This window comes from Gordonia sp. SL306 (genome assembly GCF_026625785.1).
In the GTDB taxonomy this organism is placed as follows: domain Bacteria; phylum Actinomycetota; class Actinomycetes; order Mycobacteriales; family Mycobacteriaceae; genus Gordonia.
The window spans coordinates 3841697-3898760 of the sequence record NZ_CP113063.1; the positions used below are offsets into that span (position 1 = coordinate 3841697).

At 67.0% G+C, this 57064-nt stretch carries 54 protein-coding genes, 1 tRNA gene and 1 pseudogene (2 of these 56 cut by a window edge); 32 read left to right on the forward strand and 24 right to left on the reverse strand.

The window, feature by feature from the left end; genetic code table 11:
* Positions 1-579: the start of a molybdopterin-dependent oxidoreductase gene (locus OVA31_RS17605; RefSeq protein WP_420714217.1), read on the reverse strand. The gene continues 3540 nt to the left of window position 1, outside the view; only the first 579 of its 4119 coding nucleotides appear in the window; it begins with the start codon at positions 577-579; the stop codon falls past the left edge of the window.
* 269 nt (positions 580-848) lie between these two features.
* On the opposite strand from OVA31_RS17605, the gene OVA31_RS17610 reads away from it, so the two are divergent.
* From OVA31_RS17610 to OVA31_RS17640, 7 genes are all read left to right on the forward strand, one after another.
* Positions 849-1535, forward strand: coding sequence for a response regulator transcription factor (locus tag OVA31_RS17610; RefSeq protein WP_267627909.1), 687 nt, complete (start codon positions 849-851; stop codon positions 1533-1535).
* A gap of 77 nt (positions 1536-1612) precedes the next feature.
* Positions 1613-3031: a sensor histidine kinase gene (locus OVA31_RS17615; RefSeq protein WP_267631583.1), complete on the forward strand. Its 1419-nt coding sequence runs from the start codon at positions 1613-1615 to the stop codon at positions 3029-3031.
* 168 nt (positions 3032-3199) lie between these two features.
* Entirely contained in the window at positions 3200-4609 is a 1410-nt protein-coding gene (locus OVA31_RS17620; protein WP_267631584.1) for a S1C family serine protease, read from the forward strand.
* A 39-nt stretch (positions 4610-4648) separates the two neighbouring features.
* Positions 4649-5242, forward strand: a complete 594-nt coding sequence (locus OVA31_RS17625; protein WP_267627910.1) for a MogA/MoaB family molybdenum cofactor biosynthesis protein — start codon at positions 4649-4651, stop codon at positions 5240-5242.
* Positions 5243-5867: 625 nt separating this feature from the next.
* Positions 5868-6512 (forward strand): MspA family porin, encoded by a 645-nt coding sequence (locus tag OVA31_RS17630; RefSeq protein ID WP_267627911.1) that lies wholly within the window; start codon positions 5868-5870, stop codon positions 6510-6512.
* A 70-nt stretch (positions 6513-6582) separates the two neighbouring features.
* Complete coding sequence (locus tag OVA31_RS17635; protein WP_267627912.1) at positions 6583-7251, forward strand: MspA family porin; 669 nt, start codon at positions 6583-6585, stop codon at positions 7249-7251.
* A gap of 184 nt (positions 7252-7435) precedes the next feature.
* Positions 7436-9250, forward strand: coding sequence for an ABC transporter ATP-binding protein (locus OVA31_RS17640; RefSeq protein WP_267627913.1), 1815 nt, complete (start codon positions 7436-7438; stop codon positions 9248-9250).
* 928 nt (positions 9251-10178) lie between these two features.
* Here the strand turns inward: OVA31_RS17640 and mscL are convergent.
* Entirely contained in the window at positions 10179-10886 is a 708-nt protein-coding gene (mscL, locus tag OVA31_RS17645) for a large conductance mechanosensitive channel protein MscL (RefSeq protein ID WP_267627914.1), read from the reverse strand.
* Positions 10887-11006: 120 nt separating this feature from the next.
* Entirely contained in the window at positions 11007-11681 is a 675-nt protein-coding gene (locus OVA31_RS17650; RefSeq protein WP_267627915.1) for an SAF domain-containing protein, read from the reverse strand.
* 232 nt (positions 11682-11913) lie between these two features.
* On the opposite strand from OVA31_RS17650, the gene nhaA reads away from it, so the two are divergent.
* Entirely contained in the window at positions 11914-13242 is a 1329-nt protein-coding gene (gene nhaA, locus OVA31_RS17655; RefSeq protein ID WP_267627916.1) for a Na+/H+ antiporter NhaA, read from the forward strand.
* A 55-nt stretch (positions 13243-13297) separates the two neighbouring features.
* Here nhaA and OVA31_RS17660 read toward each other — a convergent pair whose 3' ends face one another.
* Positions 13298-14845 carry an alanine/glycine:cation symporter family protein gene (locus OVA31_RS17660; RefSeq protein ID WP_267627917.1) on the reverse strand — a complete coding sequence of 516 codons (1548 nt, stop codon included), beginning with the start codon at positions 14843-14845 and terminating at the stop codon, positions 13298-13300.
* Between the two features lie 185 nt (positions 14846-15030).
* Here OVA31_RS17660 and OVA31_RS17665 point away from each other — a divergent pair, with 185 nt between their 5' ends.
* Positions 15031-15357, forward strand: a complete 327-nt coding sequence (locus OVA31_RS17665; protein ID WP_267627918.1) for an FmdB family zinc ribbon protein — start codon at positions 15031-15033, stop codon at positions 15355-15357.
* A gap of 8 nt (positions 15358-15365) precedes the next feature.
* Here OVA31_RS17665 and OVA31_RS17670 read toward each other — a convergent pair whose 3' ends face one another.
* The gene (locus tag OVA31_RS17670) at positions 15366-15935 is read right to left on the reverse strand and encodes a 5-formyltetrahydrofolate cyclo-ligase (RefSeq protein ID WP_420714065.1); all 570 of its coding nucleotides are present in this window, start codon (positions 15933-15935) and stop codon (positions 15366-15368) included.
* A 113-nt stretch (positions 15936-16048) separates the two neighbouring features.
* On the opposite strand from OVA31_RS17670, the gene OVA31_RS17675 reads away from it, so the two are divergent.
* The 5 genes from OVA31_RS17675 (at position 16049) to glpR (ending at position 21253) form a co-directional block, all read left to right on the forward strand.
* On the forward strand, positions 16049-17005 hold the full coding sequence (locus OVA31_RS17675; RefSeq protein ID WP_267627920.1) for a UTP--glucose-1-phosphate uridylyltransferase: 957 nt from the start codon (positions 16049-16051) through the stop codon (positions 17003-17005).
* Between the two features lie 105 nt (positions 17006-17110).
* Positions 17111-18415, forward strand: a complete 1305-nt coding sequence (gene glp, locus OVA31_RS17680; RefSeq protein WP_267627921.1) for a gephyrin-like molybdotransferase Glp — start codon at positions 17111-17113, stop codon at positions 18413-18415.
* 30 nt (positions 18416-18445) lie between these two features.
* Positions 18446-19102: a GNAT family N-acetyltransferase gene (locus OVA31_RS17685; RefSeq protein WP_267627922.1), complete on the forward strand. Its 657-nt coding sequence runs from the start codon at positions 18446-18448 to the stop codon at positions 19100-19102.
* A gap of 40 nt (positions 19103-19142) precedes the next feature.
* Complete coding sequence (locus tag OVA31_RS17690) at positions 19143-19799, forward strand: SIMPL domain-containing protein (RefSeq protein WP_267627923.1); 657 nt, start codon at positions 19143-19145, stop codon at positions 19797-19799.
* Positions 19800-19942: 143 nt separating this feature from the next.
* The gene (glpR, locus tag OVA31_RS17695) at positions 19943-21253 is read left to right on the forward strand and encodes a gephyrin-like molybdotransferase receptor GlpR (RefSeq protein WP_267627924.1); all 1311 of its coding nucleotides are present in this window, start codon (positions 19943-19945) and stop codon (positions 21251-21253) included.
* Between the two features lie 88 nt (positions 21254-21341).
* On the opposite strand, the gene OVA31_RS17700 is transcribed toward glpR, so the two are convergent.
* Positions 21342-22085, reverse strand: a complete 744-nt coding sequence (locus OVA31_RS17700) for a hypothetical protein (protein WP_267627925.1) — start codon at positions 22083-22085, stop codon at positions 21342-21344.
* Positions 22086-22217: 132 nt separating this feature from the next.
* On the opposite strand from OVA31_RS17700, the gene OVA31_RS17705 reads away from it, so the two are divergent.
* A tRNA-Ala gene (locus tag OVA31_RS17705) sits at positions 22218-22290 on the forward strand.
* Between the two features lie 95 nt (positions 22291-22385).
* On the opposite strand, the gene OVA31_RS17710 is transcribed toward OVA31_RS17705, so the two are convergent.
* Positions 22386-22877: an FBP domain-containing protein gene (locus OVA31_RS17710; protein WP_267627926.1), complete on the reverse strand. Its 492-nt coding sequence runs from the start codon at positions 22875-22877 to the stop codon at positions 22386-22388.
* Between the two features lie 467 nt (positions 22878-23344).
* Between OVA31_RS17710 and OVA31_RS17715 the strand changes: the two genes are divergently transcribed.
* Positions 23345-24769, forward strand: coding sequence for a DEAD/DEAH box helicase (locus tag OVA31_RS17715; RefSeq protein WP_267627927.1), 1425 nt, complete (start codon positions 23345-23347; stop codon positions 24767-24769).
* A 111-nt stretch (positions 24770-24880) separates the two neighbouring features.
* On the opposite strand, the gene OVA31_RS17720 is transcribed toward OVA31_RS17715, so the two are convergent.
* On the reverse strand, positions 24881-25201 hold the full coding sequence (locus tag OVA31_RS17720; protein ID WP_267627928.1) for an AzlD domain-containing protein: 321 nt from the start codon (positions 25199-25201) through the stop codon (positions 24881-24883).
* Complete coding sequence (locus OVA31_RS17725; protein ID WP_267627929.1) at positions 25198-25938, reverse strand: AzlC family ABC transporter permease; 741 nt, start codon at positions 25936-25938, stop codon at positions 25198-25200. The genes OVA31_RS17720 and OVA31_RS17725 overlap by 4 nt, the downstream gene beginning before the upstream one ends.
* Before the next feature lie 19 nt (positions 25939-25957).
* Between OVA31_RS17725 and OVA31_RS17730 the strand changes: the two genes are divergently transcribed.
* Positions 25958-26584 (forward strand): helix-turn-helix domain-containing protein, encoded by a 627-nt coding sequence (locus OVA31_RS17730; RefSeq protein WP_267627930.1) that lies wholly within the window; start codon positions 25958-25960, stop codon positions 26582-26584.
* A 42-nt stretch (positions 26585-26626) separates the two neighbouring features.
* On the opposite strand, the gene OVA31_RS17735 is transcribed toward OVA31_RS17730, so the two are convergent.
* From OVA31_RS17735 to OVA31_RS17745, 3 genes are all read right to left on the reverse strand, one after another.
* Positions 26627-27433, reverse strand: coding sequence for a maleylpyruvate isomerase N-terminal domain-containing protein (locus tag OVA31_RS17735; protein ID WP_420714066.1), 807 nt, complete (start codon positions 27431-27433; stop codon positions 26627-26629).
* A gap of 213 nt (positions 27434-27646) precedes the next feature.
* On the reverse strand, positions 27647-29185 hold the full coding sequence (locus OVA31_RS17740; RefSeq protein WP_267627932.1) for a 4Fe-4S binding protein: 1539 nt from the start codon (positions 29183-29185) through the stop codon (positions 27647-27649).
* Between the two features lie 28 nt (positions 29186-29213).
* Positions 29214-30230, reverse strand: a complete 1017-nt coding sequence (locus tag OVA31_RS17745) for an AurF N-oxygenase family protein (RefSeq protein WP_267627934.1) — start codon at positions 30228-30230, stop codon at positions 29214-29216.
* 188 nt (positions 30231-30418) lie between these two features.
* Between OVA31_RS17745 and OVA31_RS17750 the strand changes: the two genes are divergently transcribed.
* The gene (locus OVA31_RS17750; RefSeq protein ID WP_267631585.1) at positions 30419-32218 is read left to right on the forward strand and encodes a cation:proton antiporter; all 1800 of its coding nucleotides are present in this window, start codon (positions 30419-30421) and stop codon (positions 32216-32218) included.
* 11 nt (positions 32219-32229) lie between these two features.
* Here the strand turns inward: OVA31_RS17750 and rpsR are convergent, their stop codons facing one another.
* The 4 genes and pseudogenes from rpsR to rpmB all read right to left on the reverse strand — a co-directional run bounded on the left by rpsR (position 32230) and on the right by rpmB (position 33235).
* A complete protein-coding gene (gene rpsR / locus OVA31_RS17755; protein WP_420714067.1) occupies positions 32230-32493 on the reverse strand; it encodes a 30S ribosomal protein S18 in 264 nt (87 codons plus the stop codon).
* 36 nt (positions 32494-32529) lie between these two features.
* Positions 32530-32835 (reverse strand): 30S ribosomal protein S14, encoded by a 306-nt coding sequence (rpsN, locus tag OVA31_RS17760; RefSeq protein WP_267627935.1) that lies wholly within the window; start codon positions 32833-32835, stop codon positions 32530-32532.
* Positions 32835-32999 (reverse strand): annotated as a pseudogene (rpmG, locus tag OVA31_RS17765) (50S ribosomal protein L33). Before rpmG ends, rpsN begins: the two are co-directional and overlap by 1 nt.
* The gene (gene rpmB / locus OVA31_RS17770; RefSeq protein ID WP_267627936.1) at positions 32999-33235 is read right to left on the reverse strand and encodes a 50S ribosomal protein L28; all 237 of its coding nucleotides are present in this window, start codon (positions 33233-33235) and stop codon (positions 32999-33001) included. The pseudogene rpmG and the gene rpmB overlap by 1 nt, the downstream one beginning before the upstream one ends.
* 133 nt (positions 33236-33368) lie before the next feature.
* Between rpmB and mrf the strand changes: the two genes are divergently transcribed.
* Positions 33369-34712: a ribosome hibernation factor-recruiting GTPase MRF gene (mrf, locus tag OVA31_RS17775; RefSeq protein WP_267631587.1), complete on the forward strand. Its 1344-nt coding sequence runs from the start codon at positions 33369-33371 to the stop codon at positions 34710-34712.
* Positions 34709-34960 (forward strand): type B 50S ribosomal protein L31, encoded by a 252-nt coding sequence (locus OVA31_RS17780; protein WP_267627937.1) that lies wholly within the window; start codon positions 34709-34711, stop codon positions 34958-34960. Before mrf ends, OVA31_RS17780 begins: the two co-directional genes overlap by 4 nt.
* A gap of 235 nt (positions 34961-35195) precedes the next feature.
* On the opposite strand, the gene OVA31_RS17785 is transcribed toward OVA31_RS17780, so the two are convergent.
* Positions 35196-35504 (reverse strand): hypothetical protein, encoded by a 309-nt coding sequence (locus tag OVA31_RS17785; RefSeq protein WP_267627938.1) that lies wholly within the window; start codon positions 35502-35504, stop codon positions 35196-35198.
* A gap of 161 nt (positions 35505-35665) precedes the next feature.
* Here OVA31_RS17785 and OVA31_RS17790 point away from each other — a divergent pair, with 161 nt between their 5' ends.
* From OVA31_RS17790 to OVA31_RS17820, 7 genes are all read left to right on the forward strand, one after another.
* Complete coding sequence (locus OVA31_RS17790; protein ID WP_267627939.1) at positions 35666-36526, forward strand: universal stress protein; 861 nt, start codon at positions 35666-35668, stop codon at positions 36524-36526.
* 52 nt (positions 36527-36578) lie between these two features.
* Positions 36579-37025, forward strand: a complete 447-nt coding sequence (gene soxR, locus OVA31_RS17795; RefSeq protein WP_164306468.1) for a redox-sensitive transcriptional activator SoxR — start codon at positions 36579-36581, stop codon at positions 37023-37025.
* Positions 37026-37107: 82 nt separating this feature from the next.
* A complete protein-coding gene (locus OVA31_RS17800; protein ID WP_267627940.1) occupies positions 37108-38058 on the forward strand; it encodes a patatin-like phospholipase family protein in 951 nt (316 codons plus the stop codon).
* A gap of 10 nt (positions 38059-38068) precedes the next feature.
* On the forward strand, positions 38069-39292 hold the full coding sequence (locus OVA31_RS17805) for an MFS transporter (RefSeq protein ID WP_267627941.1): 1224 nt from the start codon (positions 38069-38071) through the stop codon (positions 39290-39292).
* Between the two features lie 46 nt (positions 39293-39338).
* Entirely contained in the window at positions 39339-40565 is a 1227-nt protein-coding gene (locus tag OVA31_RS17810; protein ID WP_267627942.1) for an arginine deiminase, read from the forward strand.
* Between the two features lie 12 nt (positions 40566-40577).
* Positions 40578-40955 (forward strand): GntR family transcriptional regulator, encoded by a 378-nt coding sequence (locus tag OVA31_RS17815; protein ID WP_267627943.1) that lies wholly within the window; start codon positions 40578-40580, stop codon positions 40953-40955.
* 134 nt (positions 40956-41089) lie between these two features.
* Complete coding sequence (locus tag OVA31_RS17820; protein WP_420714218.1) at positions 41090-42694, forward strand: BCCT family transporter; 1605 nt, start codon at positions 41090-41092, stop codon at positions 42692-42694.
* Here the strand turns inward: OVA31_RS17820 and OVA31_RS17825 are convergent.
* Complete coding sequence (locus OVA31_RS17825; RefSeq protein WP_420714219.1) at positions 42630-44237, reverse strand: dolichyl-phosphate-mannose--protein mannosyltransferase; 1608 nt, start codon at positions 44235-44237, stop codon at positions 42630-42632. The two genes, OVA31_RS17820 and OVA31_RS17825, sit on opposite strands and share 65 nt — an antisense overlap.
* 26 nt (positions 44238-44263) lie before the next feature.
* Here OVA31_RS17825 and rsmI point away from each other — a divergent pair, with 26 nt between their 5' ends.
* Positions 44264-45151, forward strand: coding sequence for a 16S rRNA (cytidine(1402)-2'-O)-methyltransferase (gene rsmI, locus OVA31_RS17830; protein ID WP_267627945.1), 888 nt, complete (start codon positions 44264-44266; stop codon positions 45149-45151).
* On the opposite strand, the gene OVA31_RS17835 is transcribed toward rsmI, so the two are convergent.
* The 6 genes from OVA31_RS17835 to OVA31_RS17860 form a co-directional block, all read right to left on the reverse strand.
* Positions 45081-46358, reverse strand: a complete 1278-nt coding sequence (locus tag OVA31_RS17835; RefSeq protein WP_267627946.1) for a helix-turn-helix domain-containing protein — start codon at positions 46356-46358, stop codon at positions 45081-45083. The two genes, rsmI and OVA31_RS17835, sit on opposite strands and share 71 nt — an antisense overlap.
* 159 nt (positions 46359-46517) lie before the next feature.
* Positions 46518-47687 (reverse strand): aminodeoxychorismate synthase component I, encoded by a 1170-nt coding sequence (locus OVA31_RS17840; protein ID WP_267627947.1) that lies wholly within the window; start codon positions 47685-47687, stop codon positions 46518-46520.
* Positions 47684-49264 carry a methionine--tRNA ligase gene (metG, locus tag OVA31_RS17845; protein ID WP_267627948.1) on the reverse strand — a complete coding sequence of 527 codons (1581 nt, stop codon included), beginning with the start codon at positions 49262-49264 and terminating at the stop codon, positions 47684-47686. The genes OVA31_RS17840 and metG overlap by 4 nt, the downstream gene beginning before the upstream one ends.
* Before the next feature lie 120 nt (positions 49265-49384).
* The gene (locus OVA31_RS17850; RefSeq protein WP_267627949.1) at positions 49385-50302 is read right to left on the reverse strand and encodes a hypothetical protein; all 918 of its coding nucleotides are present in this window, start codon (positions 50300-50302) and stop codon (positions 49385-49387) included.
* A 155-nt stretch (positions 50303-50457) separates the two neighbouring features.
* Entirely contained in the window at positions 50458-52809 is a 2352-nt protein-coding gene (locus OVA31_RS17855) for a glycoside hydrolase family 65 protein (protein WP_267627950.1), read from the reverse strand.
* Positions 52806-53516: an HAD family hydrolase gene (locus OVA31_RS17860; RefSeq protein ID WP_267627951.1), complete on the reverse strand. Its 711-nt coding sequence runs from the start codon at positions 53514-53516 to the stop codon at positions 52806-52808. The genes OVA31_RS17855 and OVA31_RS17860 overlap by 4 nt, the downstream gene beginning before the upstream one ends.
* A 135-nt stretch (positions 53517-53651) precedes the next feature.
* Between OVA31_RS17860 and OVA31_RS17865 the strand changes: the two genes are divergently transcribed.
* The 4 genes from OVA31_RS17865 to rsmA all read left to right on the forward strand — a co-directional run.
* Complete coding sequence (locus tag OVA31_RS17865) at positions 53652-54524, forward strand: PhzF family phenazine biosynthesis protein (protein WP_267627952.1); 873 nt, start codon at positions 53652-53654, stop codon at positions 54522-54524.
* Positions 54521-55456, forward strand: coding sequence for a TatD family hydrolase (locus tag OVA31_RS17870; protein ID WP_267627953.1), 936 nt, complete (start codon positions 54521-54523; stop codon positions 55454-55456). Before OVA31_RS17865 ends, OVA31_RS17870 begins: the two co-directional genes overlap by 4 nt.
* 123 nt (positions 55457-55579) lie before the next feature.
* Positions 55580-56710 carry a resuscitation-promoting factor gene (locus tag OVA31_RS17875; protein ID WP_267627954.1) on the forward strand — a complete coding sequence of 377 codons (1131 nt, stop codon included), beginning with the start codon at positions 55580-55582 and terminating at the stop codon, positions 56708-56710.
* Positions 56665-57064, forward strand: partial view of a 16S rRNA (adenine(1518)-N(6)/adenine(1519)-N(6))-dimethyltransferase RsmA gene (gene rsmA, locus OVA31_RS17880; protein ID WP_420714068.1) — the beginning only. 500 nt of this gene lie beyond the right edge of the window; the window shows 400 of its 900 coding nt (coding positions 1-400); the start codon lies at positions 56665-56667; the stop codon falls past the right edge of the window. The genes OVA31_RS17875 and rsmA overlap by 46 nt, the downstream gene beginning before the upstream one ends.

The window sequence follows — 57064 nt, forward strand, 5'->3', positions numbered from 1 at the left end:
GGCCTTGTCGGCGGTGGCGGTGCGGCGCGGATCGACCACGATGAGCTTGGCCCCGGCCTTGATGCGGTCCATCATGCGCAGGTGCAGGATCGGATGGCAGTCGACGATGTTGGAGCCGATCACGAAGAAGACGTCGGCGTGGTCGAAGTCCTGGTAGGAACCCGGCGGGCCGTCGGCGCCGAGCGACTGCTTGTACCCGGTGCCCGCGCTGGCCATGCACAGCCGCGAGTTCGACTCGATCTGGTTGGTCCCGATGAAACCCTTGGCGAGTTTGTTGGAGAGGTACTGCGCCTCCATCGACATCTGACCGGATACATAGAGGGCCACCGCATCGGGTCCGTGTCGGTCGATGATCGTTCGCAGGCGATGGGCGGTGTCGGTGATCACCTGGTCCAGGTCGCCGGGTTGTGCGGTGGTGCCGCGTTCGGTGCGGACCATCGGTGCGCTCAGCCGACCACCGCCGGCGAGCATGTCGGCGGTGGTGGAGCCCTTGGTGCACAGGCGGCCGAAGTTGGTCGGGTGGTCCTTGCGGCCGGTGGTCTTGAGGATCTGGCCCGATTCTCCGCCGGACAGGTCCATACCGCACCCCACGCCGCAGTAGGCGCACAGCGATTGGACGGTGCCGACGGATTTCACATGGTCCAGCGTCGGTCGGACGTGTTTCCTGATTCGTAGCGTCCAGTTACACGCCCATCAACTTGACCTCACAGGCCTGGCCGATGTCTGTGCGGAGCGCAGATCATCCGGACGCGATCGAGATCGGCCCGCGACGTACCTGCGTCAACGGTCTTCACGACACACTTGTCGTCCTCAGACACATCTCAGCAGTTCACGATAAGACTGTAGGTATGCGCATCCTTGTGGTCGACGACGATCGGGCGGTTCGTGAGTCGCTTCGCCGCTCGTTGACCTTCAACGGGTACGGCGTGGACACCGCGGCCGACGGGCTTGAGGCTCTGGAGAAGATCGTCGCCGAACGCCCGGACGTCGTGATCCTCGACGTCATGATGCCCCGACTCGACGGGCTCGAGGTCTGTCGGCGACTGCGGTCGGCGGGCGATGACCTGCCGATATTGGTGTTGACCGCCCGCGACTCGGTCTCCGAGCGCGTCTCCGGCCTCGACGCAGGCGCCGACGACTACCTGCCCAAGCCGTTCGCACTCGAGGAACTGCTGGCACGACTGCGAGCACTGCTACGGCGCGCGACCCCAGAAGACGACATCGATTCCGAGGCGCTCGCCTTCGCCGACCTCACGCTCGACCCGGTGACCCGCGACGTATCGCGCGGCGATCGGAGCATCAGCCTGACACGCACCGAGTTCGCGCTGCTGGAGATGCTGATGGCGAACCCTCGCCGCGTGCTGTCGCGCAGCCGCATCCTGGAGGAAGTCTGGGGCTACGACTTCCCGACCTCGGGCAACGCCCTCGAGGTGTACGTCGGCTACCTCCGTCGCAAGACGGAGGCCGACGGCGAGGACCGGCTGATCCACACGGTGCGCGGTGTGGGCTACGTGTTGCGGGAGACGCCTCCCTAGTGCTCGCCGAACACACCGACCCCGCGTCCCCGGCGTCGCGCGGGTTCCTGCGGCGCAAACGCGACAATCTCGCGGAGATGCGTGCACCGATGCCGCTGACCCGTGCCGTCTCCCTGAAGACCCGTGTGACGCTGTTGTCGGCCACCGTGGTGCTGGTGTCGGTCAGCCTGATGGCCGCCGCCGCCTACTTTGTCGTGTATCGGGCGATGTACAACGAGGTGGATTCGCAGCTCGAGAGTCGTGCCGACGGCATGACCGCTCTGGCGAGGACCGGTCTGCTCAACGAACGGCCGGAGTCGCTGGTGACCGGAACGGTGTTCTCCACCAACATCTCTCTCGCATTGGTGCGTCCAGACGGTCGCAGTTACCTCATCGGTGAGGTGCCGTTCGAGGACGTCGAACGCAAGATCGCCAGGTCGACGTACGCGCCGGGACAGGACAATCAGAGCCTTCGCACCATTCACAATCAGCGCGTGCTCGCGCGCAAGCTCAGCGACGGCAACACACTTGTGTTGGCGCAGAGCCTGTTACACACGGACCGGGTGCTCAAGAGGCTGGCGTGGGTGTTGCTCGTGGTCGGCGGGGGCGGTGTGGCACTGGCGGCGCTGGCCGGTACGACCGTTGCGCGAGCAGGCCTGAGACCGGTGGCGCGGCTCACGCGCGCGGCGGAAAGAGTCGCCCGGACACAGGATCTCACGCCGATCCCGGTGAGTGGCAACGACGAATTGGCGCGACTCACGGAGAGCTTCAACACGATGCTGCGGGCGCTGGACGAGTCGCGCGACCGCCAGTCCCGGCTGGTCGCCGACGCGGGCCACGAGCTCCGGACACCCTTGACGTCGTTGCGCACCAATCTGGAACTGCTGATCGCGTCCAGTGAACCCGGTGCCCCGGCGGTCCCGGCGCAGGACATGATCGAACTGCGCTCGGACGTGATGGCACAGATCGAGGAGCTCTCGACCCTGGTGGGGGACCTGGTGGACCTCGCACGCGAAGAGGCGCCCGAGGTGGTGCACGAGGAGGTCGACCTCAACGAGGTCATCACTCGCAGTCTCGACCGCGTGCGACGTCGCCGGCTCGACGTCGATTTCCAGACGAATCTGACGCCCTGGTACATCTTCGGCGAGGAGCACGGTCTGAACAGGGCCGTGCTCAACGTCCTCGACAACGCCGCCAAGTGGAGTCCGCGTGGCCGGCCGGTGCAGGTGCAACTCAGGCAGGTCGATGCCCGGACCGCGGAGCTGGTCGTCGCCGACGCCGGGCCCGGCATCCCGGAAGAGGACCGGGACCTGGTGTTCGAGCGGTTCTACCGGTCAACCCAGTCGAGGTCGATGCCCGGTTCGGGATTGGGCCTGGCAATCGTGCGCCAGGTGGTCGCGAGGCACGGCGGCACTGTCCGGGCCGAACAATCCGAGACCGGGGGAGCGTTGATCCGCATGGCGTTGCCGGGGAGCCCGACGCCCGAGGAACCTTCCCCACAGGTCGTTCGTCATTAGTGTGAACAGGCCTCGACGGTGCGAACAGTCCTCGACTTCGCCCCTCGCGGTACGCACCTGATCCCCTAGGGTTGAAGATCGGATCGGTGCAGTGTGTCGGCACGGGCCGCGACAGTCGGGAGATCGCCGGATTCGGGCGGCGACATGGAGAGAACTGAGGACGACGAGATGACGAGTGGCGGTTCGCAGGGCGATCCGTACGGCACCGGGAGTGGAGCCGGCCAGAATCCGTACGGCTCACCGGGGCAGCAGCCGACGCCGGGGTACGGGTCGAATCCGTACGCCCCTGGTCCGTCTCCCCAGGATGCGAACACCTACGGCCATCACGCCGCGTCCACCCCGCCGTACTCAGACCCGTATGGAGCGCAGGCGTCCGCGCCGTTCCCGGCTCAGCCTCAGTACGCGGCGGGTCCCGGCGGGCCGATGCCTCCGGGTGGGCCGCCCTACGGAGGCGATCCTGCGCCGCGCAAGAAATCGGGGGCAGGCGGCAAGGCCGCGCTGATCGTGGGTGCGGTGGTGCTCGCGTTGGTTGCAGGCGGTGTCGGTGGCGCGATCGGTGCCAACGTCGCCGACGATTCGTCGTCCACGGCACACAACGAACCACTGGGCGGAGACCCGAACAGCGGTTCTCAGGGGCAGGTGGAGGCCCCGGCAGGATCCGTGCAGGAGGTCGCTGCCAATGTGCTCCCGTCGGTCGTCTCGATCATCGTGCGGTCGGGGAATGCGGAGGGCAGCGGGTCGGGCGTGGTGTTGTCCGACGACGGCGTGATCATGACCAACAACCACGTCGTGACCGAAGGTGGTGCCACCCGGGCCGGCGACCTGCTGGTGATCTTCTCCGACGGATCGCGCGCGCCCGCCCGGGTACTCGGTGCCGACTCGGTGTCCGACATCGCGGTGATCAAGGTCGAGAAGACCGGACTCAAGCCGATCAACGTGGGGACCTCGAACAATCTCGCGGTCGGCCAGGACGTCATCGCCATCGGTGCGCCACTGGGTCTCGAGGGGACCGTCACCACCGGCATCATCAGCGCGCTGAACCGCCCGGTGTCGACGTCCAAGGAGACCGGTGGGACCACCTCGGTGATCGATGCCATCCAGACCGACGCCGCCATCAACCCCGGCAACTCCGGTGGTGCCCTGGTCAACGCCAAGGGCGCGCTGATCGGCGTCAACACCGCGATCGCGACGTTGGGGTCGTCCGCCGAACAGCAGGGCGGCAGTATCGGGCTCGGCTTCGCGATACCCATCGATCAGGCGATCCGCGTGGCCAACGAGTTGCGGGACACCGGCAAGGCGACCCAGGCAGGTCTCGGGGTGTCGGTGCGGGCCAACACCGAACTCGAGCAGCCCGGCGCCTACATCTCCGACGTGACAGCAGGCGGACCCGCGGCCAAAGCCGGGATACCGACCGGCGCGGTGGTCACCAAGGTCGACGATCGCAACATCGCCAGCGGTGATGCACTGGTGGCGGCAATCCGGTCACACGCACCGGGCGACACGGTCACGATCACATACGTCGTCAACGGACAGACCCGGACCGCGCAGGTCACCTTGGAGACCCTGCAGACCGGCTAGACCCACGCACCATCTCCGCAGGGAACAGAAAGGCAGAGCATGAGCGACACAGGATCCACCGCCATCGACCCCGACGACGTGGTGGCCGCTGACGCGGCGGCACGCGAGTTCGTCGCGCGCCACCGCGACGATGACGTACGCATCTCTCCGAGCGGCGACGAGATCGGGCGCGCACTGGTCGTGGTCGTCGACGATCGGGCGGCACACGGGGAAGATCAGAGCCTTCTCGGCCCACTCGTGGGTGAACTCCTCGGCGAGGCCGGCTTCCATGTGGATGCGACTGTCGCCGTGTCCGGCGACGAGGTCGAGATCCGCAACGCGCTCAACACCGCCGTGATCGGCGGCGTGGATCTCGTGGTGTCGGTCGGTGGGGTCGGCGTGGGTGCGCGCGACGTGACACCCGAGGCGACCGAACAGGTCCTCGATCGCCGGCTGCGGGGCATCGAAGAGGCCGTCCGGAGTTCCGGACTGGCCGCAGGCGCCACCGACGGTGGACTCTCGCGGGGTCTTGCCGGGATCTCCGGGCAGACGCTCGTGGTGAACCTGGCGAACTCGCGGGCAGCAGTGCGTGACGGCATGGCCACGGTCGCCCCGCTGGCCCAGCACGTCATCGAGGCCATCAGCGAATTCTGACCCGCTCGACGACGCCGAGACCCTCATGGAACGCAATTCGGACAACTCCCCGGAATCGCCGATGACCAGCGATTCCGGGGAGGTTTCGCGTCCGCGTGACACCTGGCGGACAAAGGCGAAAATCGATGACGTCTTCGGCGCCGACCTTCCTGAGGTAACATCCGATGAGTGTGATCAAGGTCACACGGGCGTATCTCGGGACTGGTATGAAGCCAATCGCCCGCCGCATTACGAATAGCCCAGCTACCTGCTGACATGGCTGACGCAGCGTGTTTTCCTTCCGTTAACATTCGCTCATCTAGGAATAGTGAATGTGAAGTTCAAGATCACCAGTCTTCGTTTTACGACGCGCGAGAACGCATCTGTTGCTGGTCTCGATCTCGCTCCGATAACGTTCGCAGCGACGAAACTCGGTACTCGCGACGAGCACCGACGGGGAGTCCTGCGATCTGTCGCGAATGACAACGCAGCAGTGACCAGGGGTGTGCGGAAGGCGACTTCCAGCCAACCGGAACCGGATCTGGGTTCGGTTGCGGGGCGGGGGTCCGCAGCCCACAAGGGTCGACCTGCCCGGCACGTGGTTGTGCCGGGTGGGATAACAACCGAATCCTGTGAGAGGGAACGAATGAGCAAGTTCAGCAAGCTCGGGCTGCGCCGCGTTGTTGGTGCAGGCGCCGTCGCCGCGGTGGCGGCAGTTGGCCTGGCCGGCATGGGGGCGGGAAACGCTGCGGCAGTCGGCCTGCCGAATGGCTACAAGAATGCCGTGGGTGTCGATGGTGAATCCCTGCAGACGTGGCGTACCGGTGAGTCGGCGCTGCCGGCTCCGTCCGTCGCGAACAACGGCGCGGGACGCGCAGCAGTCGTGTCCGGTACCTACCGGGCCAAGGCGAGCGCAGGCGTGGCCGGCAACATCGCGGTCAAGGTGCTCGTGGGCTGCCAGGTGGACATCACCGGCCTCGAGGGCGGACTCTCCGGCAGCATCACTGAGGCGCTCAGCCCCTCGCTGTCCGGATCGTTGACCCTCCCGCTGAACCCGGGCCAGGTGGTCGTCGCCGATGTCACCGACAAGGACATCAAGGACGGCGGCGTCGCGGCCATCCAGCTCGACAAGTTCGCGATCGACGTCCAGAACTGTGGCGGTTACGCATCCGCACGGACCATCGTCAAGACGGTCGGCGCCAAGGGCTACAACACCGACGACGGCACCGTCAACGGTGAAGGCTCGTACATCCAGTCCACCCTCTACGGCAAGCCCTTCAGCCTCAACTGACCGGGCGCAGACAACTCAGCAGTTCTGACTTATCTGCCCCGAGCAGATTGATATTCCACGAAGGGGAATCATGAAGAAGATCAACACTCGCGTGGCCGCTGGAGTCGGCCTCGCCGGTGCCGTGGTGGTGGGCCTGAGCAGCCTCGGTGCGGGTGGCGCCGCGGCCGGTGCGTTGCCCGGCGGCTATGTCAGCAAGACCCTGGTCGACGGCACCCCGGTGACCGTTCGTCTGTTCGACGAGTTCGTGAACGTCCAGAAGGCCGTCACCAACGTGCAGACCAGCCGTGAAGCGTGGCTGTCCGGCAAGGTGAAGGTGACCGTCGGCGGCAAGGCGGAGGGCGGCTCTATCGCCGGTGGCTACCTCGTGGGTTGCCAGGTGAACTTCGGTGCGGGCGCTGAAGGTGGCGCGGGCGTCGAGGTCGCGCCGTCGAGCGGTGGCGGAGCCACCGCAACTCCGTCGGGCAATGCCGGTGGTGGCTTCACCCTCGGACCCGGCCAGGCGAGCTACGTGCCGATCATCGACACCACCTCGGGTGACAGCACGGCGTACAAGGACTACACCGTCAACGATTACAGCTTCAAGGGCAAGACGGGCGGCGTCGCCTACAGCCAGGAGCGGTTCAAGATGGACGGCTGTGCCGGCTACGCCTCGGCCAAGGCCAAGATCAAGGTCACCGTCAACACCGATTCGGTGAAGGGTGTCATCACCCTGTACGGCAAGCCCTTCAGCCTGGGCTGATCTGACTGCCGGGTCGGTCATCGACCCACAACTGAACAACCGCGACAGGGCGGGATCGGAGATTCATCCGATCCCGCCCTGTCGTCGTCGTAAGAGTGGTTGTCGGAGTGCCAGGAAGGCGATGACCGCGTGCGGCTAGAGTCGCGCACGGCGGCGGGTTCCCGCCGGATGTGAGGAGGTCCTGGTGTCGACAACGGGTGACGTCGTGGATGAGGGATATCAGGATTCGATCGACGCACATCCCGCGGCACTCAACGTCGTGACCGCGATGCGTCGTTTTGCCCCGGTCATGCATGGTCAGCGGTGGAAGCTCGCAGTCTCGGTGCTGCTCTTCTTCATCGAGGTGGGCACCAGCGTCGTCACGGTCGCGGTGTTCGCGGACATCGTCGACAACGTGCTCGTCGCCGGTGACCTCTCGGCGCTCTGGTGGCCGTTGGGGATCTGGGCCGCGGTGTCGCTGGTCGGCGCGGCGGCCTCCTACGGCGGGACCGTGATCTCCGGTCTGGTCGCCGAACGAACACTCCTGCGGCTGCGCGACCGTCTCTACGCCCACACACAACAACTGGCCCCGCATACGCGTAGGCAGTTCGAGACCGGCGACCTGATCGCGCGGCACAGCGGCGACGTCGACGAGATCGAACACCTGGTGTCCTCGGGCGTGGTGGCCGGAACGCTGGCGATCGGCAGCGCGATCATCTACGCCGTCGCGGCGTTTGTGACGCGATGGGATCTGGCGCTGCTCGCCTTTGTCCTCGCCCCCCTGCTGTGGGTGGTCTCCCGCTGGTTCGGCCGGGTCGTCAAGACCGCCGCGCGGCGTGAGCGGAAGGCCAACGGCCGCATCAGCTCTCGGATCCAGGAGGGCATCACCCACGCGATATCGATCCAGGCCGACAACCAGGGCGAGCGTGACCGTCGAAAGGTTCTGCGGGAGAGCCGTATCTGGCGTAACGCGCGGGTGTCGGAACTCAAGGCCAATGCGGCCTTCTCGGAGACCGTCACCGTCGTGGAGATGCTCTGCATGATGGCGGTCCTCGCGGTGGGAGCGTGGCAGATCTCGCGCGGCGTCGCCAGTGTGGGAACCCTGATCGCTCTGACCGGCTACCTCGGCTACATGTATCCGCACATCCAGACCCTCGGTGGCCTCGTGGTGTCGGTGACCTCGGCCACGGCGAGCGCCGAACGCGTCGCCGAGGTGCTCGACGCGCCCATCGGCATCACCGACACGGCGGAGCCGGAACTCTCGGAGGCCGACGCCCTGGCCGGCAGCGATGCAGATGCCGCCGACGTCCATCCCGACGCAGACGTCGACGAGCGGTCGGCGGGACCGGTGGCATCCGCGGTGTCCGTGCACGTGGACCGGGTCAGCTTCGCCTATCCCGATTCGGACCGTCTGGTCCTCGACGATGTGGACCTCACCATCGAGTCGGGCGACTTTGTCGCACTCCTGGGTGCGAGTGGCTCTGGCAAGAGCACGCTGATGTATCTGATGCTGCGCTTCTACGACCCGGTGGCCGGTGCGATCCGATTCAACGACACCGACATCCGCTCGATGAGCCTGCGACAGTTGCGCGCCCACATGGCCGTCCTGCCCCAACGCGTCGCGCTGTTCAACGCGTCGATCGCCGACAACATCCGATACGGGCGACCGGACGCGACCGACGAACAGGTTCTGGCGGCGGCGACCGCGGCCGACGCGGCGGGTTTCGTCGGTGAGTTGCCGGACGGACTCGATACCCAGCTGCGCGACGGCGGCGCCAACCTGTCCGGCGGCCAGCAGCAACGGATCGGGCTGGCCCGTGCCTTTCTGCGCGACACCCCGCTGCTGATTCTCGACGAGCCGACGACGGGCCTCGATGACGCCACCACACAGCGTGTGATGGCACCGCTCGAGAGGTTGGCCCGATCGCGCACGACCGTGCTCATCACTCATGACGACAAGGTGGCCGCGGTGGCCGACTACACGCTCACGGTTCGCGACGGGACGATCCGGCGCCGCTGATCGCGGGCATGTGACGACCCATTGACACGACGAAGGCCCCGTCGCAGACATGCGACGGGGCCTTCGGTCCGGTTCTGATCAGCTACCGAAGAAGAACGGCGGCATCGGACGGCGCGGCGGGCGCGGTGCCGGGCGCGGTCCGGGTCCGGGACGGGGTCCCGGGTGCGGGCCCCCGTGCGGATGCGGGGCGCGATGCGGCGGCATCGGATGACGGGGTCCTCGATGACCTCGTGGCATGGTGTTCCTCCCTTGACACTGCGGTCCGCCCTATGTCGGACCGTCTGTGTGGCGCCCTGGCCGCGAATTGAGCCGGGGGCCACAAGGAGAGAAGGTAACAGTTCGGCAACGGCCGCTCAACGATCCTGCTTTGATCGTGGGGCCCTCTGCTTGAAGGTGAAAGCTACTCTGTAGCAATGTATTTCGGCTGCAGCCCGCTCGTGGAAGGCCGGGAATGCGCGTTCTGTGACATACCTGTGAATGCCACTGTGAGTCCGCTGTGAATCTGCGACTGTCGATGACGTCGCACGTCACGGACGGCGACGGCACGGGCCCGGCGGGGGAGGCGGGCCCGTGCCGTGCTGTCGTCGGGCCGGTGAGCCGGCCCGCGGTCAGCTCCCGAAGAAGGGGAACGGGAACGCGCGCTGGCGCGGACGGCGCGGCGCCGGGCGCTGCGGCTGACGCGGCGCGGGACGATGATTGTTACGGCCCTGGGGGCCCGGCTTCTGCGGCATATCTTCTGCAACCTCCGTGTGTCGGTGTATCTCAGTCGTCCGGCCGACTTGCTCCGGACTCCAGTGACACTAGGGACGCAACCTTGTGGTTCCCTGGCTCGCGAGCTGGCAAAGCGCTGGGAGCCAACGCATGTGCGCGTCCATGCCGAAGAGGTCGGGCCGCGCTCCGGTGGGAAGCGCGGCCCGAGTCGTCGAGGTCAGCGGGAATGCCGTCCCGGGGCGTCGGGCGGTGGGTACTCGCCGGGGAACTGCGTCTGCCCGGGGTAGCCGCCCTGCTGGGGGTAGTTGCCCGGTGGGTATGCACCGGGCGGCGGGTAAGAACCCGGCGCGGGCTGGGGAGTCGGATAGGGCGGATTCCCGGCGGGCGGAGGAGGTGTGGGTGCCGGTTGTGTCGGCGGCATCGGCTCTGCGGGCGGCGGTGTGGACAGACGCTGCGTGGCGCCGGCGTCGTTGCCCGGGAATGCTCCGTGATCCTGTATGTGATCCGGCAACTCGGCTTCTGCGGCGTCCTGTGCCTTCGATGTGCCCTCGGGATCGAGCAGGTCACGGATCTCGGCGAGGAGCGCCACTTCGGTGACCTCGGCCTTCTTGCTGTAGCCCCCGAGTGCGGCGAGCTTGTTGTACGGCACGACGATCAGGAAATAGACCACCGCGGCGATGATCAGGAAGTTGATGAGCGCGGTGACCAGGGCGCCGATGTCGACAAACGTCGACGGATTGTCGGTGATCTGGAAGCCCAGCCCCTTGGCCGGATTGCTGCCCCCCGGGATCGAATTGAGGAGGGGCTGGATGATGCTGTCGGTGAAGGCGGTGACGATCGCCGTGAAGGCCGCACCGATGATGACCGCGGTGGCCAGCTCGACGACGTTGCCCTTGAGTATGAACTCCTTGAATCCCTTGAGCACGGTGTGCGGTCCTCTCGTTTTTCGGTGTTCCGCTCTTGTTCAGGTATTCACGCTATCCAGGATCGTAAACGACCGTTGCACTGTTTTGCTGTACGCGCGCGTGAGCACGGAGACAATCGATCAGTGCACGACGACGGTGATCGGAGCGTCGAGCGCGGCGGCTGCCACCCGGTGTGCGGCCCGTTCGTCCATCGCGAGCAGGACCGGTCGGCCGGCGGTCGCGCCGCCCGACAGAACGCCATCGGCAGGCTTGTCCGAGGTGAGGGCCACCACCGCCGCACGCGCGAGTACCGCTGCGTCGGGCTTTTCTGCGGACGCGGTCAGTACGTCCACCACGTCTCCGGTCCGCAGCAGCGTCGCCACCGACTCGTCCGACAGCCGTACCGGTACGAGCCGAGCATCGTCGTCACCAGTGAGCCTGCTGGGGAGACGGGGGGAGAGCAACCGGGAGTCGGTGACCATCTCGCCCGCCCCGATCGGGCCGACCGCGGTGCGTCCGACGCCGTCGGCGGTCAGCCGCAACGTGCCAGCCGGGATGAGTCCGCCGGGTACCTCGCGCATCGTGAGATCGGTGGCGACGATGGACTCCCCGGGTACGAGGTCACGAACGGCGACCACCACCGAACGCATCTCCGCGCCCCGGTGGCCGAACAGCGTCAGCGTGACCGCGGCGACCACGAGGAGGACCGATGCGCCACGACGGATCATCACCGATCGCGCCCAACCAGGACGGAGCGCATGTCGGACACTGTCGACGAGGCGCGGCGACAAGCGATCGCGGGACATCGGGTGCATGGTCGGCGACGGTAGCGGCCGGACCGGCGTAGACGAGGACTCGAGACGCATCTGGGGACAACGTCGCGCGTGCACGCGGGTTGTGCACAAACGCCCTCCGATTGGCCCCGGGCCTGACCATCGGGGAGAATGACGCGGAGGTGAGCCGGGAAGTCTGGTCGGCCTCCGCCGGGTGTCGGTGGAGATGCAACGTGGGTGATCTCTGTAGATTTCCCTGTGACCAGGAGGTTTGATGTCCACACCGGAACACGATTCGGGACCACCCGGCATCGAGGAATCCCAATCCGGCGCTGTTGTCCCGGGCCGGGGCGGGCCGGACACCTCTGCTCGAGTGCGGTTTCAGCGCTGGGTTTCGCTCGACACCACCAGCGGCGCACTGCTGCTCGTCGCCGCGGTGGTCGCGGTGGTCTGGGCGAACTCCCCGTGGCAGGACGCGTACGAATCGCTGACGACGTTCGAGTTCGGGCCCGAATCGCTGCATCTGCACCTCTCGGTGGCCGAATGGGCCGCCGATGGCCTGCTCGCCATCTTCTTCTTCATCGTCGGCGTGGAACTCAAGCAGGAGTTCGTGGCCGGCAGCCTGCGTGATCTCCGACTGGCCGGTGTCCCGATCGTCGCCGCCATCGGCGGCATGGTGACCCCGGCGCTGTTCTATGTGGTCGTGGTCGCCCTGTTCGACCCGGAAGCCTTACGCGGGTGGGCGATTCCGACCGCCACCGACATCGCTTTCGCGCTGGCGGTGCTCGCGATCTTCGGCCGTGGGCTGCCCCTGGCGTTGCGGACGTTCCTGTTGACCCTGGCCGTCGTCGACGATCTGCTCGGCATCACGGTGATCGCGACGTTCTACACGGAGACGATCGACTTCGCCCTGTTCGGCGCAGCGATCGCGGTGATCGCCGTCTTTGGTGTGCTGGTGCGGTTGCGTCGTCCCCGGTGGCGAACGCCTGCCAGCCTGGTCCTGATCGCGCTGGCCGTGGTGGCCTGGGCGTTGATGCACGCCTCGGGCGTGCACGCGACCGTGGCCGGGGTCCTGCTCGGCTTCACCGTTCCCGCGCTGCTCGTGCACGGCGAATCGAGTTCTCGAACACACCAATTCGACGTCGCGGTGCGACCGGTGTCGTCGGCGCTGGCACTGCCGATCTTCGCGTTCCTGTCGGCCGGGGTCGCGGTGATCGGTGGTGACAGCGCGATCGTGCAGCCCGTGTCGATCGGCATCTTCCTCGGCCTCGTCGTCGGCAAGGTGATCGGTGTAATGGGGGCGACCGCACTGATGACGCGATTCACGCCGCTGCGACTGCCCGACTCGATCGGGGTCCGCGACCTGTTGCCGGTCGGGATGCTGACCGGGGTCGGCTTCACCGTGGCGTTGTTGATCGCCGAACTGTCCTTCCACCAGGGCTCCGACGATCACGCGTCGGCGGCGAAGGTGGCGATCCTGTTCGGCAGTGTGGTGGCGGCGGCGCTGGGCGCGGTTCTGCTGCGCCTGGATGCACGCAGATTGCGTGACCCCGACATGAACCGAGACGGTGTGCCTGACCGCGATTTCGATGTGATCGAGTGATCTGAGAGGACGGCGCCCCCGCGGGATGCGGGGGCGCTTCGTCTCTGGCCGGACCTCAGGAGCTCAGGGACTCCTCCTGGTATGCCTTCGATCGGGGGTCATACGATTCCCAGAACGTCGCGCCGACGATGCCGAGAGCCGACGGGTCGAAGGTGGGGTCGCGGCCGGCTTTCTGTTGCCGCTCGAAGTCCCGCAGTGCGCGGAAAGCCGGCTGCTGCAGGATGATGATGCCGACGATGTTCAGCCAGGCCATCAGTCCGACGCCGATGTCGCCGAGCGTCCAGGCATCAGTGGCGGTCGACACCGCACCGATGACGACCGACACCAGGATCAGTGCCTGCAGCAGCATGGTCAGGTTCGAGCCGAGGGTGCTGCGCAGCGGCCGGATGTAGAGGGTGGCCGCGTCGCCGAGGAGGAACCGGAGGTTGGTCTCGGCCATGTAGTAGTACGCGATGATCGTCGTCAGGCAGAAGAATGCGAGCGAGATCGCCACGAAACTCGATCCGGCCCCACTCCACAGCGTGTCGAAGCCGGTCTGGACGAAGGTCGGCCCGACCTCGGCGTCGGCGGGCAGGGAACCGCCGTCGGAGATGACTGCACCCGATTCCGATTCGCCCTCGAAGACCCGGTACGCGCCGGTCGACAGGATGAGGAATCCGGTGGCGGAACAGACGAACAAGGTGTCCACGTACACCGCGAAGGCCTGCACGAGTCCCTGCTTGGCGGGGTGCGAGACCTCGGCCGCCGCTGCGGCATGCGGCCCGGTGCCCTGGCCGGCCTCGTTCGAGTAGATACCGCGTTTGACACCCCACATGATCGCCGAGCCGATGATCGCGCCGAACGCCGAGTCGATGCCGAAGGCGCTCGCGAACACCAGCCGGAGCACCTCGGGCACCTCCGAGGCGTTGAGGAGCACGATGACCAGTGCGAACAGGATGTAGACGATCGCCATGAACGGCACGACGATCGACGCGAACGCCGCTATGCGCTTGACCCCTCCCACGATCACGAACGCGAGCAGGATCACGGTTGCGACCGCGACGACCCACTTGGACACGCCCCAGGCCTCACTCATCGCCGAGGCCATCGAGTTCGACTGCACGCTCGGCAGCAACAGGCCGCAGGCGAGGACGGTGACCGCCGCGAATACGAGGCCGTAGACCTTGAACACGGGAGCGGCCTTGGTGTGGGCGAGCGCCCTGCTCAGGTAGTACGCCGGGCCGCCTCGGTACTCCCCGGTGAGCTTGTCGCGGGTCTTGTAGATCTGTCCGAGGGTGCATTCGACGAAGGAGGTCGACGCGCCGAGGAAGGCGACCGCCCACATCCAGAACAGGGCGCCCGGCCCGCCGAAGGCGATGGCGGTCGCGACGCCGGCGATGTTGCCGGTGCCGACCCGGCCCGCCAACGACATCGTGAGGGCCTGGAAGGACGAGACGCCCGACGGAGACTTCTCTCCCTTGAACATCAGGCGGATCATCTCGGGGATCTGGCGCACCTGGACAAACCGCGTGCGGGCGGAGAAGTACACACCTGCGGCCAAGCACAGATAGACGAGCGCGTTGCTCCAGATGTAGCCGTTGACAGAGCTGAGGAAGTCGGACATCTCATCATTCCCGTGAGGTTCGGATGGTCTGAGGACGAAGTCGTGGGGATTACCATTTCATGACTTTGTCTTGACCGCTGAATGACCTCGAGAATTTCTGCGCGACCCCGCAGCTTGGCACTCGGAATGTTGGAGTGCCAAGTTCGGTTAGTATGGGCGGCGATCACTACTTTCCGGAGGTTTCGGTGCCCACTTACTCGTATGCGTGCACGGAGTGCGACAACAAGTTCGACATAGTGCAGTCGTTCTCTGACGACTCCCTGTCCGAATGCCCGCAGTGCACGGGACGGCTGCGCAAGCTGTTCAACTCCGTCGGGATCGTGTTCAAGGGCAGCGGCTTCTACCGCACCGATTCCCGCTCGGGCTCGAGCTCCAGTGAGACGTCGACCTCGTCGACAGACAGCTCATCGAGCAGCTCGTCCTCGGATTCTTCGTCGAGCAGCAGCAACTCCTCGTCGAGCAGTGGTTCGTCGTCGAGCGACAGCAAGGCCGCCACGCCCACGCCTGCCTGACGGCCGATTCACCCGAGTTCGCGGAAGCCGCTCCCGGGCGTCAGCACCCAGCCAACGCGCACGTCGTGCGGTGCGGTCGGCAGCGACTCCACCACCTCGTCGTCGAAGACGACGGCCACCACGTCTGCGGCGAGACCGGTCAGGGTCCGGTCGTAATAGCCGGCACCGCGGCCGAGTCGTGTCCCCGATTTGTCGACCGCGTACGCCGGGACGAAGACGACCGATGCCGCCCGGACGGCGTCGGTGCCGAGTCGGTCGCCGGTGGGTTCCAGAAGGCCCCACCGGCCTCGCGTCAGCGAATCGGAGCCGTCGTAGCGCACCCAGTCCAGTGCGGTCGGTTCGCCGCCGGGCACCGCGGGGACCAGGACCGTCACCCCGCGATCGGTGAGGGCATCGAGCAGAGCCGGGGATCCCGGCTCGGAACCGAAGGGGATGTAGGCGGCAACCGTCACGTCGTATTCGAGGCGGAACGGTGCCGAATAGATCCATTCGGCGAGGTCGGCGGCGGCTCGTTGACGCACCGGGAACGAGCGGGAGATCCGGCGCTCCTCGAACTCGGTTCGTAGTCGCCTCTTCATCGTCCGCACCCGACCGCCTTCGGTTCATCGCGGCAGCTCCTCGAGTCCGCCGCGCCAGGATTCTGAGAACTCGTCAACAGGATTCTGGCAGGGATCGCAACTAGGGTGTTCCCATGACCCCCAGTGACGTGAGCCAGACTACCGACGCGTTCACCGAGTACCAGTCTGTGCCGAACACACCTCCGATCCCGCGAACCGCGGTCGTGCCGGCCGCCGGTCTCGGAACCCGGTTCCTGCCCGCGACGAAGACCGTGCCCAAGGAATTGCTGCCCGTCGTCGACACCCCCGGCATCGAGCTGGTGGCCGAGGAGGCCAAGGCCGCAGGTGCCGAGCGGCTGCTGATCGTCACCTCGCCCGGCAAGGACGGCGTGGTCGCACACTTCGTCGAAGATCTGGTGCTCGAGAGCACCCTCGCGAAGCGCGGCAAGGCGGCCATGCTGGCGAAGGTGCGCAAGGCGCCCTCACTCCTGGAAGTGGCCTCGGTGGTTCAGGAGAAGCCCCTCGGGCTCGGCCACGCGGTCGGTTGCGTCGAGCAGTATCTCGACGACGACGAAGATGCCGTCGCGGTCCTCCTGCCCGACGACCTGGTCCTGCCCGGTGGCGTCCTCGAGGTGATGGCACGGACCCGGGAGCGTCGCGGAGGGTCGGTGTTGTGCGCGATCGAGGTCCCGTCCGACCGGATCAGTGCCTACGGCGTCTTCGACGTCGAGGAACTCCCGGACGCCAACAACCCCAACGTGATGCGCCTGAAGGGGATGGTCGAGAAGCCGAAGCCGCAGGACGCGCCGTCGAACCTGGCGGCCGCCGGTCGCTACATCCTGGATCGCAAGATCTTCGACGCCCTCCGCCGCATCAAACCGGGTGCGGGTGGGGAGTTGCAGCTGACCGACGCGATTGCCCTGCTGATCGAGGAGGGCGAACCCGTGAACGTCGTCGTGCATCGCGGCACACGCCACGACCTCGGCAATCCCGGTGGCTATCTGAAGGCGGCCGTCGATTTCGCCCTCGATCGCGACGACTACGGCCCCGACTTGCGTGAGTGGCTCGAGAAGCGGCTCGCCGAAGGCTGATGATCTCGGCAGACGCCCGACGTCAGCGCGCCTGCGCCCACCGGCGACCGGTGGCGGCTAACGTCTAGCCCAACTGTGTCAGCCGAGATGGGGGCGAGAGGTGAGATGCGTTCGGTCGAAGATCATCTGACCCGGGTGACCGCCGCCGCGGTCGCGCCGCGACCGGTCCGCGTGGCGATCTCCGAGGCCCAGGGCCTGATGTGTGCGGAGGAGGTCGTCACCGAGCGGCCGATGCCCGGATTCGATCAGGCTGCCATCGACGGGTACGCCGTGCGCGCGGTCGACGTCGGCCTCGCGGGTGCGATCGCACCCGAGGACGTCGAGGATTTCGATTCCGGGGGAGCCGATCTCGTCGACCTCACACCCGGCGAGCCGATGATCGTGGCGCTGCCGGTGGTCGGTGATGTCGGCCCGGGGGCGCGCACACCGACACGTCTGCAACCTCGCCAGGCCGTCCGCGTGGAGACCGGGGCGCCCATGCCGACGCTGGCCGACGCGGTGATCCCGCTGCGCTGGACCGACGGCGGTGAGCAGAAGGTGAAAGTCGGCCACGGCGTCGAGAGCGGCGACTACGTCCGTCGCATCGGTGACGACGTGCAGCCCGGCGACGTCGCGGTGCGAGCAGGCTCGATCATCGGTCCGGCGCAGGTCGGATTGCTCGCGGCGGTCGGGCAGGCACGCGTCATGGTGCATCCGCGACCGCGGATGTCGGTGATCTCGATCGGCAGTGAGCTCGTCGACATCGATCGCTCGCCGGGGCCCGGCCAGATCTTCGATGTCAACAGCTACGCGCTGGCGGCCGCGGGGCGCGACGCCGGCGCGGACGTCAACCGGGTCGGCATCGCCGAGCGGGAGACCTCGCGGATGCGGGAAGTGGTTGAGGCGCAGCTGATCAGGTCGGAGATCGTGGTGATCTGCGGTGCCGTCGGCGGAAAGTCGTCGCGAGTGGTCGCGGATGCGCTCAGCGACCTCGGCGATCTGGAGATCGTGCGCGTCGGCATGCATCCCGGTTCGGTACAGGGATTCGGCCGTCTCGGCCGCGACGAGGTGCCCACGTTCCTGTTGCCGTCCAACCCGGTGAGCGCGCTGGTCACCTTCGAGGTGATGGTGCGGCCGCTGATCCGGATCGCCCTTGGGAAGCGGCAGCCGATGCGGCGCGTCATCAAGGCCCGCACCATCGGTCCGATCGCATCGGTCGCCGGGCGCAAGGGCTATCTGCGCGGGCAATTGATGCGTGACGAGCGGTCCGGGGAGTACCTCGTGCAGGTCATCGGTGCGTCCCCGACCGGGAGCTCGCATCTGCTCGCCGAGCTTGCCGAGGCCAATTGCCTGATCATCGTGGAACCCGACGTCGAGGAGTTGGGAACCGGCGACGAGGTCGAGGTGGCATTCCTTGCACAGCGGGGATGACCGAGCCTTCCGGGCATTAGACTCCGATCCGTGTTGAGGTGGTTGACCGGGGCGCAGATCAATCCCGGCTGGCCCGCCACGCTGGGGCCGTTGCGCACCCAAGCGGGAGCGGTGGGATTACGGCCGGTACGACTGCGGGATGCGAAGGCGTGGAGCGAGCTGCGCATCCGAAACCAGAACACTCTGCTGCCGTGGGAACCGAGCGGCATCGGCTCCTGGGCCGAACGGCATCATCCCGGATCGTGGCCGCCCCTGTATTCGGTACTGCGCGCCGAAGCCAAGCGCGGCGCGGTGCTGCCGTTCGTCATCGAACTAGACGGCAGGTACATCGGCCAGCTCACGGTCGGCAACATCCAGCGGGGCGCGGTGCGCAGCGCGTGGATCGGCTATTGGGTCGACGCGCAGCATTTCGGTCAGGGCATCGCGACGGCTGCGGTCGCCCTGGGCGTCGACCACTGCTTCGGGCCGGTAGGCCTCCACCGTCTCGACGCGACGGTCCAGCCCGCGAATGTGGCGTCGCAGGCGGTCCTCACCAAGGTGGGGTTCCGGCGTGAGGGTCTGCTCGAGCGATACATGGACGTGAACAACCGGTGGCGCGACCACATCCTGTTCGCCCTGACGGCCGAGGAGATCGCCGGGAGCGCGGCCGAGGCGTTGGTGCGGACCGGCAGAGCGTCGTTCCACTAGACGCTCGTTCAACTGCGAGTGGGAACGTATCGTCGGCGTCATGTCGCCGTTGGAGATCGTGGTCCGGGGTGTCGCGCGCCGAAAGTTCCGCCCTGAGCGGGCGATTCTCCGACTGGCCATCCAGCTCGAGGGGTCGTCGCGGGACACTGTCTATCGGGAGGCCGTCGGTGTGCACGGCCCGGTGGTGGACGATCTCAGCGAATTGGCGACCGGGAACGCGGTCACCGACTGGTCGAGTGATTCGGTGAGGGTGTTCGGTCAACGGCCGGTTCATCCCGACGGGAGTCGCCAGGACCCGGTGTTCTCCACCCGCATCGAGATCGAAGCCCGATTCGGCGACTTCGAGGCGCTCTCGCAATTCATCGATCGTTGGGCGACGACGGACGGAGTCGAAGTCGGCGGCGTGCGGTGGGATGTCGCCGAGGAGAACCGGCGACGATATGAACGTGACCTGCGCAGAGAGGCCGTCGACGACGCCGTCGCGAAGGCGCAGGCATATGCCGACGCGGTCGGTCGAGGCGCCGTGGTGGCAACGCAGCTCGCCGATCCCGACATGCTGTCGGAACCTCAGCCCTCGCCGCGGTTGTCACGCCGCATGGCCGTCGGCGCTGCGGGTGTATCCGACCCGGCGCTGGAGCTGCACGCGGAGGACATCGACATCGCAGTGTCTGTGGACGCGAGGTTCGTCGCCGATTAGGGGCGAATCACGCCCGCCCTGAGAGCGCTCTGTGAATTCGTGGAATGTCGCCGACGCCCGGCGCGTCTGCGCTGGCCGAGGCATGAGCACCCCTAGATTGTGAGGTGGCCTCGTGTAACCAGAGTGAAAGAAGGGAGAGTCGCATGCCGAACTCAGTCTTGTGGGTCTGCCTCGTGGCCGTATGGCTTTTCGTACTGGTACCGATGGTCATCAAAGGCCGGCCACAGATGCGGAAGACGACAGATGCCGTCAAGGAGACCCGTCTGCTGCACCGCGGAGGCACCCGTACCCGAACGACCCGCCGTCGAGCATCGGGGAGTCATCCCCACGACCCGTCGTGGAAGGCCGACCGCACGAAGCGCTCCACGACGAGTGCACGCACCGCGGTCCTGGACCGTGACGACACCGAAACCGAAACCGACACGGACGCAACGGATTCCGAGGTCGGTCGATCGACGCGCAAGTCCACTGTCAGCCGGGCCACGGGTGCTGCGGTGAAGGCACCGACCGTCGAGTCCGACGAGGACGTGGAAACGCCGGCGGCCGAGGTCGATTCCGACGACGAGCGCGACGGCGACAGCAGCGATGAGGTCACCGCAGAATCAGATGCCGATGCCGAAACTTATGCCACCGTCGATGACGACGACGAGGTCACGGTGGACGGCGAGTTCGTCGATCCCGAGCGCGAGGACGTCGAAGACGAGCTCGATGATGTCGAGGACGCCGAGATCGCCACTGTCGACGAGATCGACGACGCCGAAGACATCGATGACGACGCCGATCTCGAGGACGAGTACGACGATTCGGACGACGACGTCGAGTACGAGGAAGGCGAGTACGGCGAATATGACGACGACTTCGACGACGAGTATGACGACGAGGTCGACGAATATGACGACGACATCGAGGACGATTACGAGGACGACTTCGAGGACGAACCCGTCGCCGCAACGGATGAGCGGCCGACCAAGCCCTCGGTGACCGACAGGTCGACGCCACGCCGCCAGACCGCACAGTCGTCAGATGCCCGGCGAACCCAGCTGCGTTACCGGGAACGTCAGCGCGTCCTGCTCGGCATGATCATCCTGCTCATCGCCGCATTGGCCTCGGGCATCTTCTTGGGCCTCACCGGATGGTTCGCGTCAGGAGTTGTCGGGGTGGTGCTGCTCACCTACCTGGCCTACCTGCGACGCACCGCGGCGACCGAGCAGAAGATCCGCGCACAGCGCGCGGCTCGTGCCCGCCGGGCCGAGCGGGAGCAGGCCGAGCGTCGGCGTAGGCAGCAGGCCGTGCCCGAATTCGCCGCGGCCCCACCGCCGCAGCGGCTGCGACGTCCCGGTGGTGCCACCGTCCTCGAACTCGACGACGAGGACCCGGTGTTCGACCATCTGCCGCCGTTCCAGCGCCGTCGGATGATGCGTGAGGACGGAGAACTTCGCCGCGTCGCCGGCTGAGCTTGACCGCAGCGACACAGACGACACCAGAGCCGCATGCCACGGACATATCTGTCACGGCGTGCGGCTCTGGTGTCATCTGTGTCGGTCAGGCCCGGGTGATCGCCTCGGGATGGTCGGCAATCCACTTGCGGGCCTGTCGAGTCGCCTGTGCGAGGGCGAATCGTTCGCCGATGTAGCTCGCGGGAGCGCCGATGATCGGGATATACGTGAGGAGCCGAAGTGGTCCGGGCGACCCGGGGCGGCGTTCCATCTCGCCGGTGAGACTGCGCAGGACCTTCGCCGTCTCCCAGACCGTGCCGACCAGCGTGTGCCTGCGCTGCACGGGCTCCGTGGGCAGTGGCGGGCGCTCGCCGGTACCCGACTCCGTCCGGTCGACGGTGCGGCCGCACAGCACCGCTGCCAGCAACTCGACCTGGCGAGCACGCTCGGTGACTCCGTACTCGCGGGCGACCGCGACGAGGACCATCGCCTGGTTCGCGAACCCCAGCGTCGACGACAGCGGCAATCGCCTCGTCCACGCGCCGAAGACACCGGGGTAGGCGACCGCGATGTTGTTCACCGCACCGATCCGGCTGATCCACCAGTCGGCGCGGCTGTTCATCGAGCGCTGCGACCAGCCCTTGGTGCCGGGCCAGTCGGTGACGTCGAGCGCGTCGGCGAACAGATGAAGGGCCCGCTGCACCGTCGAATCCTGGTGTCGGTCGTCGTGGAAAGTATGCCGCTTGAGACCAAGCGGATCGCGGTGCGCCAGGGTGTCGAGGACTGGGTTGATACCTGCGACAGCGCGGTCGAGCACCCCCGCGACCTGTGCGTCCGACATTTCGGCCATACGGCGAGACTAGCCGAGCCGGCGGGCGGAGATCGGGCCTGAACCCACGCCACGGCCGGCCGGGTGGCGGTGTGTGAGATCGATGCGACAGGCTGCTAAAGTGGCCAACGGCCGGTCAGTCGATGACCGCCCGGGGCTATGGCGCAGTTGGTAGCGCGACTCGTTCGCATCGAGTAGGTCAGGGGTTCGATTCCCCTTAGCTCCACAGATGAACAAGCTCCACCCAAACGAAAGCGCGGTTCCGAATCGTCGGAACCGCGCTTCGTCGTTCATTGGCAGTCTTTCTTCAGCCGTCGTTGATCAGCCCTTGTCGAGGATTCGCCGCGCGAAGCCGTCGGCGCGAGTCCGCAACGACTCGATCCGTTGGCTGCGGACGGCCTCGGGGTCGTCGCCTGCGTAGATCTTCGATGGACGGACCCGGACATTGGCGCAGCACTCGAAGTTCGAGCACACCAGGGTTCCGACGGTGTTGCCCTTGCGTCCCGCCGGGCCGGCGAGTTTCGCGCTGTAGAACGCGACCTCGTTGGGCAGTTGGACGTCCTCGCACAGCGAGCACTGCGGCCGGGTTCGAGGCTGCCTACCGCCCAGCCGAAGCATGATGCCGACCGGTCGGTCGTCGACCGGGACGATCATGTAGCCGATCAGCGGCAGTTTCGGGTCGCGCCAGCCGAGGTAATCGGTGTTCTCCCAGTCGATGTCGGCGAAGTCGGGCGGGAGTGTGAGCGCATTGCGTTCTCGCAGGGAAGCATTGACGAAGGACTTGCGAATCTGAGATTCGGTGAGTGCGTGCATGTGTATCGACACCTTGATGGATCGTCGTGACAGGGGTAGGCGTGACCGGACGCGGGACACCCGGTCGGGTGAGATCCGCGTCTGTCGGGGCGGTGTCGTCAGTTGTCGGCGTGCACGACGCCGACGACCTCCCCACGCCCAACGGGCGACGACATGGATGGATACACGTATCGCATGGTGCCTCCGGCGTGTCCCGGTCGTCAACTGGATTGCCCCGCTCGCCAGCTGTCATGATCTGCGTCACCTGATTTGGCCGTGCTGTCAGAAGTCGCGTAACGTTGATTTCAATTGATGCACCGATCAGGTGCCGTCAACGCGTCGTAGAACGCTTCTTCGACAGGCCGGTTAGTGCCTGCTCTTTGACTTCGTACGGCGAACGAACACGCACAGATGCGTCTTCGCCATCGACACCTTGCAGAGCTGTTCACCTGCTGCTGTGGCGTGTCCACTACAGAAAGACACGGACCTTGTCCATTACTTTTGCTTCTCTCGGCGTGCCCGCCGAACTCGTCGATGTCCTTGCCGCCGAAGGCAAGACCGAACCGTTCGCGATCCAGGCCGAGACCCTGAAGGACACCCTCGCGGGTGACGACGTGATCGGTTCCGGCAAGACCGGTTCCGGTAAGACCCTGGCGTTCGCGATCCCGATGGTCGCCGGACTGGCCGAGCTCGACGTCCCGCGCCGTCCCGGTTCACCGACCGGTCTGATCCTGGCTCCGACCCGTGAACTGGCCACCCAGATCGCCGCCGTGGTGACCCCGCTGGCCCGCGCGATGAACCTCACCGTCACCACCGTCTTCGGCGGTGTCAGCCAGAAGCGGCAGGAAGATGCCTTCCGCCGCGGCGTCGACATCGTCGTCGCCTGCCCCGGCCGTCTCGAGGACCTGATGCAGCAGCGCATCGTCCGTCTCGACCAGGTCGACATCACCGTTCTCGACGAGGCCGACCACATGGCCGACCTCGGCTTCCTGCCGGGCGTGACCCGCATCCTGGCGGCGACACCGGCCGACGGGCAGCGGATGCTGTTCACCGCGACGCTCGACAACGGCGTTGACAAGGTGGCCAAGCGCTTCCTCGACAAGCCGTCGATCCACTCGACCGAGGAGACCACGGCTCCCGTCGAGATGACCCACCACGTCTTCGAGGTGTCGCCCGGCGACAAGAACGGACTCGTCCAGGAACTGGCCTCCGGTCAGGGACGACGAATCCTGTTCATGCGCACCAAGCATCAGGCCAAGAAGCTGGCCAAGAAGCTCACCGACAGCGGCATCCCCGCCGTCGACCTGCACGGCAATCTCAGTCAGGCGCAGCGTGACCGGAACCTGAAGGCGTTCGGCGGCGAGGGCGTGCGCGTCCTGGTGGCCACCGACGTCGCCGCGCGTGGCGTCCACGTCGACGGGGTGGAACTCGTCGTCCACGTCGATCCGCCTGCCGAGCACAAGGCGTACCTGCACCGCTCCGGTCGCACCGCCCGTGCGGGCAGCAGTGGCGACGTGGTGACCGTCTGCCTGCCCGAGCAGCGTCGTGATCTCGCCGGCCTGCTGCGCAAGGCGAGCATCAAGGTGACCCCGACCCGTGTGGATGCCAAGTCCGCCGAGGTCGACACCCTGGTCGGGCCGCGCGCCGCGTACGTCACGCCGGTGGAGCAGCCGGTGCAGCGTCAGGCGCCGAAGTCGAACGGCCAGCGTCGTGGTCGACCGGGCGGGCGTAACGGCCAGGCCGCGAACGACCGGTCCGGCTCCGCTCACTCGGGTCAGCGTCGTCGCGGGACGGGTCGCTCGGCGACCGCCCAGTCGCAGCCGCACACCGGGGAGTCGTCGCACGGTCGTCGACCGGCAAACCAGCAGCGTCGACGGGCAACCCGGGCCGGCGCTCCGGCCGGCGCTCGCTGACCCAGCCGGCTCACTCTTCCGGAATCCACCTTCGCGCACGCGAGGGTGGATTCCGACGTTCCGGGGGTCCTCGACGTTCAAGGACCACAACGGCCCCTGCGGGATGACCGGCTACGCGACTCCGGCGGCGCGGAGACCCGCCGCCACCACGGCCGCCAGCACCACGACCACCACGAGTGGTGCCTTGCATAGCGCGGCGATGATCCCCACCGTCACCCCCGCCGGCCGTGCCCAGCCGACAAGATCGTGGCCGGCGAACAGTGCTCCGGTGGCGGCGACCCCGACCAGCAGGACGATCGCTGCCCGGTCCATCACCGCAGCGGCCTGCGGGCTCACCTCATATCGGCTGCGCAGCGCGGGTCCGGCCAGTCTGATCAGATACGTCCCGACGGCCAGCACGCCGACACCGACGAAGAGTCCCGTGGTGCTCATCGCACTGACTCCTGCGCGTGTCCGACTTCGTCGTGATCCATGACTTCCTTTGCCGGGGTGGGGGATCGGCGTCGCCGGACGATCTCGACGATCGCAACGCCTGCCAGCGAGAGCATGATCGGCACGCCTGCGGGGAGGAAGGGCGAGGCGACTACCGCGATACCGCCGCCGACCAGTGCGGCGGCGAGGGTGGTCTGCTCGCGGAGCGCGGGGACCGCCAGCGCGGCGAGCAGCGCCGGGAAGGCGGCGTCGAGACCGAGGGTCTCCGGGCTCGCGACCAGCCCGCCGATCGCCGAACCGAGCACGGACCCGAGCGGCCAGCCGATGAGGATGCCGATGCCGCACAGGAAGAACATGGCACGTGCGCGTCGGGAATCGTGCTCGCCGGATGCGAGTGCGGCGGTCTCGTCGTTGATCAGGTGTGCGCCGAGGGCGAGCGACAGCCCGCGTCCGAGGTGTTTGCCGACGGACAGTCCGTAGCCGAAATTGCGGGTGTTCACCAGCAGTCCCGCGAGTGCGGCGACCAGCGGGGCCCCGCCTGCGGCGATCACACCGACGAACACGAACTCCGACGACCCCGCGAGCACCACCGTGGCAATCGTGAGGATCTGCCACCACGCGAGTCCTGCGGTGTGTGCGGCGACACCATAGGAGGCGCCGATCACCAGCACGGACGCGCTCATCACGACGATGGCGCGAACCGCCGACGGGTCGAGTGTTCTCCAGGCCGAACGCATGACCACTATGATGGACACTATGGATGGTGTTCGTCAAGAAGGACGGTCGTCCCGTTCAGTGAACGACCCTGAGCGTGACCCGGCCGACGCATCGCCGGGGATCAACCCGAAGCAGGTGGTGGCGGCGTCGCTCAAACGTGAACGCACGCGGGCCGGACTGTCGATCGGCGAGCTCGCTCGGCGTGCAGGGATCGGCAAATCGACTCTCTCGCAACTGGAGTCGGGAGACGGCAACCCTAGTGTCGAGACGCTCTGGGCGCTGTCCACGGCACTGGGGTTGCAGTTCTCGGCGCTCCTGGACGCACCCGTGCACCCGGTGGAGGTGATCCGCTTCGGCGACGGCCCGGTGATCCCGGCCGCGGCCGCCGACTATTCGGCAACGCTGCTCTCGACAGCGCGGCCGGGAACACGACGCGACATGTACCTCATCAGGGCCGAACCGGGTGAACCACGTGTCTCGGCGCCGCACTCACGCGGAGTCGTCGAACACGTGGTGATCAGTTCCGGACGGGCGCGCGTCGGGCCCACTGACGCCGCGGTGGAACTCGGGTCCGGCGACTACGTCTCGTATGCGGGCGACATCGAGCACGTCTTCGCGGCACTCGTACCGGGCACGGTGGCCGTGATGATCAGCGAGTCTTCCTGAGCCGGTGCAATGTCGTGACTCGGACAGTGGCCATCGGCCGGATCACGCCGGGATGAACCGCCTGTGCAGACTTGTGGCCAGCCAGGGCCGGGCGCCCCACGCGAAAGCGCGGCCCGTGAGCGCGGCCCAGGTGGGTGAGACACGTCCGTACGCGGCGAGCAACGCGACAACAGGATCGACGCTGATGTGCACGTCAGGAGGCCGGGGATCGGTCGGATCGATCTCGAACCTGCCGTCGGTGAACTCGTAGACGAAACGCTCGGCACACCCGCGCAACCGGATGTCGTAAGTCGCCGAGTGTCCCTCGCACGCGATCTCGTCCACCCAGTCGGGCAGGATCTGGTGGCGGCCCCGCGCCACCAGCGGGGCGACCGCGGGGTCGATATCCCATGGGGCGCCGATCGCGCAGGCGACATCGTGGCCGTGTACGACGAACTCGCCGATGAGGATGCCGAGCGCGGCGTCGGACCGGATGCACCGGTCGCCGTCGAACTTCATCAGTGGTACCCGTGCGCCGAAATGCGACACCTCATCGAGCAGGCGGTCGAGGTCGCCGAGGAGGTTGTCGGTGAGCAGCGTGACGTCACGCGTGGTCAGGTTGGCGATCTGCTTGGCATTGAAGTCGGGCAGGTCTGTCGCCCGGCGCGACCACGAGCCCTCGCCACGGGCGAGATCGAGGTAGCGGCCGGGCGCCGACGACACGTGTCCGAGGCAATCCGCCACGGTCCACGATGGCGTGGCGGACAGACGGGTCTCGGGGTCGGCGACAGTGCGCACCAACTCCACGAACTGCGTGCCGGTCTCCCGCGCAGCGTCGATGTAGTCGAACCGCGAGAACATCGTCCTCACAACTGGCCACCCCCCAGAGCAACAGGGACTCAGAATAACCCCGGGTGGTCGTCCGGGCGGACGAACGTGACACAACTGTTTCCTGCGCGTATTCGTTTGTGCACAACGACTTTTGCGAAACTGTAGATCCGATTGCAGTGGGACGTCTGTCCCAGATCGCTCGGGTCCCGTAGAGGACCTCGTCGGCCCGCGGGCCGAGCCGGCGAGAGGCGGTCAGCCCCGTCTGCTCAGGATCCGGCGGCGGCGCGGACGCCCGTGGTCGGGCAGCAGTCCGGCCTCGAGGTCGGTGAGCAGCGACGCGACGGTCTCTGCCGAGTCGGTCTTGTTGGTGCCGATGAACCCCGACGGCCCGCGTTTGATCCACCCGGTCACATACATGCCGGGCACCGGCGCCCCGTCGTCGACGACGCGGCCGCCATCGTGCGGGATCACGCCACGGGCGTCGTCGAAGGGCAACCCCGGTACCGCGACCCCGCGGTACCCGATGGAGGTGAGGACGAGGCCGGCGTCGATGGTCTCGGTCGTGCCGGTCGGCGTGATGGCCCCTGTGTCGTCGACGGTGTTGTGGGCGACCACGACGCCGGCGGCCCGGCCGTCGGTATCCACCGCGACGCCAACCGGGGAGCGATGGAAGGAGAGCCTGATGCGACGCCCGCGGCGCGGTGTGCTCGCCGCGACCTCGGTCAACAGGTCGAGCTTGGCGCGAGTCGTCGCGTCGTCGGCCGCAGGAGCGGGCGCGTGTGCCAGGTCGTCGGGATCGACGACGACGTTCGCGCCGTGGTCGACGAGGCCGATCAGCTCGGGCAGGGTGAAGGCGGCGTGCGTCGGACCGCGGCGGCCCAGCACGACGACCTCGTCGATCGCCGACGACCGCAGCGCCGACAGCGCGTGTCGGGAGATGGACGTGTCGGCAAGGGTTTCGGGATCCGCGGTGAGGATGCGGGCGACGTCGAGTGCCACGTTCCCGTTGCCGATCACGATGGCCCGGGAGGTGGCGAGATCGATGTCCAGGTGGTCGTGGTCCGGGTGATCGTTGTACCAACCGACCAGCGCGGTGGCGCTGTGCACGCCGGGTGCCGAGGCGTTGTCGATCGCGAGACGACGATCGGTCGGTGCGCCGCCTGCCCAGATGACCGCGGAGTGACGCTCCCGTAGATCGTCGAGGGTGAGATCGCGCCCGATCGTGGTGCCGAGCCGGATGTCGCAACGCGGGTTGCCGGCGATGTCGTCGAACAGCCGCATCACCGACCGGGTGGACAGGTGGTCGGGCGCGACTCCGTAACGTGCGAGCCCGAACGGTCGGCGGAGCCGCTCGTACACGGTGACCGAGATCTGCGGTTGTCGCAGGAGTTCGTCTGCGGCGTACATGGCCGAGGGCCCGGATCCGACGATGGCCACCGACACCGGGGCGTCGACGGCGAGCTGATGCGGTTTGTCGATGGGGGCCAGCGGGAGTCGTCGTGCGGGGTCGACCGGGAAACGTGTCGCGCCGTCGCCGGTCGGATCGAAATGTGCGGCGTTGACGTCGGTGAAACGTGCCTGCTCATCGGTGAGCCGATGGCCGGGCACGATCGCGCCGACCGGGCACGCGCTCACACAGGCGCCACAGTCGACACAGGTCGACGGATCGATGTAGAGCATCTCGGAGGTGCCGAAACCGGGCTCCTCCGGAGTGGGGTGGATGCAGTTGACCGGGCACGCGTAGACGCACGAGGCGTCGCCGCAGCACGCCTGCGTGACTACATGGGGCATGTCGGATCCGTCTATGAGGGGGTGCGGCTCAGGCCGCGGTGTACGTCGGTTCGCTCCGGAACCGTGACGGCCGGCCGCCGATACCGAGGATCTTCCACAGCAGTCGCGACACCGGGTTCATCAGGCCGCACTGGTCGCCGAGCATCCGCACGTCACCGAAGACATTGCGCAGGAACTTCTTCGACTCGTCGGATCGCCAGAAGATGTCGCGCATCACCTCGTCGGGCACATCGAACCGCTTCTGGAAGCTCTTCGGCGGCACGACGATCGCGCCGCACAGGATGCGCATGGTGAGAGGGAACATGAGCGAGAGCAGGAAGCGCTGGATACGGCCCTTCTGCGGGACGGTCTCCCGCAGGAGGTGATGCGCGAACGAGATGTGCCGGGCCTCCTCGGCCACGTGCAGCTGCATGACTGCGGCCATGGTGGGGTGCAGCGTGGCACGCGTCCGCAGGAAGTCCTTCTGGATGTGATCGATCGGCTCCTCGCCGCCGAGGACGCCGAAGAAGAAGATGGTCGGGAAGATCGTCGACGCGAGCGGGACCAGCGGTGAGATCAGCCGGTAGCCGATCTTGGCGCCCGGCACGTCCATTCCGGTGCGGTTCACGAACTCCTGGAACATCAGGGTGTGATTGCACTCTTCTTTGGACTCGTGCGTCGTGTAGCGGAACTCCTTGGCCCCGTTGGGCAGTTTGAAGCTGTACTGCATCAGCCCGCGGATGAGGATCGACTCGAACTGCAGGCCGACCTTGGCGACGTTGGCCTGCCGCCACATGCCGATCTCGATCTGCTTGTCGACGGGTAGCTGCTGGTACCAGGGGTGGCGGCCTACCGGGTCGACCTTGCTCGACAGTATCCAGCGGTGGTCGTCGGGAACGATCGCCATCTCGGGCGCATCCCAGTCGATGTCGATGTACGGGTCGAAGTTGCGGTGCACCGACGCGGCCGACAGGTCGTCGAGGACCTGGGTGTAGTTGTCGGCGTCGCTGGACTTGTCGTGCTCGGGGACGTACGACTGACCCACGCGTTCGAGGGCGTTCGTCATGGCTGACCCTTCTCGTCGTCGGAGATGGTCCGGGCGATACCGGACGGCTCACCGGATGGATCCGGTACCGCCGTGTTGATGAACCGAACGTAATTGGACGTTCGATCATTTGTCAACATTCAATGTCACAATCCAGGATGGCACGGCGTGCCGGGCCCGAGGCCGGACGTGTGCGTCAGGATGGTCAGGTGCAGCAGATCCTCCTCGTGGTCATCGCGGTGCTCGGAATCGCGGCCGCTCAGGTCATCGGCCCACGCATCCGTGTGGCGCCACCGTTGTTGCTGGTCGTGGTGGGTGTGGTGGTGGGGGTGATGCCGTTCGTCCCGGCCGTCGACGTCGATCCCGAGTGGATTCTGATCGGGGTGTTGCCGCCCCTGCTCTACTCGGCCGCAGTGTCCATGCCGACGATGGACTTCCGCCGGGACTTCGGCGCGATCAGCGCGTTGTCGGTGGTGTTGGTACTGGTCAGTGCGGTCCTGCTGGGCTTCTTCTTTGTCTGGGTGATCCCCGGCCTCGGCCTGGCGACCGGCATCGCACTCGGTGCGATCGTGAGTCCTACGGACGCGGTCGCGACGTCGATCGCCAAACGTCTGGGCGTGCCCCATCGGGTGACTGCGGTGCTGGAGGGCGAGAGCATGCTCAACGACGCCACGTCGCTGGTGCTGTTGCGGTCGGCCATCGCGGCGATCGCGGCGAGCATCTCGTTCGGGCAGGTCGCCCTGGAGTTCGTGTTCGCGGTTGTTGTCGCCGTCCTCATCGGGACGGTCGTGGGATGGCTCAATCTCGCCGTGCGGGCCCGGGTGCCCGACGCCACCGTGAACACCGCGATCTCGTTCACCGTGCCCTACCTGGCATACATCCCGGCCGAAGAACTCGGCGCCTCGGGACTGGTGGCTGCGGTGACCGCCGGGCTGATCACCGGTGCCGGGGCCGCGCGGTTCCTGACGCCGCAGCATCGATTATCCGACACGCAGAACTGGCGCACCGTCGAGCTGATCGTCGAGGGCGGGGTGTTCCTGCTGATGGGGCTGGAACTGTGGGGTCTGGTGGTCGATGTCCACGACGACCACGACGGGGTCGACACGGCGGTCTGGATCGGGTTCGCCGCCCTGGCGCTCGCGGTGGTGATCCGGGCGCTCTACGTGGTGCCGCTCGTCCTCTGGCTCGATCGTGCCGCCCAGCGCGGGACCGAGATGCGACCGATGCTCGCAGACATCAACGCGACCATGGTCGAACGTCAACAAGAGGGCCCCGACCGGCCGATACGTCGCACGCGCGAGGCGCGCAGTGCGATCCGGCGTGAGTGGCGGCGTCTGCGTCGTCGGATGGAACCCCGGCGGTGGTCCGATTCCGAGGAGCTGCCCCCGACGTCGCCGGAGACGGCGCGGCTCGTCAGTTCGCGACTCACCCGCCAGATCGCCGACATTGACTATTACCGCTCCGCGCCACTGGGGCCGAAGGAGGCGACCATCGTCGTCTGGGGCGGGTTACGCGGCGTGGTGACCCTCGCCGCCGCCCAGACCCTTCCGGACGATGTCGAGTCGCGGTCGCTGCTCGTCCTCATCGCCTTCGTGGTCGCCGCGGCGTCGCTGCTGTGTCAGGGCGGCACCCTCGCCTGGCTGATCCGCGCATTGAAGGTGACCGAAGACGCCGACGGTCGCGCCGCCGAACACCATCGGCTCCGTGCCGAGCTGACCGCCACGTCGCGGAAGGTGATCTCCGAGTCCGAGTTGGTCGCGCGGTATCCGGTGCTGCGCAAGCGATTTGCCACGATCGCCAAGACCGCAGACACCGAGGAGGGCATCATCGAGGCGAACATGAAGGTTCGCGCGGCCTACGAACAGATCCGTCGCGACCTGGTCGCAGCGCAGCGAGAGGTCCTGCTCCAGATGCGAGACGAGGGCACTTTTCATTCGGCACTGCTCGAGCAGGAACTCAGGCAGCTCGACGCCGAGGAGATCAGCCTGGACCTGCGGGCTGAGGACTGATCACCGCCGGGTCATGGACGGGAGTGGTAGGGCAGCAACGCCATCTCGCGGGCGTTGCGGATAGCTGTCGCCACCTGCCTCTGTTCCTGGGGCGTCAATCCGCTGACGCGGCGACCGCGGATGCGGCCCTTGTCCGACAGGAACTGCCGTAGCAGAGCGGTGTCCTTGTAGTCGACGGGGTTTCGCCCGTCCACGTGGACGCCGGAGGTGGACAACAGATTCCGCACCCGCTTGGTCGAGTGGGCATCGGAGTGTCGGGATGTCTTGCGGGACAAGGTATCGCTCCTGGTCTCGAGGTGTGGTCGGGTCGGTCACCAGCTGGATTTGTGAATCCCCGGGAGTTTGCCGCGATGGGCGAGTTCGCGGAATCGGACTCGCGACAGCCCGGCCTTTCGGATGTGGCCGCGGGGTCGTCCGTCGACGACGTCGCGGTTGCGGAGTCGGGTGGGACTCGCGTCCCGTGGCAGATGTCGGAGCTGCCTCTGGGCGTCGAGCCGTTGCTGGGTCGTGGACGTTGGTGCGGCGATGACGCGCTTGAGTTTCGCGCGGCTGTCGGCGTACCTGGCCACCACCGCCCGCCGCTGCTCGTTGCGGATGATCTTCGACTTCTTGGCCATCAACGGTCCTCTCGGAACTCGACGTGTCGGGCGGCGACGGGATCATATTTGCGCAGGACCATGCGATCGGGATCGTTGCGACGGTTCTTGCGGGTCACTTATGTGTAGCCGGTGCCGGCCGTTGACCTGAGTTTGACGATGGGTCGGATCTCGTTGTGGGCCATCAGATCTTCTCGCCGCGGGCACGGATGGTCGCGAGGACGGATTCGATGCCGTGCTTGTCGACGGTGGCGATTCCCTTGGTGCTCACCCGCAGCGTGACGTATCGGCCCTCGCCGGGCACGTAGTAGCGGCGGCGCTGGATGTTGGGGTTCCAGCGCCGCGATGTCCTTCGGTGGGAATGGGATACGCGTTTGCCGAAGCCTGGCGCGCGCCCGGTGACCTGACAGCGTCGGGACATGGTGTCACCTTCCTTGCGTATTGAAAATGATTGGCATTAGTGCTGGCGCAACGGTACCGTCAGGCCTACGTAAATGGCAATTGTTTCCAATAGGGAGGTGCTTGTGGCAGACGAAGGAGTGATCTCGACGTCGATGAACGGTGCCGGGAGGGACCACCGCATGCCGATCGTCCTGGTGACCGGACTGGATTCGGCTGCGGTCGCCAGGGTCGGCGAAGCGCTGGTCGGCACCGATGTCGCGAGCGGGACCGTGCTGGTTCATCACGACCTCGGGCGGGTCGGCGAGGGGCGGGTGGCGCGGCGGATGGCGTGGGTGGATGCCGGTGGATGTCGGCACGATCGGGATGCGGAGATCGAGCTGGCCCACGGGTGTGTGTCCTGCACGCTGCGCGAGGATCTGCTGCCGCTGCTGCGGCGGCTCCATCGGAGATCTGACGTGAGGCGCATCGTCGTCGTGCTCGATCCGATCATGGAACCCGAACGGATCTGTTGGGCGATCGAGCATGTGGTGATCGCGCAGATGCCCGGATTCGTCGACGGGCCTGCCGGACGCGACGTGCGTGTGGAGGCGACCATCGCCTGTGTTGCCGAAGACGAGTGGCTCGAGGCCGCGACCGGCGATCTGGCGCTTGCCGAGGCGGGATTTGTCGCCGTCACCGACGATGAGCGGACCCTGGCGCAGGTGGCTGTCGGTCAGGTGGCTTTCGCCGACGCGCTCGTCGTCACGGGATGCGACCCCGCGATGCGAGACGCGTGGGAATCCGCTCGGTTGGCGGCGGTCTGCAAACGACTCGCACCCGGGGCCCCGATCATGATGGAACTCCCACAACGCCCGGTCACCGGGACCCTCGCGGAGGCGCTGCTCGCCGCGGTGGGGCCGCGGTCACGCCGCGGGCGCCTCGACGGGCCGCACGATCCGCTGCTCCGCGACCAGCCCGCGCTCTCGGCCGACTGCGGGGTGTCGTGGGTGGAGTTCCATGCCGACCGGCCCCTGCACCCGGGTCGCCTACACGAGGCGATCGACGTGCTGCTCGACGGCGTCGTCTGTGCGCGCGGTCGACTCTGGCTGGCAACCCGGCCCGACGAGGCGCTGTGGCTCGAATCGGCCGGCGGCGGACTACGGGTGGCGCCCGGGGGACGTTGGCTCGCGGCGATGGACGAGGAGGAGGTCGGCCGGGTGGACCCCGAGCGGCGCGCGATGGGTGCACTGCGCTGGGACGAGCGATTCGGCGACCGCCACACCTCGATGGTTGTGCTCGTTCATCGGGCAGACGCCGTCGACCTCCAGGAAGCGCTTCGAGCTGCCTGTCTGAACGAGGTCGAGTTCACTGCCGGGGAAGAGTTCTGGTCGACCTTCGACGATCCGTTCGGACAGATGCACGCCGACCCCTGCGACGATCTGGAACCGCCCGCCACGCCCGCTGTCGATGCGATCCGGAATGTCGAGGGTCCGCACAACCGAGAGGACCGATCATGAAGCGTGACATCCATCCCGACTACCACCCCGTCGTGATCCGGGACGCGTCGACCGGTCGTCAATTCCTGACTCGATCGACCGCGACCTCCACTGATCGCGTCGAATGGACCGACGGGGCGGTCTATCCGCGGATCACGCTCGACGTGACCAGTGCGTCGCACCCGTTCTACACCGGCGTCGCGCGGATCCGTGACGTCGAAGGACGCGTCGAGCGGTTCCGTCGGCGTTACCCGCACCTCGGTCGCTGAACTACCGAATTTCGTCTGCAGACCGTAAGGTGCACAACCGGTTTCGTACGTGTGCCCTCGATCGGGCGCAGCTTCTCGTCGACCGTGCGCACTCGGTTGAGCGCGTGCACGTTCGGCGAATTTCTGTGCCCGTTCGGCGAGGATCTGTACCCACTCGACGTGGATCTGTACCCGCTCGGCGCGGAACTGCGCACGATCGGCGAGAAGCGCGAGACTGGGCCCGGTCGGCAGGGGCTCAGGACATCAGTGCCGGAGCGGTGTTGAAGAGGAAGACGATGAACACGGCCAGCAGAAGCCACGAGGCGCCCTGCCAGGTCTGCCATTTCCCACCGGCCCGCCAGTTCCGGTAGGTGCGCCACAGCGCGGCGAGTGCACCGATCAGCACGATGATCGGTGCCGCGACGATCAGCGCGGTCCGCACCCCGTCGTCAGAAGCCCAGGCCACCAGGAGTGCCAAGAGCCCGAAAGCGATTGTGACACCTGCATGTACCGCAGCCTGGCGGAGTTCGTCGCCGGTGGACGCCGGCCTGTGGGTCTCGTTCATGTCTGCTTTGCGTTCGATGTCGGTTCACCTCTTCTCCACCATACCCTGCATCGAAAAGTGCTGTGACCGGGACTTTTTGCTCATTGCCGCGGAGCTTGGCGGCAGGCAGGATGGGAGATGACGGCCACACGGGGTGACCAAGTGAGGAGATGGGACCGGAGATGAACGCGATACTCGTCGGTGTTGATGGATCGGATGCGTCGAATCGGGCGGTGCGGTGGGCGGCCACGGCGGCTGCGGCCGAGGAGGTCGACCTGAAGCTGGTAGGCGTCTACGACATCAGTACCAGTAATTACGCACCGGGACTGATCATCCCGCAGGACGTGGTGGACGCGATCAAGCAGGACGCCGCCGATGCCGTGCGCGACGCCGCGGCTCTGGCCAAGGAGGTGGCTCCGGGCGTTGCGCCGCAGACCTCGTTGGTCGAGGGCGACGCGGCGCGGGCCCTGCTCGAGCTGGGCAAGGACGCCGGGACGATCGTCCTCGGGACGCGGGGCCTCGGATCGATCAAGGGACTGTTCCTCGGATCGGTGAGCACCACGGTCGCGGCGCATTTCCACGGTCGCGTGGTGGTGGTGGCCGGACCGGGCGGCAACGGCCCGGTGGTGGTCGGCATCGACGATTCGCCCGTGAGTGACGCCGCGGTGGGCGAGGCGTTCCGTCAGGCGGCAGTGCGCAAGGCGAAGCTGGTCGCGGTACACACCTGGACGCCGCTCGACGTCGACGCCCTGCACGGATACGGCATCGAGCCCGACGAGGTCGCCCGGATGTCGCAGGAGGCCGTCGAGGCCGTCGCGGAGCGACTGGCCGGCTACAGCTCCGAGTATCCCGACGTGGTGGTCGAGCGGGTCGTGATCCCCGAGGAGCCCGCGAAGGCTGTCCTCGATGCGGCCGGCGAAGACGCGCAGCTGATCGTGGTGGGCAGCCGCGGTCGCGGTGGGTTCAAAGGTCTGCTGCTCGGCTCGACCAGCCAGAAGATCCTGCACCAGGCCGAGAGCCCGGTGATGGTGGTCCGCAGCTAGACCCGAGCGTGGGCGACTTCAAGTTCACTTGAGGTCGCCTACGATGGATTTCGTGTCGCTCAAGAAGCTCGAACTCTCCGTCGGCGAGTTGGCCCAGCGTGCGGGTATCGCGCCGTCCGCGGTGCGATTCTACGAGGACCAGGGACTGATCTTCAGCCGTCGGACCTCCGGCAATCAGCGTCGCTACCACCGTGCGATGCTGCGTCGCGTCGCGTTCATCCGGGCGTCGCAGTCCGCAGGCATCCCGCTCGCGGTGATCGCCGACGTGCTCTCGGAGCTCGGCACCCACGAGTCCCCGCCGAAGTCGATGTGGGAGTCCGCATCCAAGCGATGGATCGACGACATCAACAACCGGATCGCACTGCTGGAGAACATGCGCGACATGATCGGGTCGTGCGTGGGCTGCGGCTGCCTCTCGCTGGGTGAGTGTCACCTCTTGAACCCCGGCGACGAGATGAACAAGCTCGGTCCTGGCCCACGGCGACTGATGCGGGACTGATCGGCCGAGCCGCATCCGTGTGGCGGCGATGTCGAGAACAGGGCGCTGTCGGCCCGATTGTGGCGCTCGATAGGCTCGCAACATGGCCAGACCCACCCGCGTGGCACTCGCCCTCGGAAGTGGCGGGGCACGTGGATACGCACATATCGGTGTGATCGCCGAACTCGAGGAGCGCGGCTTCGACGTGGTCACCGTGGCGGGATCGTCGATGGGTGCCCTGGTGGGCGGCCTGTACTGCGCGGGCAAGCTCGACGAGTACGTCGACTGGATCACCGGCCTCTCCCAGCTCGACGTCGTACGGCTGATGGACGTCTCGCTGTCCAAGTCCGGTGTGATCGGCGCGGAGCGCATCCTGTCGAGGGTGCGGGAGATCCTCGGCGACGCCCGGATCGAGGATCTGCCGACCCCGTTCACCGCGGTCGCGACCGACCTCAACGTGGGTCGCGCGGTGTGGTTCCAGCGAGGCCCGGTCGTCGAGGCGATCCGTGCCTCCATTGCGATTCCCGGCGTCATCAGCCCCCACGACCACGGCGGACGGCTACTCGCCGACGGCGGCATCCTCGATCCGCTGCCGGTGGCCCCGACGTCGGGTGTGGCGAGCGACGTCACGATCGGGGTCGTGCTCGGCGCCGACGGCGGTCCGGACCACGGGGCCACCCGCGAACCCAAGACCAAGCGGCTGCTACGCCGCAACGTCGCACCCATCCTCGACAGCGACTTCGTCCGGTCGGTCCGGGACAGGTTCGGACTCGAGGCTTCCGGTGGCGACGAATTGCATGACACCGCGCCCACCGCGGAACCCGACGTCGAGACCAGCCGCATGGGCCGTATCGAGGTGCTGAGCCGGTCGCTCGACATCATGCAGGAAGCACTCACCCGCTATCAGGTGGCCGGGTATCCACCCGACATCCTGATCCGGGTACCACGGAAGTCGGTGCGTACCCTCGACTTCCACAAGGCTCCCGAGATGATCGCGCTCGGCCGATCACGTACCGCCGAGGCCCTCGACCAGCTGCCCGAGCTGACCCTGTGAGGGCCTGGACGTGAGACGGATTCCCCGCGGGATCTGGGTGCTGCTGGCTGCGAACGTCGTCATCGCACTCGGATACGGATTGATCGCGCCGGCGTTGCCCGCCTTCGCGCGGAGCTTCGACGTCAGCTTCACCGCGGCGTCGGCCGTCGTCTCCGCATTCGCGGTCATGCGCCTTCTCTTCGCGCCGGCGACCGGGCGACTGGTCACGGTCTTCGGCGAGCGACGGATCTACCTGATCGGACTGCTGATCGTCGCGGCGAGCACCTTCGCGTGCGCGTTCGCCCACACCTATTGGCAGCTACTGCTGTTTCGCGCTGCGGGCGGCATCGGATCGACGATGTTCACCGTCTCGGCGATGGCCCTGCTGATCCGTATGTCACCCGGGGACATCCGCGGACGGGTCTCCGGCTACTTCTCGGCCGGCTTTCTCATCGGCAACATCACCGGACCGCTGATCGGTAGTGCGCTGGTCAATTTCGGCCTGCGCATGCCCTTCGTGGTGTACTCGATCGCGCTGCTGATCGCGTCGGTGGTGGTAGCCACTCAGCTGCGTGACCAGGGCGGTCGACCGGACCCCTCCGTTGCGGCACCCGCGGGGGTGGTGGGGTTCCGTAGCGCGTTGCACGACAATACGTACCGCGCGATCCTGTCGTCGAACTTCGTGCAGGGATGGGCCTCGATGGGGGTGCGGGTGGCGGTGGTGCCGCTGTTCATCACCGACGGCCTCGACGAAGGCGCCGCGATGGCCGGTGTCGCGCTCGCCGTGTTCGCCGTCGGCAATGTCGCGGCCATCGTGGTCGCCGGCAGGCTGTCCGACGGTCTGGGTCGGCGGCCGGTCATGCTGCCGGGTCTGGCGATCGCCGCGGTGGCCACCGCGGCCCTTGGTTTCGCACCGAATCTGCTGGTGGCGCTGGCGCTGTGCCTGGCCGCGGGTGCCGGATCCGGATTGTTCGCCCCGACACATCAGGCCGCACTGGCCGATGTGCTCGGAAACCGGCAGCAGGGCGGATCGGCACTCGCGGCCTACGGCATGTCGTCGGATCTGGGTGCGGTGAGTGGCCCGATCATCGTGGGTTTCGTCGCCGATCGGGCCGGATTCGCACCGGCTTTCCTCCTCACAGGTGCGGTCACCGCGCTCGCTTTCGTGATGTGGTGCGTGGCCGACGAGACGGCGCCCGCGGTGGTGGGCGGCGGTCCCCACCTCACCGACGTGGAGCGCGACACGGACGAGTAGGGCGAGCGAGCCGGTGAGATCGACTGCGACGGATTACCGTTGACACATGAGCACCAGCGCCGCCGGCTACGCCCTGGGATCGACCTCCGAGGTGGGCAGGCTGCGGGCAGTCATGCTGCATCGACCGGGTGACGAACTGCGGCGACTCACGCCGCGCAACAACGATCAGCTGCTCTTCGACGGTCTGCCGTGGGTGGCCCGTGCGCAGGAGGAACACGATGCGTTCGCCGAACTGCTGCGAGCCAACGGTGTGGACGTCCTCCTGCTCGGCGATTTGCTCACCGAGACCATCGAGCACAGCGGTGCGGCACGAATCCAGGGCATCGCCGCCGCCGTCAGCCCGCGACGGCTCGGCACGCACCTCGCCGACGATCTGGCCCGCCACCTGCGCGGACTGCCCGCAGCGGAACTGGCCCACGTCCTGACCGCCGGGATGACCTTCGACGAACTCCCGGTCACCCCGGCCGCGGCATCGTCGTCGCTGGTGCGCCGGATGCACCACGGTCCCGAGTTCGCCATCGAGCCGTTGCCCAATCTGCTGTTCACCCGGGACAGTTCGTTCTGGATCGGCCCCCGATTCGCGATCACCTCGCTGGCGCTTCCCGCCCGGGTGCGGGAGACCTCGCTCACCGATCTGATCTACGCGCACCACCCGCGGTTCACCGGCGCCCGCCGTGCCTATGAGTCGCAGGTCGCGCCGGTCGAGGGCGGTGACGTCCTGCTGCTGACGCCCGGCGTGGTCGCGGTCGGGGTGGGGGAGCGGACCACGCCTGCGGGTGCGGAAGCGTTGGCGCGCAGTCTGTTCGACGATGGACTCGCGCACACCGTGCTGGCCGTCCCGATCCAGCAGTCCCGTGCCTTCATGCACCTCGACACCGTGTGCACCATGGTCGACGTGGACGCGGTGGTGATGTACCCGAACATCGCGGAATCGATGTCCGCGTTCACCTTGCGGCACTCTGACGGCACCGTCGAGGTGAGCGGTTCCCGTCCGTTCGTCGAAGCGGCCGCCGAGGCCATGGAGATCGACAAGCTCCGGGTGATCGACACCGGTCTCGATCCGATCACCGCCGAGCGCGAACAATGGGACGACGGGAACAACACGCTCGCGGTCGCACCGGGGGTCGTCGTCTCCTACAACCGGAATGTCGAGACGAATCAGCGACTCCGGGATTCGGGGATCGAGGTCCTCGAGATCGAGGGCAGAGAGCTCGGGTCCGGTCGCGGTGGGCCCCGGTGCATGTCGTGTCCACTCGCCCGCGACGAGGTCTGAGGAGGAGGCGACATGTCCGCAGACCTGGCGACCGCGTTGACGATCGACCACGACGGTGCCGAGCCCCCCTTCGAGCAGGTTCGAGCAGGTGTCATCGAGCTCATCGCACGCGGAGAACTCCTGGTCGGAGAGCGGATTCCGACAGTCCGACGGCTGGCCGCGGATCTCGGACTGGCGGCCAACACCGTTGCACGCAGCTATCGGGAACTCGAAGCGGCCGGCGTCATCGAGACGCGGGGCAGGCACGGCTCGTTCATCAAGTCGAGTCGTGACGCAACGCTTGACCAGGCGCAACAGGCGACGGTCGAGCACGTGAGATCGCTCCGGGACCTCGGCATCGACGACGCCACAATAGTCACATTGGTGACACAGGCTACCCGTTTGGGTTGAGAACCTGCATCAACCTTTGGTTGTGTTGACGGGTGACAACGGAACAGAAAGCGGTCAGAAGGCCCCGTATCGGCTTTGACCCGTGGGTGTTCGGGATCACCGCGGCCATCGTCGTCAGCTTTGTCGTGTGGGGAATGGTCGACTCCGACAGCCTGAACGCCTCGAGCACCAACGCCCTCGGCTGGATCACCGACAACATGGGGTGGTTGTTCATCCTGTCGGCGACCTTCTTCGTGGTCTTCGCCGTGTATCTGGCGGCCAGCAAGTACGGGCGTATCCCGCTCGGTCACGACGGCGACAAACCCGAGTACCGGACGATCAGCTGGATCGCCATGATGTTCAGCGCAGGCATGGGTATCGGACTCATGTTCTTCGGTGCCTACGAGCCGCTGTTCCACTTCGTCAACGCACCGCCCGGATACGACGCACGAGATGTGCAGATCGCCATGGCGACGACCATGTTCCACTGGGGTTTCCATCCCTGGGCGATGTATGCGGTCGTGGGCCTCGCGATCGCATACAGCACCTATCGGTGTGGTCGCGGACAGTTGATCAGTGCGGTCTTCGCCCCGTTGCTCGGCGGCCGGGAGAACGGGCCGATCGGCAAGGTGATCGACATCCTGGCCATCTTCGCGACGTTGTTCGGCACGGTGGCATCTCTCGGGCTCGGTGCGCTGCAGATCGGTTCCGGACTGGTGAAGGTCGGTTGGGTCGACGAGCCGTCGACGATGCTCCTGGTGGCGGTGATCGCGGTGCTGACCGCCGCCTTCGTCGCGTCCGCTGTGTCGGGTATCGCCCGTGGTATCCAGTGGCTGTCCAACATCAACATGGTGCTCGCGCTGATCCTGGCGATCTTCGTCTTCGTGGTCGGCCCGACGGTGTTCATCCTGAACCTGATGCCCACCACACTCGGCGCCTACCTCAACGACATCCCCAGTTTCTCCGCACGTTCGGGAGCCACCGTGGACGCGGACGGTCAGGACTGGCTGGCGTCGTGGACGATCTTCTACTGGGCGTGGTGGGTCTCCTGGACACCGTTCGTCGGATTGTTCCTCGCGAAGATCAGCAAGGGACGCACCATCCGCGAGTTCGTCATCGGTGTCATGGTGGTGCCGACCACCGTGTCGCTGGTCTGGTTCTGCATCTTCGGCGGTACCGCCATCCGGCAGGAGACCGACGGACTGAACCTGCCCGTGGACGATAGCGAGGCGACGTTGTTCGAGGTGCTGGCACACCTGCCCTGGACGGCGGTCGCGTCCGCGCTGGTCATGTTGTTGGTCGCGATCTTCTTCGTCTCCGGTGCCGACTCCGCGTCGATCGTGATGGGTTCGCTGTCGCATCGAGGGGCCCACGATCCGCCGAGATGGCTCACCATCTTCTGGGGTGTCCTCACCGGGACGGTCGCCGCGCTGCTGCTGGCCATCAGCGGAGACGACGGATTGACCGGACTGCAGCAGATGGCGATCATCGCCGCGCTGCCGTTCGTGGTGGTGATGATCCTGATGTGCTTCGCGCTGTTCCGGGACCTGCGCCGCGATCCGCTGATCGTCGCGCGGATGGAATTGCGCTCCGAGATCGACGAGCACATCCGGCAGCAGGCCACCGAGATCGCGACGAGCGAGTTCTCGGCCGTCGGCGGCTATGTCGAGGAGCCGGTCAGCGTCGACGAGCCACTCAACCCCAACTCGGAAGCCAGATCTGCTGATGCCACTGGGCAGGAGAGATCGCACCTGCCGTGAGGATCGGCCACAGCCAGATGAAGTTGGCCACCACGAGTCCGACGTAGATCGCGACGACGAGGATCGCGAGGGTCCGCCGTTCCGGCCGTGCCCTCGCCGTCGCGGTGGCAGCTCGCAACAGGTCACCGGTGCACAAGGCCAGCCCCATCACCAGGAAAGGTGCCATCGCGGTCGCATAGAAGAAGTACATTTGGCGGTCGAGGTCGGCGAACCAGGGCAGATAGCCTGCGGCATATGCGGTCACCACCGCGGCATACCGCCAGTCGCGGCGGACCAGGAACCGCCACACGCCCCACGCGAGCATCGGGAGCGCGAACCACCAGAGGGCGGGGGACCCGATCAACATCTGGGCACGGACGCACTCACCGCCGCCGCATTGGTCGGGACCGTTCTCGATCGCGTACAGCATGGGCCGCAGACTCATCGGCCACGTCCACGGCTTCGATTCCCACGGATGGTGATTGCCCGCCGAATTGGTCAGTCCCGCATGGAACTGCAGGATGCCCGCCTCATAGAACCAGAGGGAACGCCAGGCACCGGGAACCCATGCGAACGGCCCACCGATGCCGATCTGGTTGCCGACCTCATAGCGATACACCGCGGTCTCGCTGTTGAACCAGGGGATGAACGTGGCGAGGTAGATGAGCACCGGCATGGCCGCGAGACTCAGGCCGGATGGGATCAGATCGCGGCGCAGCACGCCGAGCCACGGGCGACGGACGTGATAGGCCGTGCGGGCCGCGACGTCGAAACCGATGGCGAGCACGGCGAAGAAGATCACGAAGTAGATGCCCGACCATTTGGTACCGCAGGCCAGGCCGAGCATGACGCCCGCGGTGAACCGATACCAGCGGAACCCCAGCCGTGGACCGTAGTCGCTGTCGCCCATCCGGCCCTCGACCCAGACACGATGCATCCGCGCGCGTACCTGGTCGCGGTCGGCGATCAGCGCCGTGAAGGCGGCGACGACGAAGGCCGCCTGGAAGATGTCCAGCATCCCCATCCGGGACTGGACGAACAGTACGCTGTCGCAGATCGCGAAGAGCCCGGCGATGGCGCCGACCAGCGTGGAGCGCGACATCCGTCGGACCGCGCAGTAGATCATCACGACGATCGCGACGCCGGCGATCGCCGGCGCGATCCGCCAGCCGACCGGGCCGTAGCCGAAGATCGACTCTCCGGCCGCCAGCAGCCATTTGCCGACCGGTGGGTGCACCACGAGCCCGTAGGCCGGGTTGTCCTCGATCCAATTGCCGCCGGCCAGCACCTGCCAGCCCTGCGGGACGTAGTGCTTCTCGTCGAAAACCGGAGTGCCCTGGTCGGTGGGATGGGCCAGACCCCAGAGCCTGGTCGCGGCGGCGACCACGGCGATGACCAGACCGACCAGGAGTCCTCGTCGTCGATCGGGAGCGCCGAACAGGGGGGTCGGGATCTCGGGTCCCGGCCGGGTGCCCAGATCCTCCGCGCGTCCACGATCGGCGGACGGGCCGCCCTCCTCGTCGGGACCTCGATCGAGGACGGCGGCGTTGGTCACCCGTCCGATCGTAGTGGTCACTCGTAAGCTGTCAGATGATGAACTCTCGGGAAGCCGCCGATTTGTCCGACGGCCATACGATCGACCCGGCCGGCCGGCTCGTCCTGGCGGCGACGCCGATGGGACAGGTCCATGATGCGTCGCCGAGGCTGCGCGCCGCTCTCACCTCGGCGGACATCGTGGCGGCCGAGGACACCCGCCGCGCGCGGAATCTCGCCGCGGCGCTCGATGTGGGGATCGGCGGAAGCCTCGTGAGCTACTACGACCAGGTCGAGGCGGCACGGACACCAGCGCTGGTGGATGCGATTGCCGGCGGGTCGACCGTGTTGCTGATCACCGATGCCGGGATGCCCTCGGTGAGCGATCCGGGTTTCAAGCTGGTCGCCGCCTGTGCCGACGCGGGGTTGCGGGTCACCTGTCTGCCGGGTCCCTCGGCGGTGACCACTGCACTCGCCGTCTCGGCGCTGCCGTCCGAACGGTTCTGCTTCGACGGATTCGCTCCGCGGCGTGCCGGTGCCCGCCGGGAGTGGCTGACGACGCTGCTCGACCAGCCGCGGACCACCGTGTTCTTCGAGTCGCCCCACCGTCTCGCGGACACCCTCGCGGACGCCACAGAGGTCTTGGGGCGCGATCGACGTGCAGCGGTGTGCCGCGAGCTCACCAAGACCTACGAAGAGGTCCGCCGCGGAACGCTCGCGGAGCTCGCCGACTGGGCCGCCGACGGTGTGAAAGGGGAGATCACCGTGGTCCTCGCGGGCGCGACTGCGCGGGTCCGTGACATGGCCGACCTCGTTGAGGAGGTCGAACAGCTCGTGGCCGACGGTGTCCGCCTCAAGGAGGCCTGTCAGGAGGTCACGCGGGGCGGCGGTGCTTCCCGGCGTGATGTCTATCAAGCGGTTCTGGCCCGTCGTCAGGAGTCGTGAGCCAGGCCTCGGCCGGATCGAGCGCGGATGCGTCCTCGGAGACATGAAGGGTCACGCCCGGGGCCAACCGGTAGGGGCGGCTGGTGAGCAGGGCGCCGACCGCACGTCGCAGCCGCGACATCTCCGCACGAACCGTCACCAAGTGCCCGGAATCGCCGAAGATCAATCGGCTCAATCGTGCCGAGGTGAGACCCGACTCCGACGCCTCGGCCAGCAGGAGCAGGATCTGGGCGTGCCGTCGCGTCAGGACGGTCTGCCAGTCGTCACCGTCGCCGGCCACGGTCAGCGTCGGTTCACCGCGTAGATCGAGTTCGGCGACAACGGGATTCGCGGGGCCGACGCGTCGCAGGAGCCATCCGGTGCCGATCTGCTGGGCGACACACGTCCCGATCCCCGGCACGAACTGATGGATGTCTTCCATTGGGGCGGCCACCGCGTCGGGCGCCGTACATCCGCGGCTGTCGGCCACCCAGCCGTCCGCGTCCACCAGGAGTGCCGGACCCCGGATGCCAGTCAGCCGTGCACCCGCATTCTTTCGCAGGTCGGCGAGAGAACGTGCGTGGGCGCCGGCGATCTCGTGCTCGCCGAGCGCTGCCATGCTGGCCGCGAACGCCGTCGACGACGGCTGCAGACCCTGCACCGGTCCGGCCAGGGAGACTATTCCGGTCAGCTGCCCGCTACGCGGATCGTGTATCGGCGCGGCGGCGCAATAGAGCGAATGCAGAGCATGATTGAAATGCTCCTGGCCGACGACACGGGTGGACCGGTGATCCGACATCACCAGCCCGACAGCCGTGGTCGCGGTCGATTCCTCGTCCCAGCGACTGCCCTCCACCAGTTCGAGGTGGTCGGCGACCCGCAGCCACCGCGAGGTCCCGCCACGCCACAGCAGGACACCGTCGGCGTCGAAGACGCCCATGAGCAGGTCAGGGTCGTCGGTGGTCTCGGCGAACACCCGTTGCAGGCGATGCGCGCCGTCGGCGAGTGCGTTGCGGTGGCGCCGGTCGTGGACCTCGCCGGGAGGCAGATGTCGCGGTGCATGTTTGTCGGCGTCGGCCCCGGTGTCGACCGCACGTTGCCACGAGGCGAGGACTTCCTTGCGGGCGGTGGGCACCGGGAGATCTCGGGTCACGTCGGCTTGAGACCGATCACCGAGGCTGCCGGCGTCGCCCGTACTCTCCGTACCTGGCAGTATGGATCGGCGCATGGTCTGACTCTACCCCAGATAGCGACATGCGAAAGGGTGCCTGTCGTGTCATCGACCGATGGGACGGACTTTGCGTCAAGCGGCGCTCAATTCACGACGAGCGTGCGTGTCGCTGCGTCGAACGGTCATCGTCCGGAGACGAATCCGAGCAGATCCCATTCACGGCGCGGTCGGTGTCGCCCCGACGATACTCGCGGCCTTGTCCAGGCACTCCTGCCATTCGCGGGCCGGATCCGAATCGATGGTGATCCCACCGCCCACCCCGAGGGTGGCCGTACCGTCCGGCGTCATCGCGACGGTACGGATCGCCACACTGAGATCGAGACCGTGTCCCGGGCCGGCCATGCCGATCGCGCCGCAGTAGACACCCCGTGGTGACGGTTCCCAATCCGCGAGCAGTTCGGCCGCGCGGATCTTCGGCGTCCCGGTGACCGACGCCGGCGGGAACGTCGCGCGCAACAACTCGTTGGTCCCGACGGCAGGGTCGACGATGGCCTCCACCCGCGACACCAGGTGCCACACCCCAGGGGCCGGTACCACCGAGAGCAGGTCTGCCACCCGGACCGTGCCGGTGACGGCGAGACGGCCGAGGTCGTTGCGTACGAGGTCGACGATCATCACGTTTTCCGCGACATCCTTCGCCGAGGCCGACAACGATTCCGGCGCCGCATCGGCCGGTACCGTCCCCTTGATCGGCGACGACGAGACGAGGTTGCCGGTCCGGCGTAGGAACGTCTCCGGCGAGAAGCTGGCCACGGTGCCCCAATCGCCTTGTAAATAGGCAGATTTCGCCGGCATCGTCGTTCCGGTGATCGACGCGAAGAACTCCAGTGGGTCGCCCTCGACGGTCCCGGTGAAGCGGGTGCACACGCAGGCCTGATAGACCTCGCCGGAGCGGATCGCCTCGAGGCACCGGTCGATGGCCGCGAGGTGCGATTCCGGCTCGGGCGGGACCCAGCTCGCCGACCACCGGTGCTCCACGGTATCGGCGGGCTCGCTCAGCGCGCGTTCGATCCATGGGGCACAGGCATTTCCGTGGATGCTCTCGTGACGCCACCGGCCGTCGCGGAGGATCAGTACCTCGTCGGTCAGCCCGCCGACCACGATCGGCAGTGGCGATTCGGTGGCGTGCACCGGAAATCCCAGATAGCCGAACCAGAACAGATCGGGGTCGTCGGGCGGCGCGAAGCCCGGGCGGAGCCCGATCGACGGCGCGATGACGGCGTCCGCGTCCCACCAGTCGCCGATCAGGGCGGCAGGCGGGGGCAGTCCGGCCGCGCGCGTGTGCGCGTGCAGCGCACGCAGGACGTCGAGCGCCGGAGCCGTCACGCCTCGTAGCGCGGGAAGATCGGCGTCGGCTTGGGCAACGAGGTGCCTGCGACGAGAGTGTCGGCGACGGCGGTGAACTGGCGATTGTCGGGATCGACGGCGAGCAGATCGAGCAGTCGGTTCGTCGACTCTGGCATCACCGGCTGGGCCAGCAGCGCGACGATGCGGACCACCTCGGCGCACACGTAGAGCACCGTCGCGGTGCGGTCGAGATCGGTTTTGGCCAGCTTCCAGGGCTCCTGGGAGGAGATGTAGCGGTTGGTGTCGGCGAGAACCGACCACAGCGCCTCGATCCCGAGATGGATCGCCTGGACGTCGAACTGGTCCCGCACTCTGGGCAACAATCCCGCGGCCTTCTCCAGCAGCGCGGCGTCCTCGGCGGTGTACGCGCCGGGGGCGGGGATCGCACCGTCGAAGTACTTGCCGATCATCGACAGACTGCGTTGTGCCAGGTTGCCGAACTCGTTGGCGAGGTCGGCGTTGATCCGGCTGACGATCGCGTCCGTCGAGTACGAGCCGTCCTGGCCGTAGGAGACCTCGCGAAGGAAGAAGTAGCGCACCGGATCGAGCCCGTACTCGTCGATGAGATTGTCCGGGTCGACGACGTTGCCGACCGATTTGCTCATCTTCTCGCCCTTGTTGAACAGGAAGCCGTGGGCGAACACGCGTTTGGGCAGTTCGATACCCGCGCTCATGAGGAAGGCAGGCCAGTAGACGCAGTGGAACCGGATGATGTCCTTGCCGATGATGTGCAGGTCGGCAGGCCAATACCGGTCGAATGTCGCCGTGTCGTCCGGGAAGCCAACGCCCGTCAGGTAGTTGGTGAGGGCATCGACCCACACGTACATGACGTGGTCGGGATGACCGGGCACCGGTACGCCCCAGTCGAAGGTGGTGCGCGAGATCGACAGGTCGGTCAGTCCGCCCTTGACGAAGCTGACGACCTCGTTGCGCCGCACGTCCGGACCCACGTACTCGGGGTGGGTCTCGTACAGCTCGAGCAGCTTGTCCTGATACGCCGACAACCGGAAGAAGTACGTCTGCTCCTCGGTCCAGGTCAGAACATGACCACTGTCGGCCGCGATGCGGTTGCCGCCCTCGTCGATGGCGGTGTCGGCCTCGGCGTAGAAGGTCTCGTCGCGGACGTCGTACCAGCCCGAGTACGTGTCCAGATAGATGTCACCGGTATCGGACATGCGTTGCCAGATGGCTTCGGAGGCGCGCTTGTGGTCGGCGTCGCTGGTCCGGATGAATCGATCGAAGCTGGATCCGAGCCGTTCCTGCAGCTCTTGGAAGCGATCGGAATTGCGCTTGGCCAGGTCCGCGGTCGGGATGCCTTCGGCCTCCGCCGTCTGCTGCATCTTCTGCCCGTGGACATCGGTGCCGGTGAGGAAGCGGACGTCGTAGCCGTCGAGACGTTTGAACCGGGCGAGCGCGTCGGTCGAGATGTACTCGTAGGCGTGACCGATGTGGGGAGCGCCGTTGGGGTAGGCGATGGCGGTCGTGATGTAGCACGGTTCGCCTGCGCCGTGCGAGGCGTGAACAGCGGATTCGGTGCGCGTCGGATCGTCGGTCATGGTGCCGCCAGAATACTTGGGTTGGCTCGCACTCCGCTGTCCGCCCCGGCCGCTGGTCACCTCATCTGTGGGTTCTCACCTTTGCCTACGCGAAGGTGAGAACCCACAGTTGAGGTGGTCCTACGCGGCTGGTCGCCGAAAGGTGCGGTCGAGGCGCGCGATCAGCGACGCCGGGCGGTCGACGTCGTGCCATCCCCAGTGGACGACGCGATTACCGAGTTCCACCAGCGCGTCGGTCCGCCCCTTCTCGTAGAGCATCAATGACTGTCCGTCTGGTCCCTCGTATTTGCACTTGCCGTCGCATTCGCCGACAGTTCGCTGCGCTTCCCAGTAGAAGTCGACCCGTGCCACCCACTCGCCCCGGCTGTCGTATAGGTCCACCTGCAGTGCAGGCATCGGCAACCCGCCGTCGACCAACTCGATCCGACTGCGGGACTCCAACACCGATTCCGCGAGCCCGTTCATCTCCGGCACGACACGGCGGGCGCGTGAGGCACCGCTCATCCGGCCGATCAGATCGAGTTCGTCAGCAAGATCGTCAGCCGTGCAGAGACCGGCATGCAGGGCCGCGTCGCCGACCGCGATGGCAGGGATGCGGGGCGCCGTCCGCGCAACGTCGACCACGGCTCGGGCCGCTGTGATCACCGGAACGCCGTCGACAGTCTCGATTGCCGGTGGGCGTCGGTCGGTGACCAACTTCATGACCGACGTCGTGCGTGTTCCCGGCGTGCGTCGGCGATCTGCGACAACGACCCGATCCGTGTCGAGACCCCAGACGGGCAGTCCCCACGCGGCGACTGCCGAGACCCCGGCCAGTGCACGTCCGGTCGCCGGAGCTCGGCGGATCCAGGCCCGCGCGAGCTCCCGGTGGCGGTGTTCCGCCGTGCCGTCGAGAGTGCCCGCGGGCACGAAGACCCCGGGTGCGAGGGTCTCGAGTTGGCCGGTCCGAGTCGCTGCACGCAGGTCGGCGTCGGTGTACCCGGCGACGATGAGTTCTTGCCTGTTGACGGCGTGGTGGAACCTGGTGAAGTCGTCCATGGGTATTGGACGTTCGGGCGCTGAGTCTGGCTCCGCCCAATCGGACGCCGTGGCAACCACCCCATCTGTGGGTTCTCACCTTCGCCCACGCGAAGGTGAGAACCCACAGATGGGGTGATTGCGTCACGCCGGCGCGGGGCGAGCCGGGCGCCCGGTCACTCCACGCGGCGGTAGGGCTCGCATCCCGGTGGCGCCTTGGGTGCCTCACGCTTGTCGAGTTCCAGGATCGGCTTGCTGACCGGGGCCGAGTCGAGGGTGAACTTCTCCCCGTGGTGGGCGAGATCGATCGGCGGACCGGACAACAGGCGATAGGTCGCGGTCTCGCGATCGATGGCCACCACGATCTTCGATTCGCGCACGGTCATCCGGAACGAGAGGTAGGTGAGCCGGTTGGGCAGCCGCGGCGCAAACGTGATCTTGCCGCCGAAATCGCGCATTCCACCGAACCCGGCGACGCAGTCCGTCCAGGCCCCGGCCAGCGCGGCGATGTGCAGCCCGCTCGAGACGTTGCTGTGCAGATCGTGCAGGTCGGTGAACACCGACTCACACATCAGGTCGTAGGACAGATCGAGGTAGCCGACCTCGGCGGCGACCACCGCTTCACAGCAGGCCGACAGCGACGAGTCGCGAACCGTCAGCGGGTAGTAGTAGTCGAAGTTGCGGATCTTCTGCTCCGGGGTGAACGACGATCCGAAGTTGTACATGGCGAACACGAGATCGGCCTGTTTCACCACCTGTTTGCGATACAGGTCGTAGTACGGATAGTTCAGCAGCAGTGGGTATTTACCCACCGACGACTCGAAGTCCCACGCACCGAGGAGCGTGAAGGACTCGCATTGCTGGTGCACCCCGAGATCTTTGTCGAACGGGATCGACATGTCGTCGGCACAGGATTCCCAGTGGGCGGCCTCGGCGACGGTCACCCCGAGTTCCCGTGCCACGTCGGGCCTCCGGTGCACGGCGGCCACCGCGTCCCGAAGATTCTGCTGCGCAGCAAGATTGGTGAACACATTGTTGTTCACCACCGCGGTGTACTCATCCGGGCCGGTCACGCCGTCGATGCGGAACTTCCCATTGACGTCATGGTGACCGAGGCCCGCGAACAGCCGGGCGGTCTCCACCAGCAGTTCGACGCCACACTCGGCCTCGAACTGTTCGTCGTTGGTGGCACGTAGGTAACGGGCGGTGGCGTTGGCGATGTCGGCGCTGACGTGCACGCCTGCGGTGCCGGCCGGCCAGTATCCCGAACACTCGTCGCCATTGATGGAGCGCCAGGGGAACATCGCACCGCGCTGCCCGAGCTCGGCGGCCCGGCTCTTGGCCTTGTCCATCGTGGCGTGGCGCCATCGGAGCTCTTCGCCGGCCGCGGCCGGCACCGTGTAGGTGAGCATCGGCAGGATGAAACTCTCGGTGTCCCAGAAGGTGTGGCCGTCGTAGCCGGGACCGGTGAGGCCCTTGGCGGGGATCGCGCGGGACTGTCCGCGCGCACCCGCCTGCAACACGTGGAACAGTGCGAACCGCACGGCCTGCTGCAGTTCGGGATCGCCGTCGAGCTCCACATCGGCGTCGCGCCAGAAGTCCTCGAGATAGTTGATCTGATCGGCCTTCAGTGCGTCCCAACCGGTTTCCATCGCCATCGCGAGCGCGGCGTCGACCTGAGCACGCAGGGCGGGGACCGACCGCCGAGCCGACCAGCCGTAGCCCATGAACTTGGTCAGCGACAGCTTGGTGCCCTGCGGCACGTTCGCGGCGACGGTCAGCCGCGCGAGGTCGGAGTCGGCACGGATGAAAGCGTCGGCCTTGTCGGGGAAGTCGATCTCGTGGTCCATCCCGGCGGCCACGTGCAGGCCCGACCGCTTGGTGTGATGGACGAGCATGCCCCAGTAGTTGCGGCAGGCGGAGAGGTCGGAGACGAGTGGCTGGTCGAGTGCGGCCGCCAGACGCGGATCGTTGCCCGGTGCGGGGACGGGTTCGTTGGCGAGCAGATCCGACTGCAGCACGAGCTTCATGTCCTCGCCGATCGGTTCCACCTCGTAGTGGATGGCGGCGATGGTGCGCTTGGTGAACGACACCAGCCGCTCCGAGCGGATCCGGACGGTGCGGCCGGTAGGGGAGGTCCACAGGGTGTTCCGCCGGAGGGTGCCGGTGCGGAAATCGAGGATGCGCTCATGCTCCTCGGTGCGGCCGTAGCGCAGATCCATCGGCTCGTCCTCGACGAGCAGGCGGATGATCTTGCCGTCGGTCACGTTCACCACGGTCTGCCCGGATTCCGGGTAGCCGTAACCACTTTCGGCGTAGGGCAGACCACGCAGCTCGTAGAAGCCGTTCAGATAGGTGCCGGGATGGTCGACGGGTTCGCCCTCCTCGAACGACCCGCGCAGACCGATGTGCCCGTTCGACAACGCGAACAGCGTCTCGGTGCGGCCGAGGACGTCGACGTCGATGCCCCGCCAGCGCAGCTGCCACGGGTGGACGTCGAAACCGTGTTCCATCGCGCCCGGGTTCATGCGGGGAGCAATTCGTCGAGATCGTTGACGACGACGTCGGCGCCGGCCGCCCGCATCGCATCGGCCTGTCCGCCACCGACCCGGTCGATGGCGACCACGTAGCCGAACTTCCCGGCCACCGCCGCCTCCACTCCCGAGATCGCGTCCTCGAAGACGACGGCCCCGGCGGGTGTGACTCCCATCAGCTCGGCGCCCAGCAGGAACGAATCGGGCGCCGGCTTGCCGGGCAAACCCCGTGACGCGGTTTCGAGTCCGTCAACCCGCACCTCCACGTATTCGCTGAGGCCTGCGGCATCCAGCACGGCTGCTCCATTCTTCGATGACGTGACGACGGCAATGCGTAACCCTGCCTGCCGCGCCGCTTTCAGGTAGCGCACCGAGCCAGGGTAGGGATCGACACCGTCGCGCTCCAGCGTCGCGGTGAAGAGTTCGTTCTTGCCCTCACCGATCGCGGCGAGGGTCTCGGCGGGGACGTCGTCGATCTGCCGGGAATGCAGGAAGGCCCGCACACCGTCCTCACGGCGGCGACCGTCGACGTAGTCGAGATAGTCCTGCTCGGTGAATTCGTCGAAACCGTCGGGATCCCGCTCGGACAGGAACGCGTCGAACGCCTGTTTCCAGGCATTGCGGTGCAGGACGGCAGTGGACGTCAACACTCCGTCGAGGTCGAACAGCGCGACCGTCATGGCATCTGGCAATCCCAACACGGTTGGAACGCTACCTGTCCGAGCGGTGGCTGGCGCGCCATGCGAGAGGTTCGTGTGTCGGTCGTCGACGTGTGCGCGGTCGGGCCCGGCCAAAACTCGGTTGGCCCCTGCGGCTCTCGCCGCCAAGATGGATGCATGACCCGTCGATTCGCCCAAGTGGATGTGTTCTCGTCGATCCCCGTCGCAGGTAACCCGGTTGCCGTCGTCGTGGACTCCGATGGTCTGACCGACGAGCAGATGGCCGCCTTCGCGCGGTGGACCAATTTGTCGGAGACCACCTTCTTGTTGCCGCCGGAGAGTTCCGACGCCGACTACCGGCTCCGGATCTTCACGCCGGCCGGCGAGCTGCCGTTCGCCGGACATCCGACACTGGGCTCGGCACACGCCTGGCTGGAATCGGGTGGGAGCCCGGCGGGCGACCGGATCATCCAGGAGTGCGGGATCGGCCTGGTCCCGATCCGTCGGGAGCAGATCGGTCCCGACGATGCGGGTGCGGAGCGCACCCGCCTCGCCTTCGCGGCGCCGCCACTGAGTCGGTCCGGACCGGTGGACGCCGACCTGGTCGCCGACGTGATCGCGGCGCTCCGACTCGAGCCCTCCGACGTCGTCGACGCGCAATGGGTCGCCAACGGTCCCGACTGGATGGCGCTGATGCTGACCTCAGGGCAGCGGGTCGTCGAGGTGGAGCCGGACATGGTAGCCCTCGGGACGCACGAGGTCGGCCTGGTCGGGCCCTACCCCGACGGGCTGCCCGGCGAACCAGAAGTGGACTTCGAGGTCCGTGCCTTCGCGCCCGGCTTCGGGATCGCCGAGGATCCCGTGACCGGCAGCCTCAACGCCGGGATCGCCGTCTGGCTCCGGCGCGACGGTCTCGCCCCGGCGTCCTACGTCGCTGCCCAGGGGACCGCGCTCGGCCGCTCCGGACGTGTGCACGTCACCGACGACGGGACCGACATCTGGGTGGGGGGTGCGACCACCACGGTCATCGCTGGCACAGTGGTGCTGTGAGTCAGACGCCAGCGACCGGCGACACCGGGACGGTTTCCGACGGCAATCCGGAAGGTCGGGGATCGGCCGAGACCGAGAGCAACAAGGCGGCGCGCAAGCGGCGCAGGCGTGAGCCGCCGCCCGACCCCGCGCCGTTGCCGGGTCTCGTCGACGCCCACACACATCTCGCGGCCTGCGGTGGGCGAGACCCCGATGCCGTCCGAGCGATCCTCGACCACGCCGAGAGCGTCGGTGTGCAGCAGGTGGTGACCGTGGCCGATGACATGGTCGATGCCCGGTGGGCGATGGATGCGGCGCAATGGGATCACCGGGCGTTCGCCGCGGTGGCGCTGCACCCGACACATGCCGCCGAGCTCGACGACGATGCGAAGGCCGAGCTCGAACAGATGGTCGCCGACCCGAGGGTCGTCGCGGTGGGGGAGACCGGCCTGGACTACTACTGGCCCGGCAAGTCCGAATCGTGCGCGACTCCGGCGGAACAGGCGGAGGCGTTCGGATGGCACATCGATCTGGCCAAGCGGATCGGCAAGCCGCTGATGATCCACAACCGTGAGGCCGACCGCGATCTGCTCGACATCCTGGCCGCCGAGGGCGCTCCCGAGTCCGTGATCATGCACTGCTTCTCCGGTGACCTAAATGTTGCACGCGAATGTGTCGAGCGTGGCTTCATACTCAGCTTCGCGGGCACGGTGAGTTTTGCGAATGCCGAGGAATTGCGCGCCGCGGCCGAGATCGTGCCCGACGATCAGATCCTCGTCGAGACGGATGCACCCTTCCTGACGCCGCATCCCTACCGTGGCCAGCCAAATCAGTCGTATTGCCTGCCGTACACGGCGCGCGCGCTTGCGCGGGTGCGCGGCGTCGACGACGCGGCGATGGCCGGGATCCTCGGTGCGAACGCGCGCCGAGTGTATGGACTGCCTTTGCGGTAATAGCGCCTGTTCGTTATCGTATTGTGATCCCGCTGCCATGGGCAGCGATTTCGAACGGGTGGGCCAGGGGGTCCGGGGGTTTGAGTCGCTGGTGCAGCGAGGACGATTTTGTCCCCAACCAGGATGTTCATCTTGTCTGTTCTCGCGCGCATCAATCATTCACAGTCCACCCGTGCCCGGGTCGCCGTCGGCGCAGTGCTGGCGACCCTCACCGCCGGTGGTGTCATGGGGATCGCCATGCACAAAGACGTGAAGATCAATGTCGACGGGCAGGTCAAGAACGTCTCGACGATGTCGATGTCGGTGGACTCGGTGCTGCGTTCGCAGGGCTTCGACCCGGCATCCGGCGATCATGTGGTCCCCGCCCTCGGCTCCGGGGTCAGCGATGGGCAGACCATCACATTCAACCGGAAGAAGACCGTCACCCTCGATGTCGACGGTGCGCGCAAGGAGATCCAGACGACGGCCTCCAGCGTTCCGCAGTTGCTCGCCGATCAGGGGTTGGCCGGCGGTTCCAACGACACCAATTTCCCGCGGGCGGGCGCTCTGCCCGTCGACGGTGGGGTCATCGACGTCACCATGCCCAAGCGGGTCAGCCTCACCGACGGCTCGGTCAGCTACAAGCCCGTCGTCGCTGCGAAGACCGTCGGTGACCTGCTCGCCGAGACCGGTAAGCCGCTCGCCGGCGACGACAAGGTGGTCCCGGCCGCCGACACCCCGGTCACCCCGAACATGAAGATCAAGGTCACCCGTATCCGCACCATGGATTCCACCGTGACCGAGCATGTCGCGCCGCCGGAGGTCAAGAAGGAAGACCCGACGCTGGTCCGCGACAAGAAGGTGGTCCTGAAGCAGGGCAAGCCGGGCGAGCAGAAGGTCACCTACAAGCTCACCATGGTCAACGGCAAGGTGGTCAAGCGCGACAAGGTCGACGCCGAGGTTCTCACCGCGCCCCTCGCGGCCACCGTCAAGATCGGGACCAAGGAGGGTGCGCCCGACGTGCCGGTCGGCTCCGTGTGGGATCAGCTCGCGCAGTGTGAGGCCACCGGCAACTGGGCGATCAACAGTGGCAACGGTTTCTACGGTGGTGTGCAGTTCGACCAGAACACCTGGGAGCGGTGGGGCGGCCTCGAGTACGCTCCTCGCGCCGATCTCGCGACGCGTGAAGAGCAGATCGCCGTCGCGTCCAAGACCCAGGCCGCGCAGGGATGGGGCGCCTGGCCGTCCTGCTCCTCGAAGCTGGGCCTGAACTGACCGACGACGCGCCGCGGCTGCTCGGGCCTGCGCAGATCCGTCGGCTCGCCGCCGAACTCGGCATCCGGCCCACCAAGACCCTGGGCCAGAACTTCGTCCACGACGCGAACACGGTGCGCCGGATCGTCGCCGAATCGGGCGTCGGCGCCGACGACATCGTCTTGGAGGTCGGTCCCGGTCTGGGCTCGCTGACCCTGGCGCTGCTGGGGACCGCAGGCCGTGTGATCGCGGTGGAGATCGACCCGACGCTGGCCGGTCGGCTTCCCTCCACCATCGAGGAGTACGCGCCCGCCCAGGCGGAATCCTTCGGGGTGATCACCGCAGACGCGATGTCGGTGACGCGCGACGACCTGC

Coding starts and splice junctions, on each gene's coding strand:
- OVA31_RS17610 (WP_267627909.1), top strand. CDS start 849: ATGCGCATCCTTGTGGTCGACGACGATCGGGCGGTTCGTGAGTCGCTT.
- OVA31_RS17615 (WP_267631583.1), top strand. CDS start 1,613: ATGCGTGCACCGATGCCGCTGACCCGTGCCGTCTCCCTGAAGACCCGT.
- OVA31_RS17620 (WP_267631584.1), top strand. CDS start 3,200: ATGACGAGTGGCGGTTCGCAGGGCGATCCGTACGGCACCGGGAGTGGA.
- OVA31_RS17625 (WP_267627910.1), top strand. CDS start 4,649: ATGAGCGACACAGGATCCACCGCCATCGACCCCGACGACGTGGTGGCC.
- OVA31_RS17630 (WP_267627911.1), top strand. CDS start 5,868: ATGAGCAAGTTCAGCAAGCTCGGGCTGCGCCGCGTTGTTGGTGCAGGC.
- OVA31_RS17635 (WP_267627912.1), top strand. CDS start 6,583: ATGAAGAAGATCAACACTCGCGTGGCCGCTGGAGTCGGCCTCGCCGGT.
- OVA31_RS17650 (WP_267627915.1), bottom strand. CDS start 11,681: ATGCACCCGATGTCCCGCGATCGCTTGTCGCCGCGCCTCGTCGACAGT.
- nhaA (WP_267627916.1), top strand. CDS start 11,914: ATGTCCACACCGGAACACGATTCGGGACCACCCGGCATCGAGGAATCC.
- OVA31_RS17660 (WP_267627917.1), bottom strand. CDS start 14,845: ATGTCCGACTTCCTCAGCTCTGTCAACGGCTACATCTGGAGCAACGCG.
- OVA31_RS17670 (WP_420714065.1), bottom strand. CDS start 15,935: ATGAAGAGGCGACTACGAACCGAGTTCGAGGAGCGCCGGATCTCCCGC.
- OVA31_RS17675 (WP_267627920.1), top strand. CDS start 16,049: ATGACCCCCAGTGACGTGAGCCAGACTACCGACGCGTTCACCGAGTAC.
- glp (WP_267627921.1), top strand. CDS start 17,111: ATGCGTTCGGTCGAAGATCATCTGACCCGGGTGACCGCCGCCGCGGTC.
- OVA31_RS17690 (WP_267627923.1), top strand. CDS start 19,143: ATGTCGCCGTTGGAGATCGTGGTCCGGGGTGTCGCGCGCCGAAAGTTC.
- glpR (WP_267627924.1), top strand. CDS start 19,943: ATGCCGAACTCAGTCTTGTGGGTCTGCCTCGTGGCCGTATGGCTTTTC.
- OVA31_RS17700 (WP_267627925.1), bottom strand. CDS start 22,085: ATGGCCGAAATGTCGGACGCACAGGTCGCGGGGGTGCTCGACCGCGCT.
- OVA31_RS17710 (WP_267627926.1), bottom strand. CDS start 22,877: ATGCACGCACTCACCGAATCTCAGATTCGCAAGTCCTTCGTCAATGCT.
- OVA31_RS17720 (WP_267627928.1), bottom strand. CDS start 25,201: ATGAGCACCACGGGACTCTTCGTCGGTGTCGGCGTGCTGGCCGTCGGG.
- OVA31_RS17725 (WP_267627929.1), bottom strand. CDS start 25,938: ATGCGTTCGGCCTGGAGAACACTCGACCCGTCGGCGGTTCGCGCCATC.
- OVA31_RS17730 (WP_267627930.1), top strand. CDS start 25,958: ATGGATGGTGTTCGTCAAGAAGGACGGTCGTCCCGTTCAGTGAACGAC.
- OVA31_RS17740 (WP_267627932.1), bottom strand. CDS start 29,185: ATGCCCCATGTAGTCACGCAGGCGTGCTGCGGCGACGCCTCGTGCGTC.
- OVA31_RS17745 (WP_267627934.1), bottom strand. CDS start 30,230: ATGACGAACGCCCTCGAACGCGTGGGTCAGTCGTACGTCCCCGAGCAC.
- rpsN (WP_267627935.1), bottom strand. CDS start 32,835: ATGGCCAAGAAGTCGAAGATCATCCGCAACGAGCAGCGGCGGGCGGTG.
- rpmB (WP_267627936.1), bottom strand. CDS start 33,235: ATGTCCCGACGCTGTCAGGTCACCGGGCGCGCGCCAGGCTTCGGCAAA.
- mrf (WP_267631587.1), top strand. CDS start 33,369: ATGAACGGTGCCGGGAGGGACCACCGCATGCCGATCGTCCTGGTGACC.
- OVA31_RS17780 (WP_267627937.1), top strand. CDS start 34,709: ATGAAGCGTGACATCCATCCCGACTACCACCCCGTCGTGATCCGGGAC.
- OVA31_RS17785 (WP_267627938.1), bottom strand. CDS start 35,504: ATGAACGAGACCCACAGGCCGGCGTCCACCGGCGACGAACTCCGCCAG.
- OVA31_RS17790 (WP_267627939.1), top strand. CDS start 35,666: ATGAACGCGATACTCGTCGGTGTTGATGGATCGGATGCGTCGAATCGG.
- OVA31_RS17800 (WP_267627940.1), top strand. CDS start 37,108: ATGGCCAGACCCACCCGCGTGGCACTCGCCCTCGGAAGTGGCGGGGCA.
- OVA31_RS17810 (WP_267627942.1), top strand. CDS start 39,339: ATGAGCACCAGCGCCGCCGGCTACGCCCTGGGATCGACCTCCGAGGTG.
- OVA31_RS17815 (WP_267627943.1), top strand. CDS start 40,578: ATGTCCGCAGACCTGGCGACCGCGTTGACGATCGACCACGACGGTGCC.
- OVA31_RS17820 (WP_420714218.1), top strand. CDS start 41,090: ATGGTCGACTCCGACAGCCTGAACGCCTCGAGCACCAACGCCCTCGGC.
- rsmI (WP_267627945.1), top strand. CDS start 44,264: ATGATGAACTCTCGGGAAGCCGCCGATTTGTCCGACGGCCATACGATC.
- OVA31_RS17835 (WP_267627946.1), bottom strand. CDS start 46,358: ATGCGCCGATCCATACTGCCAGGTACGGAGAGTACGGGCGACGCCGGC.
- metG (WP_267627948.1), bottom strand. CDS start 49,264: ATGACCGACGATCCGACGCGCACCGAATCCGCTGTTCACGCCTCGCAC.
- OVA31_RS17850 (WP_267627949.1), bottom strand. CDS start 50,302: ATGGACGACTTCACCAGGTTCCACCACGCCGTCAACAGGCAAGAACTC.
- OVA31_RS17855 (WP_267627950.1), bottom strand. CDS start 52,809: ATGAACCCGGGCGCGATGGAACACGGTTTCGACGTCCACCCGTGGCAG.
- OVA31_RS17865 (WP_267627952.1), top strand. CDS start 53,652: ATGACCCGTCGATTCGCCCAAGTGGATGTGTTCTCGTCGATCCCCGTC.
- OVA31_RS17875 (WP_267627954.1), top strand. CDS start 55,580: ATGTTCATCTTGTCTGTTCTCGCGCGCATCAATCATTCACAGTCCACC.